This window comes from Acinetobacter sp. 1294243 (assembly GCF_000588015.1).
Lineage (GTDB): Bacteria > Pseudomonadota > Gammaproteobacteria > Pseudomonadales > Moraxellaceae > Acinetobacter > Acinetobacter pittii.
The window spans coordinates 1-57671 of the sequence record NZ_JFXG01000005.1 but is presented as its reverse complement, the minus strand read 5'-3'; the positions used below and the strand labels follow the sequence as shown (position 1 = coordinate 57671).

The window sequence follows — 57671 nt, the reverse complement described above, 5'->3', positions numbered from 1 at the left end:
TGGCGGTTTATTCTTCTCTCATACGATGAATGAAGCGAGAGCGGCAACCAATACTGCTGCGGTTTCTCAATCAATCCAGCCAACGCAAGAACAGGCTTTGGTGGCTCGCCAACTGGCAACTTTAGTTGATCGTCAACATTATTTAAATATGCGTCTGGATGCGACCACATCAAATCGTATTCTGGATATGTATTTAGATAGTCTTGATCCAGATCACTCATTATTTCTAGATTCTGAAGTTCAAAATTATAAAAAACTATATGGTTCAAATTTTGGTGCTTCATTAAAAGCGGGGAATTTAACTGGACCGTTTGCAATTCATCAGCAATATCGTGAACGCTTAAAACAATTTTATGAGTTCATGTTAGCTGAGTTAAAACAACAGCAAAATTTAAAGCAGCCTAATAGTTATATTGAAGTTGATCGTGAAAAAGCACCGTATTTTAAAACGACTGCTGAGCAACAAAATCATTGGCGCAAAATGTTGGTTTCACAGTTAATCAACTTAACCATTAGCCGTGAAGAAGAGCAGGCGAAACAAAAAGCGCTTAAAGAAAATCCTTCACTTGCTGATGGTCAGGACTTAACTGGCCCAGAAGATTTAACGCCAGCTCAAACGTTAACTAAACGTTATACGCGTCAGCTTGAAAGAATTAGTCGTGTAAAAAGCGATGACGTCTTGGACAAAACATTAAATGCAATGTTGGCGACCTATGATCCACATAGTAACTATTACCCGCCAATTGATGCGATCGAACTTAATCGCCAAACTACCTTGCAACTAGAAGGTATTGGGGTGTCGATTCGTCCAGAACGTGGCAACGAAGATTACACCAAGATTGAAACCATTGTAGAAGGTGGTCCTGCAAGTAAGTCTGGTCAAGTGAAATCAGGAGATCGAATCATTGGTGTCGCCCAAGAAGGCGAGAAAATGATTGATGTGATTGGTTGGACAAGTTCTGAAATTGTTGGGCTTATTCGTGGTAAACGTGGAACGAAAGTCACATTAAAACTTCTTGGTGCTGGCGCATCAATGAGTCAGGCACGTAATGTGACCCTAGTACGTGATGTGATTCAAGAAGAAGATGCTGGTGTTCGTTCACGCACAGTTGAAGTGACACGTGATGGTAAAAAGCATGTGTTGGGCGTAATTGAAATTCCATCATTCTATTTTGACTATCGTTCACGTCGTGCGGGTAAACAATATCGTTCGGTTTCTGAAGATACTGCAAATGCTTTCGAAGCGCTAAAAGCGAAGAAAGTAGAAGGTATTATTATTGACTTACGTAATGACCCAGGTGGCTCATTAGAAGAAGTTGCACGTATGTTGGGACAGGTGATTAAGTCTGGTCCGGTTGTACAAATTCGTGATGGCAATGGCAACGTAAGCGTGTTTGAAGATAACGATGGTGGTCAGCAAATTTATACAGGTCCACTCGCTGTATTGGTGAACTTGGCATCGGCATCAGCAAGTGAGATTTACTCTGCTGCAATTCAAGATTATGAGCGCGGTATTATTATTGGTAGTACAACCACTGGTAAGGGTACAGCTCAGGTACAACTTGATACTCTGGCATATGGTCAAGCAACTTTAACTCAGCGTAAGTTCTATCGCATTACTGGCGGTAGTACACAAAATAAAGGTGTAGTGCCAGACATTAAACTCGTCGATATCTATAACGAAGAGTTTGGTGAGCGTAAATCGAAGAATGCATTGAAGTGGGACACAATTCCTACCGCACCATTTAAACGTGAAGGCTCTGTTCAACCTTATGTGACAAAGTTGTCTCAATTCTCTGAACAACGTGTTGCTAATGATGCTCAGTTTAAATATCTAAATAAACGTACTGCGATTGCTAAGATGACGAGTGATCAAAAACAAGTAGTACTTGATATTGATAAGCGCCGTGCTGAATTACTTGGTTTAGAGAAACAAACTTTAGATGCAGAGAATCAACGCCGTGCTGCAACGGGTCAAAAGCCTTTTGCAAACTGGGAAAGCTATCAAGCTTCATTAGATGCTCTAGCTGAATCTCGCGCTAAAATGAAAGCATCCCAACGTCCAGCGTTACCAGAAGAAGAAACTTTTGTGACTGAAGCTGCTAATGTACTCATGGATTATGCAAAATTGCAAAATCGCTAAGAGTTACTAGGCTTTAAGAAAAAAGCATGCTGTCATCAGTGTGCTTTTTTATTTTTCATGTCAGTAAACTGTCACGCATTTATCATCAAAATGTCAAAAAAACTGCTTAATCTTTAAGCATGAAAATAAATACATTGATGGATGGCGCTATGCAAAGTTCATACGCGACAGCACTATTAAAACAACAGCAACTTCCCGAAAGCTTCCAATTCTTTTTTAAACAAAAGCAGCAGCTATCTAATACGCATTCATTGCATGATTTGGTGCGCCCACGTTTAAAAATTGCGATTGTGACGGAAACTTGGCCACCCGAAATTAATGGTGTGGCACTTTCATTATTACAATTATGCCAAGGTTTACAAAAACAGGGGCATAAGATTTTACTGATTCGCCCAGAGCAAAAAGCAAAATGCCATGACTTTACACCAGAGCAAGAATGCTTGGTTATGTCGCAGGCGATTCCCAAGTATCCAACTTTACAATTTGGTTGGCCACAATATTTAAAAGTATCGAAAGCTTTTGAAAAGTTTGTCCCAGATGTCGTGCACATTGTGACTGAAGGGCCATTAGGTTTAACTGCCATGCAAGCTGCTAAGGCAAAAGCTATTCCTGTTTCGAGTGGCTTTCATTCACCATTTCAAGACTTTAGTCGATTCTTCGATTTGGCTTTTTTAGTCAAACCGATTCAAAAATATCTGTGTTGGTTTCACAATAACACTCATGTAACTTGTGTGCCGAGTAAAGATACTCAAGAAGCATTACGCGGTTTTGGTATTACTTGTCCACTGGTTGTCGTTGGGCGTGGCGTAGATACAACCAGATTTTCACCGAAGCATCGCTCTGAAAATTTGCGAAAACAATGGGATGCTGATGAGAATACACGCGTTATGCTTTATGTGGGGCGTTTGTCTCCCGAAAAAGAAGTACAAGTTCTCATTGAAAGTTATGCGAACCTGCAAACTATTCAGCCAAATAAAACTAAATTAGTAATTGTAGGAGATGGCCCAGATTTTGCTCGTTTAAAGTCACTACCTGAAGCGAAGGGTGTTATCTTTACTGGAAGTCTGAGAGGTCAAGATTTGGCGGCTGCCTATGCGAGTGCAGATGTATTCGTATTTGCGAGTCAAGTTGAAACGTTTGGTAACGTAGTTTTAGAGGCAATGGCAAGCGGTTTACCAGTTATAGCGTATGATTATGCATGTGCACATCAATACTTAACACATGGTGTGAATGGCTGGTTAAGCCCACTTGGACAAAAAAACCACTTTATACAACAAATTTATCAGCTTCCTTCAGTACAACAACTTAGAGAAATGGGCGTGCAAGCCTGTCATAAAGTACAGCAAAGCGGTTGGCAACTTCCGGTTCAGCAATTGGAGCAGGCATTTTATCAGGTAGTGAAGGAGCCCTCGTTGGACTTCACCTAAGTATCCTAAGATAGGAGAATGACCATGAAATTTAAGAATGCAAAAATAAAAATACTCGATTTAGATTTGAGAGGCTGTTTATATCTGAACAATTTCTCTCACTCACAGCGTGTTGCCCTTTTTTTCAAAATTATCAGTCGTGTTGGTGATGGTCCATTTTGGTATCTAATGTTGGCAATCGTGTGGGGTATGCAAGGCATTAACTATAGCTTGCAAATCATCTACTTGTTATTAGGTGGTTCTGTTGGCACAGCAATCTATAAATTTTTAAAACACAAAACAACGCGACCACGTCCTTATCAGGTGCATCAGGTGATTGTACTCGGTGAAAGACCACTTGATCACTTTAGTTTTCCATCAGGTCACACGCTTCATGCGGTCATGGTGACAATTGTATTGGGTTACATCCAGCCAGTTTTGCTTGCTGCCATGTTCCCATTTATGGTGCTTGTCGCTTTGTCTCGTATGGTACTGGGTCTTCATTACCCAAGTGATGTGATTGTTGGTGCGCTAATTGGTGCAGCGGTCGCGGCTACGATTATTTTTGTGGCGCCATTATTGAACATCGCTTTATAAGCATCGGTAATTTTTATCAGCTTAAGCTATCGATTAAGTTTGTGGATTTGCTAAAGTACACAGTTCGTGATTTAGCAGATTAAACAGATAGGAGCCGCTATGGGCTTACGTTGGACAGATACGATTGATATTGCCATTGAATTGTCAGAAGCACATCCAGAAGTTGATCCGCAATGGATCCGTTTTACCGATTTACATGCATGGGTGTGCGCATTGCCAGACTTTAGTGATGACCCAAATAAATCGACAGAAGGATTGCTAGAAGGCATTCAGATGGCCTGGATAGACGAAGTTCGCTAAAAACAGTAGAAAAAATCGCAACTTTTACACATTCAAAGCTGATTATTGCCTATGACATCGGTATAATGCGGCAAATTTTTTAAAGTTTAAATCTTAAAATAAAGGAGCCACTCATGGCTATTGAACGTACTTTGTCTATCGTAAAACCTGATGCAGTGTCTAAAAACCACATCGGTGAAATTTTTGCTCGTTTTGAAAAAGCGGGTTTAAAAATTGTTGCGACTAAAATGAAACACCTTTCTCAAGCTGATGCTGAAGGTTTCTATGCTGAGCATAAAGAACGTGGTTTCTTTGGTGACTTAGTTGCATTCATGACTTCTGGTCCAGTTGTAGTATCTGTTCTTGAAGGCGAAAATGCAGTTCTTGCACACCGTGAAATCTTAGGCGCTACAAACCCTAAAGAAGCGGCTCCTGGTACGATTCGTGCTGACTTCGCTGTAAGCATCGACGAAAACGCTGCTCACGGTTCTGACTCAGTTGCTTCTGCAGAGCGTGAAATTGCTTACTTCTTTGCTGACAACGAGATCTGCCCACGCACTCGTTAATCGAAAGCATTCAAACCAGATAAGTGGTATACTACTTATCTGGTTTTTTTATTCTCTTAAGAGAATATTGTTTGATTCTTGAACAACATCTTCAGTTTTTTGACATGGTTTAGGTAAATACACATGAGTTCTGCAGTGGTCGTTTCATCTGAAAATCTTGATGGACAGCAGCAATCTTCGTCCACGCCAGCATCGCCTGCTGCCGAAAAAGTGAATTTACTCGGCATGTCACGTGCTGAATTAGAAAAATTCTTTGAAGATATTGGTGAGAAAAAGTTTCGTGCCGGTCAGGTTATGAAATGGATTCATCAATACTTTGTTACTGATTTTGCTGAAATGACTAATATTTCAGGCAAATTGCGTGCAAAGCTTGAACAAATTTGTGAAATTAAAGCTCCTGAAGTGGTACACCGTCATTATTCAAAAGACGGAACACGTAAATGGGTGTTTCGCGTAGGTGAAGGTTCTGGCTCTTTAGTAGAAACTGTATTAATTCCTGCCGAAGATAAAACAGGTTCACGAAAAACTTTGTGTATTTCTTCACAAGTGGGCTGCGCATTGGACTGCTCATTTTGTTCAACAGGTAAGCAAGGTTTTCAGCGCGATTTAACGCCAGATGAAATTATTGGGCAACTTTGGATGGCAAACTATTCCTATATGGAAGAAGTGCCTGTTGCTGAGCGCGAGCGTTCAGTGACTAATGTCGTGATGATGGGGATGGGTGAGCCATTGCTCAACTACGATGCTGTATTAAGCTCAATGCACATTATGCTCGATGACTTTGCTTATGGTATGTCAAAACGTCGTGTGACTTTGTCAACGTCAGGTGTTGTGCCAAAAATTGACCAACTTGCAAAAGATATTGATGTTGCTTTAGCAATTTCCCTACATGCGCCAAATGATGAATTGCGTAATGAACTTGTGCCTATTAATAAAAAATATCCATTGGCTCAGTTGATTGCGGCATGTCAGCGTTATATTGCAAAAGATGGTAATGAAAGCGCGCGTAAACATGTGACCATTGAATATGTCATGTTAGAAGGTGTGAACGACCAACCTGAACATGCACAGCAGTTGCTTAAATTACTTAAAAACTTACCAAGTAAAATTAACTTGATTCCATTTAATCCGTTCCCTCATGCGCCATATGGACGCTCAAGTCGAAATCGTATCATCTCTTTCCAAAAAACTTTGTCTGATGCAGGATTTGTGTGTACGATTCGTCAAACACGTGGCGATGATATTGATGCCGCATGTGGACAATTGGTCGGCCAAGTTGCTGACCGTACGCGTCGTGCTGAGCAGTGGCAAAAGAAAGTGGCTCAACGACAAGAGATTTTACGTACACAAGGATAATATTGAGGGCAGACTTTGAGTACTCCGAAGTTGAAGATCATGTTATGTATGGGGGTTGCTGTTGCACTTTTGGCAAGTGGTTGCCAGACTTCGCAAACGGTTAAAAAGGACCCGGAAAAAGCAGTAAAAGTGCGTACGCAGCTTGCTGCCGAATACATTCGTTCTGGTGACTTGGATTCTGCAAAGCGTTCTCTTGACCAAGCGTTAAGTGTCGATAGTCGTGATGCAACGGCAAATATGATGATGGGTATTTTATTGCAACAAGAAGGCAGTAAACCCAATTTAGAAAAAGCGGAACATTACTTTAAGCGTGCAATTTCGTCTGAACCAGACAATGCTCAGGCACGTAATAATTATGGTACGTATTTGTACCAAATGGAGCGTTATAATGATGCTATTGAGCAATTTCGTATTGCTGGTGCAACATTAGGTTATGACCAACGTTACCAGGCTTTAGAAAATCTGGGGCGAATTTATTTAAAACTAGGCGATATTGCGAGTGCTGAAAAAACATTCAAACAAGCACTTCTTGCTAACCGCGACTCTTACATTTCAATGTTAGAGTTAGCAGAAATTTTTTATTTGCAGCAGCAGATTCCGGCTGCTACACAAATGTATGAACAATATGTTCGTACAGTGGGGCAGAAAAATCAGGGTGCACGCGCACTTTGGATTGGTTTAAGAGTGGCTCGAGCCAATGCGGATAAAATGGGAATGCAAGTTTTAGTAAACCAGTTACGTGCTTTATTCCCGGAAAGTCCAGAATATCAACGTTATTTGCAATTACAGTATAGTACTGAGGCCGTATGGAAATAAATCCTAATTCACAGCAGCCAACTGGCTCAAGCTTACCGACTTCTGCTTTAGGAAATATTCAACGTCCTGGTGAGTATTTACGTCAAATTCGTGTTTCTCAGAAAAAAGAATTAGAGCAAGTATCTTCAGATTTAAATATGCCGCTGAAAACGCTCAATGCGTTAGAGCAAGACGACTATAAATCTTTGCCAGAAGCGACTTTTATCAAAGGCTATTATCGTTCTTATGCGAAGTATTTAAATACTGATGCAACTGCAATTATCCAGCGTTTTGATGAGATTTATGCAAACGATACTGGGCTTTTGCCAAATCATGCTTTAAACAACTCACCAATTAAAATCATGGGTAAATTACCGGGTTCTAATAGTGATCGTAACAAAAAATGGTTAAAGCGCGCACTGCTTGCAATTTTGATTATTGCTGTCGTGTCATTAATTGTGATGGGTGTCCAAAAATGGACCTCAAACAAAGAAGATGCTGAGCTGCCAAAAGCAAATCAGTCTAATGTTGAAGTTTTACCTATGAAAGGGAACACCTCTGCAACAGTGGGTGACCAATTGGTGTTAAACTTTAACCGTCCAACTTCTGTTCATATTGTAGATGCAACAGGGAAGGTTTTAGCGACGGGTCGTCAGGCATCGACTTTAACCTTAAATGGTGAGTCTCCATTCCAGATTCGTCTTGATGATGCAACGGCTGTGTCATTAAGTCTAAACCAAGAACAGATTTCATTGTCTCCATATACGGTAAACGGTAAAGCTGAATTCCGTTTATCCCGCTAATACCATGAGTTGAGCGATACAATGATAGAGAACCCAATTAAACGTCGACCAACACGTAAAATCCGTGTTGGTTCGGTCTATGTCGGTGGCGATGCACCTATTAGTGTGCAAAGTATGACAAATACCGAAACTTGCGATGTTGACGCAACTGTGGCTCAGATTGAGCGCTGTGTTGATGCAGGTGCAGATATTATGCGTGTTTCAGTGCCTTCTATGGAAGCTGCTGAAGCCTTTGGTGCAATCCGTAAGCGTGTTTCAGTTCCATTAGTTGCTGATATCCATTTTGACCATAGAATTGCTTTGGCAGTTGCAGATTATGGCGCGGACTGCTTGCGTATTAACCCGGGCAATATCGGTTCAGACCAGAAAGTTCGTGAAGTTGTGGCTGCGGCACGTCATCATGGCATTTCTATGCGTATTGGCGTGAACGCGGGTTCTCTAGAAAAAGATTTACAGAAAAAATATGGCGAGCCTACAGGGCAGGCACTTCTTGAGTCAGCTTTACGTCATATTGATATTTTAGACCGTCTTGACTTCCATGAGTTTAAAGTCAGCGTAAAAGCATCGAATGTGTTTTTAACCATGGATGCTTATCGTTTGCTTTCACAACAAATTGATAATCCATTGCACTTGGGTGTAACCGAGGCTGGTATTTACCGTACAGGTACTGTGAAATCAGCGATTGCTCTTGGTGGGTTATTAATGGAAGGCATTGGCGATACGATGCGTATTTCGCTTGCTGCTGAACCGGAAGATGAAATCAAGATTGGTTTTGATATCTTAAAATCACTAGGGCTTCGTTCTAACGGGATTAACTTTATTGCTTGCCCAAGTTGTTCTCGCCAAGAATTTAATGTTATTCAGGTAATGCAAGCATTGGAAGAGCGGTTAGAAGATATTCGTACTCCAATGGATGTGTCGGTAATTGGTTGTAAAGTAAACGGCCCGGGTGAAGCAAAAGAAGCTGACATCGGGGTTGTTGGGGCTGCGCCTCGCTCATTGGTTTATCGTAATGGTGAAAAAAGCCATTTAATCGATACCGATCAATTGGTTGATGAAATCGAAACTATGGTTCGTCAACGTGTCCAAGAGCTTGAAGAAGCTAAATCTAAAGAAATTATTCGTAGTTCATCATGAGTTCAATCGTCGCAATCAAAGGTTTTAATGACATCTTGCCAACGCAAACAGTAGCGTGGAGACGTCTCGAGCAACATTTAGCATCTTTAATGGATGCTTATGGATATCAACAAATTCGTTTGCCGATCGTTGAACAAACGGGCTTGTTTAAACGTGCTATTGGTGATGCTACCGATATTGTTGAAAAAGAAATGTATACCTTTTTTGACAAAGGCAATCCACCAGAGTCATTAACCTTACGTCCGGAAGGTACAGCAGGTTGTGTTCGTGCATTGGTTGAACATAATTTGTTGCGCGGTGCTACGCCACGCGTGTGGTATATGGGACCTATGTTCCGTTATGAGAAGCCACAAAAAGGACGTTACCGCCAGTTCCACCAGTTTGGCGTGGAAACTTTCGGTGTTGCGACTCCTGATATTGATGCTGAATTGATTATGTTGACCGCTCGTTTATGGAAACGTATGGGCGTTGCTGATAAGGTTCAGCTTGAGTTAAATACTTTGGGCGAAACTGAAGAGCGTACAGAGTATCGTAATGCTTTAGTTGCGTTTTTAAACGAGCATAAAGATGCGTTGGATGAAGACTCACAGCGTCGTTTAACAACGAATCCATTACGTATTTTGGATTCTAAAATTGAATCTACTCAGAAAATTTTAGAAAATGCGCCAAAATTACATGACTTCTTGAAAGAAGAAAGTTTGGATCATTTTAAGCAGTTACAAGATTATTTGACAGCTGCTGGCATCCAATTTGTCATTAATCAAAAATTGGTGCGTGGTCTGGATTACTACAATAAAACCGTTTTTGAATGGACAACTACCGCTTTAGGTTCGCAAGGTACTGTATGTGCTGGTGGTCGCTACGACGGTTTAGTTGGTCAGCTAAAAGGTAAGGCCGATCAATCTGTACCTGCTGTTGGTTTTGCAATGGGTATGGAGCGTTTATTGCTTCTACTTGAGCAGGTTGAACAAGCTCAAGTTATTCGTGATTGTGAAGTATTCTTGGTTGCAGAGCCTGCTTATCAAACTAAAGCTTTGATTTTAGCAGAACAATTACGTGACCAGTTAGAAGCTGCAAATAGCAGTATTCGAATCAAAACAGGTTCACAAGGCAGTATGAAGAGTCAGATGAAAAAAGCTGATCAGGCTGGGGCTGTTTACGCCATGATTTTAGGTGAGCGTGAATGGGAAGCACAGCAGCTTGCTATCAAAGAGTTAGCAACAGCTGAGCAGTCACAAGTTGCACTGGCTGAGCTTGTACCATTCTTAATCGAAAAATTTACAAAATAAACTGAAACATCTGGAAAAGGACAATCACATGAGTGTAAGTGATGAAGAACAATTCGACAGCTTAAAGTCGTTCGCCAAAAAATATGGTTCTGCCATGATTAGCGGGATTCTCATTGCATTGATTGCCTTTTTTGGGTGGGAATATTGGCAAAAAAGAAATCTTGCGAGCAGCCAGACAGAAACTGCAAAAGTACAGCAGTTAATGGATGAGGCAAATGCAAGTGCTGATAATCCTAATGCTTTAACTTCGGTCACTGCATCGGCAGATAAAATCGTAAAAGATGATATCGATTCTGTTCAGGCGATACAGACTCAGTTTGTATTAGCAAAATTAGCCTATGAAAAACAAGACTATGCTGCTGCTGAAAAAGCATTGAAGAAAGTCGAAAATTCAAAAGTAAAAGATGAAGGTTTGATTCAGGTTGTAAAATTGCGTTTAGCAGATGCACAATTGGCGCAAAACAAATATGATGAAGCACTAAAAACCTTGTCTGGTAACGTCGATCCTGCATTTAAAGCAACAGTAGAAGAGTTACGTGGTGATATCTTTGTTGCCAAGAAAGATATTGATTCTGCTAAAAAAGCGTATCAGGCAGCATGGGATTCGTTACTGGAACGTAAACAAGAACGACAAATTTTACAAATTAAACTCGAAAGTGTTGGCGTTTTAGTTGAAGATCCACAGATTGAGCGCCCAATTTTGGAAACACAGGTGGAAGAGTCTTAATGAATCAGAAATTCAAACTGCCTTTGGCAATTGCAATCGCATCAGCTGTACTGGTGGGATGTTCTAGCAACAAAGTAAAAGAAGCAAAACCAAATCCACTACCGAAATTGACTGAGTCGAAAAAGACTCTAGTACCCGTGTTTTCGCGCAGTGTTTCTTCTACTGATAAGGCAGATCCGTTACGTTTGCAGCTTGACGCAAGTGAGGGCGTGGTCTTTACGCTTGACCCAAAAGGTGAAGTCGCTGCATATCGTGGTAAGCAGCGTCTTTGGGAGAAAAAAGTCAGCAAATTAGGCTTGAGCTCTGGTGTTGAAGCTGCTGAAGGAATTGTTGTTGTTGGTAATAGTAAAGGTCAACTTTTTGCTTTAGATCAGGCAACAGGTGAACAAAAGTGGACTGCGCAGTTATCTGGTGCACTATTAAGTCCTTCTTTAGTTCAGTCTGGACGCGTTATTACCATTGCTAATGATGGTACTGTATTTGCGCATGATGCTGGGTCAGGCCAACAAGTTTGGGCTTATAAATTACCAAATGTCCAATTTAGTTTACGTGGTCAGGCGTCACCGGTGAGTCTTGACCCGCGTACCGTATTAATCGCATCTGCGAATGCGTATGTTTATGCAATTGATACGATTAGTGGTATTCCACGTTTCCAACGTCGTGTTGCGGTAAGTGAAGGTCGTTCTGATATTCAACGTTTGATTGATATCGATGGTGATCCTACTGTTGCTGGACAGTTTATGGTAACTACAAGTTTCCAAGGACAAGTGACTGTAACTGATCTAGCTTCTCAACGTGTAGTTTGGAGTGAAGACTCAAGCAGCACGAAGCGTCCAGAAGTTTATGACAATAAAGTATTTGTTTCATCAACTGATGGTAAGTTAACTGCTTATGATTTAACGACAGGCGAACAAGTTTGGCAAAATGATAGTTTATTAAACCGTCATTTAAGTAACTCTGTTGTGTTGGGATCGGACCTTATTGTTGGTGATTTAGATGGCGTATTACATCTTGTTGATCCTGCAACAGGTAAGTTGATTGGTCGTTCAAAAACAAGTGGTGAGGTCAATACATTACGTGTTATTGAGAACCAACTTTACGTTTCGACCAGAAAAGGCGATTTAAGTATTTGGCAGAATCGTTAATTTCATTTGCTTGTGCTAAAATAGCCGCTTAACAAATTACGCTGTTAAAAAAATATCGGGGTGTTTGAATTAAATCAGTTCAAAGCCCCGTCTTTTATTATGGTCATATCTGACCTTAAAATATATCTCCTGTATTGTTTCTAATGCTCATGCCATGAGATATGGCTGGGCTTGAATTAAGGTTATTGTATGAAACCCGTTATTGCGCTCATTGGTCGTCCGAATGTCGGAAAATCAACGTTATTTAACCAGATTACCAAGAGTCGTGATGCACTTGTAGCCGACTTCGCGGGTCTGACTCGTGACCGTAAATATGGTGATGCGACTTATCAAAATAAGTCTTTCATTGTTGTTGATACTGGTGGTATCGGTGAGAGCGAAGGCGGTATTGATAACTACATGGCCGAGCAGTCAAAAACAGCGATCAATGAAGCAGATATTATTATTTTTGTGGTTGACGCTCGTGCTGGGTTGTTAGCTTCTGATGAACAAATTGCTCGTGAACTACGTACTTTAGGCAAGAAAATTTATCTTGTTGCGAACAAGGTAGATGGTGTTCATGCTGAAGCAGCTTTGGTTGAGTTCTATAAACTTGGTATGGGTGAACCATTACAAGTTGCCGCTAGCCATGGTCGTGGCGTACAGCAAATGCTGGAAGATGTACTTGCGGAAGTTCCAGAAGATGAAAATCCTGAAGAACATGACAAAGATACTGGCTTACGTTTAGCAATTATTGGTCGTCCTAACGTTGGTAAGTCAACACTGGTCAACCGTTTGCTTGGTGAAGACCGTGTGGTGGCATTTGACCAACCAGGTACAACGCGTGACTCGATTTACATTCCTTTTGAGCGTGAAGGCCGTAAATACACTTTAATTGATACAGCAGGTGTGCGTCGTAAAGGTAAGGTTGATGAAATGATTGAGAAGTTCTCAATTGTTAAAACTTTGCAAGCAATGAAAGATGCACATGTTGTCGTAGTTGTAGTCGATGCGCGTGAAGGTATTGTTGAGCAAGACTTGCATTTAATTGGCTATGCGCTTGAAGCGGGCCGTGCCATGGTTATTGCCATCAACAAATGGGATAACATGTCTGAATACGACCGCAAGCAATGTAAGCTTGATGTTGAACGCCGTTTTGACTTTATTCCATGGGCAAAAATCCATTTAATTTCTGCTTTACATGGAACTGGGGTGGGTGATTTATATCCTTCTATCCACCGTGCTTATGAGTCTGCGAACTTAAAAGTATCACCAGCTAAATTGACTCAAATTTTGAGTGATGCGACAGAAGCTCATCAACCACCAATGATTAGCGGTCGTCGTATTAAAATGCGTTATGCACATATGGGTGGACAGAACCCACCGACCATCGTGATTCATGGTAATAAGGTTGATAAGACACCTGCCGATTATCGCCGTTATTTAGAAAACGTGTTCCGTAAAGTGTATAAACTCGAAGGTACACCAGTTCGTATTGACTTTAAAACTTCTGAAAACCCGTTTGAAGGTCGTAAGAGTCAGGTTGATGAACGTACTGCTGCACGTCGCCGTCGTTATATTCAGAAATTTAAGAAAGCAGAGAAAAAATTTAACCGTTAAGTTTTTTACTGTTCAAAAACCCAAAGTTTTCTTTGGGTTTTTTATTACATGGTTTAATAAGTTATTGGTATTTTTTATATTAGCTTTAGTCCCTCATGGGATGGATTTAGAAAGATGAATGATAGGAAAATTGAAGTTTATATAGGAAAGCTCAATGAGTTTTTAAAACAAGAACAACAAAACTTTCCAGACTTCCGTTCATTTAATCATTATAAAAAACAACAAATACAGAGTGTCAGAAATCGACTGATTGCAGAGAAACTCCAACTCACGTCAATGGAATTGGAGTTTGCCAAGCATGAACATGGTAAACCTTATTTATTGAATCACACTTTGCATTTTAATCACTCACATAGCCAACAATACTACGCTTTAGCCATGAGCGAACAAGTTAAAGATATTGGGGTAGATGCTGAGGAACTGGATCGAAATGTACGCTTAGATGCTTTAGCAAAACATGCCTTTCATCCCGATGAATATGAAACATGGCTAAGCTTAGAACAAGATAGAGAATATTGGTTCAAAGTCTGGACCACAAAAGAAGCCGTTTTAAAAGCTTCAGGATTAGGTATACGTTTAGATTTAAATACGTTAAATACTCAGGCACATCCTACCGATCATGGTGGAGTCTGTTCTCACCTACTTAATGGGACATTTGCTTATCAGAATTTTATTGTTGGCAATATGATATTAACCGTGGCATGGCGTTCAGAGTTATCTTGCCGTGGTTTTCAGTTTCCATCTATTCAGCTTCACTCGCTTGATCGTTAATAATATAAATAGCACACATAAAAAAACCGCGTATTACGCGGTTTTTTTATTAAAAGGGAAAGCTAAAATATTAAGCTTGACCTTCAACAGCAGCAGCTTGAGCACGTTGCATGTTAGCTTCGAACTCTGCATCAAAGTTGATTGGAGTAAGAAGTAACTGTGGGAAGCTACCTTTAGTTACTAAATCATTTACAGCTTCACGTAAGAACGGGAACAAAATATTTGGGCAGTATGCGCCTAAAATATAAGGTAAACGCTCTTCTTCAATGTTGTCGATCAAGAAAATACCTGATTGAGTTACATCTACAATGAACGCTGTTTCATTGTCGTTATCGGCTTTTTCCACAAATTTTAAAAAAAATTCAAAATGAGTCGGGGGAATCTTTTCTGCAGCAGAAGAAAGATTGATATTAAGTTCAGGTTGCCATTGTTTAGTAAAAACCTGCGCCCCAGGAACCTCAAAAGAAATATCTTTTGTATAAATACGCTCTAAAGCTAATTGTGGTTGAACTTGTTGTTCTTCGCTCATTGTTTTTTCCTTAATATGGATGCGATGTTACGCCAATAATTCGTCGAGTTTACCTTCACGCTCTAAAGCATAAAGTTGGTCAAAACCACCGATAAACTGATCGTTAATGAAAATTTGTGGGACAGTACGATGATTTGTGCGTTGCATTAATTCAATACGTACTTCTGGTGCTTCAACAGAAAGATTTACTTCTTTATAAGCAACACCTTTACGCTCAAGTAACTGTTTAGCACGAACACAATACGGGCATACAGAAGTTGAGTAAACAATGACATTTGCAGCCATGATAATTCTCCTTAAGCTTTTGGTTTGCTTTTAACAAGAGGTAAGCCTTGTGCTTTCCAGTTACTGATACCACCATCAAGACGATAGCTATCGTGGTGAGCAACTTTTTGCAAAGCACTTCCAGCAACTTGCCCCAAGTTGCAAATAAATACCAGTGGGCGGTCACTTGCTTTTAATTCGTCAGCATGACTTGCGATTTGGCTATACGGAATATTGCGACTGCCACTAATGTGACCTTCGCGGAAATCTTTGCTATCGCGTAAGTCAATCAAAAGAGCATTTTTCGCTTTCACTAAAATACCAAGCGACTGTGGAGAAATTTTACGACCATTACGTTGACCTTCAAAAATGAAGAACAACACGATCAAGACTCCGAGCGTACCAAACAAAATGGGGTGATTCCCCATAAACTCTAACCAGCGTTCCACAAGTCACCTAAAAAAATTAAAAAACAAAATTGACCTAGAGTATAGCGTATATAGATGGTGATCAAAATCACCACTTCAAGGGCAAATAGGGCAGAAAATCAGTTTTTTTGCTGCGCTTCTTGAATCTCATCGATTAAACGCAAAAAGCTATCTACACGTCGTGGCAAAATTTCACCTGCTTCAACGGCTTGTTTAAGCCCACAATTCTTTTCATGAGTATGTGTGCAATTACGGAATTGGCAAGATCCTAGATGTGCTGCAATGTCTGGAAAGCCCATACGAATTTTTTCTAAATCGAGATGCCAAAGTCCAAACTCACGAATTCCCGGAGAATCAATTAAGGCACCATTTTTACCGAAGTTGATTAAGCGTGTAGAGGTTGTTGTGTGTTGTCCAAGTGCAGAGTTTTCAGAAATAACATTAGTTTTTTGCTCTGCATCTGGAATGAGCACATTAATTAAAGAGCTTTTTCCTACGCCTGATTGCCCTACAAATGCTACGGTTTCACCATCTAAACGCTCAGATAAAGCCGAGATATCTCCCTTCTTAGACTGACAAATCATCACCTCATAACCCAAGGTTTTATATTCTTCTAATAGGGTAAGAATTGGGTCATTTTCAGTGAGTAAATCAGACTTGTTGAGGACCAAAAGAGCAGGAATGTTTGCATCTGCACAAGCAACTAAATATCGATCAATTAACGTTGGAGCTGGTTCAGGAAGTGGTGAAAATACAATCACAATCAAACTGATATTCGCGGCCACTGGTTTAACTTTGTGATAGCGGTCAGGGCGGGTAAGTAAAGACGTACGTGGGTGAATGGCTGTAATAATGCCTAAACCCGTATTTGGATCTGCCTGCCATTTAACACGATCACCAGTTACAAGTAACTCAAGATTAGTTCGAGTATGGCAACGCCAAACGCTATTGAGTTCGATCGGCTTCCAGAATGGTTCTGGTTCTCCTTCGGCAACTTGTGGTCTTTCTGGGTGATGCTCAGGTACAGAGAGGGCTTGTACTTCAAGTTGACGGCCATAGTGTTGTACAACGAGTCCATCTAGATCCTGTGAAGTATCGATCTCTTCTTGGCGAGTTTTATGCTGTTTTTCAATACGACGTTGCTGTTGTTCAGTTAAACGACGCTTACGAATTAAAGCCATTCATATCCCAAAAAAACCATTGTTTGAAGACCGCAAAAATAGCATGAAGCAGCTATAGAATTACAGCGCGGAAGCAAGAAATTTGCTACTATTGATGTTTTTACGGCATTTTAGAACGTACATTCATGAGCAGTACTTTAAATACACGATTAATTTGGATTGATCTGGAAATGACCGGATTAGATACCGATAATGACCAAATTATTGAAATCGCAACAATTATTACAGATGATCATTTAAATGTACTTGCCGAAGGTCCAGTTTTGGCTATTCATCAACCTGATCGTATTTTAAATGCAATGGATGAATGGAACACTCGTCAACATGGGCAGTCTGGACTGATTGAACGAGTCCGTCGCAGTAAGTTAACAGCCCGTGATGCTGAGTTACAAACTTTAGAATTCCTAAAAAAATGGGTGAATCCAAAAGTTTCACCAATGTGCGGTAACTCAATCTGTCAGGATCGTCGTTTCTTACACCGTCTTATGCCTGAACTTGAGCAGTATTTCCATTATCGTAATCTTGATGTATCTACGGTAAAAGAGCTTTCAAAACGCTGGCGCCCTGAAATTATGAGTGGCTTGAAAAAGAATGCATCACATTTGGCAATGGATGATATTCGTGACTCAATTTCAGAGTTGAAATATTACCGCGAATACTTCTTTATCATGAATACAGATGGTAAAGATTGATTGTGTTGTTGATGTGATATGAAAGGGAGGCTATTGCCTCCTTTTTTATTACTTAAAGGACATTGTTACAATAATGCCGATTGCTTAATTTGGCTTTCATATTCATTTTGCTTAAAATGATGTTTTAAATTTTTATTATAAAAAGAGAGCATTTATGCAAAGTAATAACCCGATACTGACGCGTGTTGAAACGGTCAGTGACTATAGTCAACCGATGACTGTGCAAGGTGCGATTCAAAAATCTGTTATGTTGACGGTCATTGCAGCTGCGGTGGGTGTCGCTTTATTTTTCTATGCAGCCTTTACTGCAAATTTTGGTATTGCTTACGCGGCTTCAATTGTGGGTGCAATTGGTGGCTTGGTTTTAGCTTTAATTACAACGTTTAAGCCAACGACTGCGCCAACATTGGCAATTCCGTATGCCTTATTTGAAGGGGCTTTTTTAGGTGGTATTTCGTTTACTTTCCAGTTGAAATACCCAGGTGTTCCACTTCAGGCTTTATTAGCAACCTTTGTCACCACTTTGGTGATGTTTGGTTTATATAAATTCCAAATTATCCGCGCAACTGAAAAGTTCAAGTCAGTTGTAATCTCTGCATCTTTGGCAATTTTTATTGTATTTATTGTGCAGATGGTCATGCGTTTAGCATTTGGTTCAAGCGTTCCTTATATTTTTGAAAGTAACTGGTTAGGTATTGGTTTTGCTGCATTTGTAGCGGTAATCGCTTCACTTAATCTGATTTTAGATTTTGATTTAATCGAAACTAATGCAGCGTATCGTGCACCAAAATTCATGGAATGGTTGTGTGGTATTGCATTACTGGCAACTTTAGTGTGGATGTATATTTCTTTCTTACGCTTACTTGGCTTATTATCTGACGACTAAGATTGAATTCATCTAGAAGTCGCTCCTCATCAGGAGCGATTTTTTTCGTGCGATTTTTGAAAAAAGATGCATTATGCAATTTCGAAAACCGCCGAATATTGGCATTATGCTTGAAATTGTTTTGAGTGAGATCGGCATGACACAAGGACTTTTAGCAGGTAAGCGCTTTTTGATTGCAGGCGTTGCTAGTAAATTATCAATTGCTTTTGGTATTGCCCAAGCATTACACCGTGAAGGTGCAGAGCTTGCGTTTACTTATCCAAACGAAAAATTAAAAAAACGTGTGGATGAATTTGCTGAGCAATTCGGTTCTAAGCTTGTGTTTCCATGTGATGTTGCTGTTGATGCTGAAATTGATAATGCATTTGCAGAACTTGCAAAACATTGGGATGGTGTAGACGGTGTTGTACACTCAATTGGCTTTGCACCTGCACATACACTTGACGGTGACTTCACTGACGTGACTGACCGTGAAGGTTTTAAAGTTGCTCATGACATCAGTGCATACAGCTTTGTTGCAATGGCACGTGCTGCAAAACCTCTATTACAAGCTCGTCAAGGTTGTTTATTAACTTTGACTTACCAAGGTTCTGAGCGCGTTATGCCTAACTACAACGTAATGGGTATGGCAAAAGCTTCTTTAGAAGCTGGTGTTCGCTATTTAGCATCAAGCTTAGGTGTTGACGGTATTCGTGTAAACGCGATTTCTGCGGGCCCAATCCGTACTTTAGCTGCTTCTGGTATTAAATCTTTCCGTAAAATGTTAGATGCCAATGAAAAAGTTGCGCCATTAAAACGTAATGTAACCATTGAAGAAGTTGGTAACGCCGCATTATTCCTATGCTCACCTTGGGCTTCAGGTATTACTGGTGAAATTCTATATGTAGATGCTGGTTTCAATACTGTAGGTATGAGCCAATCTATGATGGATGACGAATAAGTTTTAAAATTTATTTAGCCATTAAAAAAAGCCGTAGTTGAAGGACTACGGCTTTTTTAATGGGCGCAAGTTATTGCGGCAGTTCTTTTACAGGGGAACCACCTAAAGCTTGCATGAGGGTGACATAAGCATTGTATTGGCTTTGCTTGGTTTCAACGAGGCTTAAGCGAGCAGTACGTGTGGTTTGCTGTGCATCGAGAAGAGTCTTTAATGCAACAGCACCATAGCGATAACGGACTTCGGTTAAACGTTCAGTTTTTTCTGCAAGTTCAACATTACGTTCTTGTAACGCTACTTGTTTGTCGAGTTCTGTACGACTCGATAAAGCATTTTCGACATCAGCAAAAGCCTGATAAAGCGTTTGACGATACTGAATAATTGCTTTTTCATAATCCAGATTGCTAATCGCGATATCTTTCTTCATATCGTTATATTGCAAAAACGGTAAGCTTAAACTTGCACCAAGCGTGAGGGCAGGGTTACGTAATAACTCCGTTAACGATGTGCTGCTTGAGCCTAGACTGCTGGTTAAGCTAATCGAAGGGTAGTAGCTCGCCTTAGTAGCATCTTTAGTTGCTAATGCTTTTCTTAAGCGGAGCTCACTTGCTTGCAAATCAGGGCGGCGCGATAAAATATCGGCAGGTAAGCCAGCACCAATTGCAGGCAGAGCAGTGCGTGGTAAACGCTTTGGCTCTTGAATATTTAATTGCTGCAATGGTTCATGCAATAACACCGCAATGGCTGTGCGAGTTTCAACCAGTTGTTGTTCAATCTGGCTTAAACTCGCTTTCTGGCTTTGTACTGATTGTTCTGCTTGAGTCAGATCTACACCTGAAACGGCACCAGCTTTATATTGAATCTGTACCAAGTCATAAAGCTTTTGAGAGGTTGCTAGACTTTGCTGTGCGGTTGTATAACGTTCATTTAAATAACCCAGTTGCCAATAAAGTTTGGCAGTAGTTGCAATTAAACTTTGTCCCGTAGCTTGTAAGTCTTGTTCTGTCGCTAAAGCTTCCCATTTACTTGCTTCGGTTTGGCGGGCAAGCTTGCCAAACAAATCAAGCTCATAGCTTACCCCAGCACTCATGGAAAGACCTTTAGCACTGTCATCTCCCGAATTTAAATCGAAAGAATGTCCTGTAGAAACACTAGAACTGGTACGTAAGCCTTGTTTGTTAGCGGTTAAGTCAGCTTGTAGACGGGCTTGCTTTAGAGCAATACCTGCAACTGCTAAATCACTATTACGTTCTAATACACTACTTACAAGTTGATTGAGCTGTGCATCGTTAAAGAGTGTCCACCAACGGTCAGAATATTGATTGGCAGACATGTTTTTTGCTTTTGCTGTGTCATATTGAAAGCTACCCGGAACTTGTACCGCAGGCGTTTCATAAGGTGTTTTTACTACAGCTGCACATCCTACAAGAGAACCTGTGAGAAGAAGTGCTGTGCTGAGTTTAGTCGTAGAGAAAGACATGCAATTTTCCTTATTCTCGAGAGAGTGCGGCAACAGGGTCAAGTTTCGCGGCATTCTTAGCAGGCAAGAAACCGAATACGACACCAATCAGTGTTGAACAGACAAATGCTGCAATAATAGAAGTGCTTGAATAAGCCACGCTAAAGTTACCGCCAGCAAATTTATTAATAAGTTGTCCAAGGCCAAGCGATAGTAAGACGCCAAGCACACCACCAATTAAACACACCAAAATTGCTTCAATTAGGAATTGCTGCAGAATATCACTTTGACGCGCACCGACGGCCATACGTACACCAATTTCTTGAGTACGTTCGGTCACCGAAACCAACATAATATTCATTACCCCGATACCACCAACGACCAATGAAATTACGGCAATTGCTGAAACCAGAAGGGTCATTGTGCTGGTTGTTTTCTCGATGGTTTGGCGGATACTGTCACTGTTCATAGTGAAAATATCTTGTGCACCATGGCGCTGGGTTAATAGATTTACAATCGCATTTTCTGCGGCAGCAGTTGAATATTTGTCATTAATACGAACCACAATATTGCGAACATGGGTTTGCCCCAACATACGGCTCATCACGGTTGTATAAGGCATATAGACATTTAAAGTGTCATCTGAGCCCATGCCACTCGTTTGCGGTTCTACAATGCCAATAATACGAGCAGGTACACTACCGAGCAGTACGACTTGACCGATAGGGTTGGTACCGTCACTAAAAAATTGTTTTTGAGTATTGGTATCAATGACCACATCCTGTGAGCGATCACGAACACTACGTTGATCAAAAGTTTGTCCATCTTTAAAGACCAAACCTTTCACATCGAAATAATCGTTACTTACACCATTAATGGTCGCGTTTGCTTCATTTTGTTGGTAACGCATGGTTTTGGATGTGCTGACGATTGGGCTGACTGCACTAACATACGGTTGAGTCATTAACGCATCGGCATCGGCAGGCACCAAGGTTTTAAAACTTGCAGTTTTAGAGTTATCACCAAAACCACGACCCTGAAATACCGTAATCGTATTTGTTCCCAGACTACTAATATTACTTAAAATTTGCTGTTGAGAGCCTTTACCTAATGCGACCACCGTAACAACCGAAGCAATACCAATAATAATCCCCAGCATGGTTAAAAAAGTACGCATGCGGTGGGCATTCATAGACAGTAAAGCCATTTGGAAGGCTTCTGATAAACGGTCTAAAGTAGAACGCCATGCAGAAATACTTTTGCCTTTCTTCTGTTTACCTTGTAAAGCAGGCGCCGCATCAGGATCAGTCTTGATTGGTTCAGCTGCTTGATCTGGAACATTAGGGCGGTCACTAATAATCTCTCCGTCACTAATCTCGATAATGCGAGTCGCATTTTTTGCAACTTGCATATCATGGGTGACTAAAATAATAGTGTGACCTGCGGCATTGAGTTCACGCAAAATACGCATCACCTCAACACCACTATGAGAGTCAAGTGCCCCCGTCGGTTCATCTGCCAGAATAACGTCACCGCCATTCATCAGCGCACGGGCAATAGAAACACGTTGCTGCTGACCACCAGAAAGTTGGCTTGGTCTATTGAGTGTTTTTGTGCCCAACCCTAATTCAGTCAGTAGAGCGGTTGCACGTTGTTTACGCTCAGAAGGCGTAACACCAGCATAAACAGCTGGAACTTCTACGTTACCTTCGGCAGATAAGTCGCCCAGTAAGTGATAGCGCTGGAAAATAAAACCAAAATATTCACGGCGTAGTCGAGCCAGCTGATCTGGCTCAAGTTTACCTGTTTCTTGTCCATTAACCTTATAACTACCACTCGTAGGTCGGTCCAAACACCCCAAAATATTCATGAGGGTCGATTTGCCGGAACCCGACTGGCCGACAATGGCAACCAGTTCACCTTCGTAAATGGTCAGGTCAATACCTTTTAAAATTTGTATCGTGCTTTCGCCAGCAGGGAATTCCCGGACTAGATTGCTGACTTCAAGCAAAGCTTGTTTTGTCATGCTTACATTCCCATTGGGCCACTACGGCGACGGTTATTACTGCTATTTGCTGATGCAGCAGAAGTATCTGCACTATCAGCAATGACAACTTGATCACCTTGTTTTAAGCCAGCAAGAACTTGCGCATTTACACGGTTGTTAATACCCACCAAAATTTGAGTTGGTTTAGTTGTGCCGTCAGCTTGTAATACACGTACAACACTTAACGTTAATTTACCTTGTTCAATCAGTTGTTTTTGTTCAGCAGTCAAGTTTAGGCGTTCTAGACGAGCTCCATTTCCTTGAGATTTTTTAGCTGCTTCAGGTGAAGAACTTGATTTATCAGAGGATTGACCTGATTTTCTTTGACCTGAAAATTGTTTAGAACTCAGTGCTGATGATGGAACGAGTAGAGCATTTTTAGCTGAATTTAATACGATATAAACTTGTGCAGTCATATCAATACGCAATTTACCATCGGTATTTGGCACATCGAATAAGGCATTGTAGTAAACAGCCGAACTGGTTGTTGAGCTTGTTGTACTTGTTGATTCACTAGAAATTGAGTCAGGAGCAGGCTCAATTTGACGTAAAGTTGCGTAGCGTTTAGTTTCATCACCTAAGGTTGTAAAGTAAACCTGTTGTCCTTTTTCAACTTTCATAATGTCAGCTTCACTGACTTGCGCCTTAATCGTCATGTTTTGTAATTTTGCAATTTTGACAATTGTTGGTGCGCTTTGGTTCGCGTTTACGGTTTGACCTTCTTCAGTCACAATCGCGACAACCGTACCATCAGTTGGAGCAACAATACGTGTGTAACCAATATTGGTTTGTGCCGTAGATTTTGTGACTTTTGCAGATTCGATTTGTGCATCTAATGCTTTAATTTGTGCCTGAGCTGTTTTATAGCTTGCCTCAGCCGATTCTAAATCTGCACGTGGCGTTGCATCTTGCGCATACATTTGTTGCTGACGGCGGTATTCAAGTTGCTTTTCATTTAAAGAAGCAACTTGTTGAAGGCGCTGTGCTTCTAAATTTTTAATGTTTGCATCTGAAGTTTTTAAACTATTTTCTTGGGTGGTTGAGTCAATTTGCGCAATGAGTTGACCTTGTTTAACCTGATCACCCAACTGTACATACATCTTTTTAACCTGACCAGATACCTGCGCACCCACACTAATCAGTTTGGTTGCATCCAGTGTACCTGTCGCAAGTACATTATTTTCAATATCCCCACGTGTTACCTCAGCAGTAATATATTGAGGTTGCTGCTCTTTAGGCTTTAAAAACTTCCAAGCTAATACAGCAATAACTGCTATACAGAGGATAATAATAACAAGTTTGATTGGCTTTATTTTTGGCATGGTGAGAGGTCGAAAAGTTTAAAATTTAATTTAGTATAAAAGCGAAATGAGGATAAAACGTGAATTTTTATTATATTTCAAGAATGAAGAAAAATGATTCCGCCGAATTATTGTATAAATAGCGTTTTCCCACATAATTCAGCAATGGCCTGCTGCATCAAATGTTGAGCATTTTCATTCGACATACCTTTAATTGCTGCATCAACTTGCAATAGAAGGGTAGACCATCCTAAAAACTGTTGAGGATTTAATCTTCTTAACGCTTGTTGATATAAACTGACTTTAGTTTTCCAGATACCAAGTTGTAATGCATTATGAGGCTGTTCAAATAATTGCATCAATAAACGCATTTCTTTGCTTAGTGTCCATAAAATCAGACTTTCTGGTTCACCAGCTGCAATTAAATATTGAAAAATCTTAATGGACTGAGCGAGATTACCTTCTAATAAAGCATCGCTTAAATCGTAAGTGGTGTAACGAGATTGATCTTGTAAACAAGCATACAGCTGTTCAATTTGAATTAGTTGTTGGTCTGGAAAAGTATCTCTTACACGCATCAAGCTATTCTTAGCTGCGAGCAGATTATGCTCATGATGCTGCATGAGCCATTGCCAAGCATCATTGTCGAGTTGAATTTCGAGTTTCTCTGCTTCGGCAGATAAAATTCTTTGGCGGTCTTGCGGATAGTTTGCCGTAAGGGCAACAACAACACCATTTGCTTCCACAACTTGGAAAAAAGCAGACTTTAAGCTACTACTATCTTGCTTAGGTAGAACAATTAAAAGCAGGTTAGTTTCATTATGCTGAATATAGCTTTTAAGTTGTTTTAGCCCATTTGCGTCAGGCTTTATATTGCCATGTACTTCAATGGCAAGCTGCTGAGAAAATAAAGATAAGCTGTTAAGAGCGTTAAAAACATTTTTCCAGTCGCTTACACTACTAATATCGTAGCGCTGTCTTTCAACTTCTTGTTGTTGCCAACTTTTACGAAAAGCATCTAATAAATTTTGTTCCAGTAAAGGTTCTTGGCCATGTAAAATCCACGCACCCCGTGCTTCCGGAATGCGTTTTAAGGCTTGTAAATAGTCAATTTTCATTGCTGGTAAAAATAAAGATTAAGGCTGAGCTTTTGGTAAACGGTTTGCTGAAATCTGACGAGTAATTTGCTGTGCAATGTCATCAATTACAATACGTTGTAAATAAGATTCTTGCTGATTTTCGGTGTTAACCGTTGCAAGGTCATATTGATAACTACGAGATGCAGTTAATGAACGTGGTTCAGTAATTTTATTACCCTGACGGTCTTCAATCTGGAAGGTTACGGTTAAGCGTAATAATACTTCCGTTAGTTTTCCGTTTAAAAGCTGGCGACGTGGGGTGTACTCTAAAACACGGAGTACGTAGGCATCATTATCATTGCTGAATTGAACACCATTTGCAGCTAAATAAACTTTTAACTGGGTTTCCAAATCATCAGTTTTAGCTGGTAACTCAAGGCTTAATTTTTTATAAACAAGCGGAGTTGCAGTCGGGTTGGTTCCTTTTAAATGAAATCCACACCCGACTAAGCCTGCACTAAGGCCTAAGGTCAAAACAACAGCGGCTAAACGTTTGGCAAAGTGCATGCTTGATCCTCTCATCAATAACTTTAATTAAACCACGAGGTTAACTAATTTATTTGGAACCACAATTTCTTTCTTTGTTGGTCCTGTTAAGAATTGTTGAACTTCTGGAAGGGCTTTAGCTTGAGCTAATAGATCTTCTTTAGAGATATCAACCGAAACTTCAAGTTTACCGCGAAGTTTACCGTTAACCTGTACAACAATCGTTTGCGTATTACGAGTTAATGCAGAAGCATCGACTTCAGGGAATCTTGCTTCTGTTACATCTGTACCAAACTGAGCCAATAACGTTTGACTTAAATGTGGTGCAAATGGAGCAAGTAAAGTTAACAGTGTAGTGATCGCTTCACGTTCTACAGCAACGTCGTTGTCATCTTTTGCTTCAAACTTGTTGCTCGCATTTAACAATTCCATCAAAGCAGCAATCGCAGTATTGAATGCATGACGACGTTCGATATCATCACTTACTTTTTGAATAGTTTCGTGAGTTTTGCGACGTAAATCTTGAGCATCTTTAGACAAGTTAGCAGTATCAATCGTAGAAGCTTGGTTGCCTTTTTCAAGGAAGCTTGCTACAAGGCGCCACACACGTTTTAAGAAACGGTTTGCACCTTCAACACCTGCATCAGACCATTCTAAAGATTGATCTGGTGGAGCAGCGAACATCATAAATACACGTGCTGTATCTGCGCCGTATTGATCAATAATCGCTTGTGGGTCGATACCGTTGTTTTTCGACTTAGACATTTTTTCTTGTCCGCCGATCACAACTTCTTGACCGTCACCTGAATATTTTGCAGAAAGAATACGACCTTTATCATCGCGCTCTAATTCGATATCAGCAGGGTTAAACCAAGTTTTCTTACCATTTTCTGCTTCACGATAGAATGTATCCGCAAGCACCATGCCTTGAGTTAACAAGTTGGTAAATGGTTCATTACCTTGTACTACACCTTCATCACGCATTAATTTGTGGAAGAAACGTGCATAAAGTAAGTGAAGAATCGCGTGTTCAACACCACCAATATATTGGTTTACAGGAAGCCAGTTTTGAGCAGCTTCAGGTTTCACCATTCCGCCAGTGAAGTCTGGAGACGCATAGCGTGCGTAGTACCAAGATGACTCAACGAAAGTATCCAAGGTATCTGTTTCACGGCGTGCATCGCCACCACAACAAGGACATTTAGTTTCATAGAATTCAGGCATTTTATTAAGCGGGTTACCTGAACCATCTGGAACAACGTCAGTTGGTAATACAACTGGAAGCTGGTCTTCTGGAACTGTGACTTGACCACAAGTATCACAGTTAATCATTGGAATTGGACAACCCCAGTAACGTTGACGAGAAACACCCCAATCACGTAAACGGAATTGAACTTTAGAATTTGCTAAACCTTGTGGTTCTAATTTTGCAAGGAATGCATCGAAAGCAGCTTGGAATTCCAAACCGTCAAACTCGCCAGAGTTAACAAGTTTACCTTCTTTAGAACCGTACCATTCTTGCCACTCAGTTGCAGAGTAATCTGCATCATCAGCGCCTTTGGCATCAATTACTTGCTTAATAGGCAAGTTGAACTTGTTAGCAAATTCAAAATCACGTTCGTCATGCGCTGGTACAGCCATCACTGCGCCAGAACCGTAAGACATTAATACGTAGTTTGCGATCCAGACAGGAAGCTCTTCACCAGTTACAGGATGCTTTACAAACAAACCTGTTGCCATGCCTTTTTTCTCGGCTGTTGCTAAGTCCGCTTCTGCAACTGAACCCATGCGGCACTCTTCAATAAATGCAGCCAATTCAGGGTTATTTTCAGCAGCTTTAAGCGCAAGAGGGTGTTCTGCTGCAACGGCAACATATGTCACGCCCATAAGCGTGTCAGCACGTGTTGTATAAACAGTTAAGCCATCAGCATAAATTTCGGTATTGGCAGATGGGAAAGTAATTTCCATGCCTGTAGAACGACCAATCCAGTTACGTTGCATGGTCAACACTTGTTGAGGCCAGCCGTCTTGTAGGGTGTCTAGGTCGTCTAATAATTCTTGTGCATAGTCAGTAATACGGAAGTAGTACATTGGAATATCGCGTTTTTCAACCAATGCACCAGAACGCCATCCGCGACCATTTTCAACTTGTTCGTTTGCTAAAACAGTTTGGTCAACTGGATCCCAGTTTACTGTTGAAAGTTTACGGTAGATCAGACCTTTTTTATAAAGCTGAACAAATAACCATTGTTCCCAGTGATAATACTCTGGTGTACAAGTTGCAAATTCACGATCCCAATCTACAGATAGACCTAATTTTTTTAATTGGTCACGCATGTACGCAATGTTTTCAAATGTCCATTTTGCTGGAGCAACTTTATGGGCAATTGCTGCATTTTCCGCAGGTAAACCGAATGCATCCCAACCCATAGGTTGTAATACAGTTTCACCTTTTAAACGGTAAAAACGGCTAATCACATCGCCAATTGTATAGTTACGCACATGCCCCATATGCAGCTTGCCGCTTGGGTAAGGAAACATTGACAGGATGTAACGATGTTTACCTTCGACAGTGTCGGCAACTTTAAAGACTTTACGATTTTCCCAATCTTGTTGAACTGATGGTTCAATCGTGTTTGCTTGATATTCGGGGTCAATGTGAGAAATAGTCATAGACGTAAGCTATACAACAAAAATTGATATTAAAGATTGTTGCACAGCATAGCGCAAAATCGACAAAAATGCAGTTTTGGGATGGATTTATTTTCCGTTAAAAATTAAACAAGAATAAACCTGAAAAAAGCGGGGTAATCATAAAAAAAGAAAAGTGGAAAAATTAAATAAGATGAAAAAATAGTCAGTTAAAAAATAATCATAGAAAAGTGTTTCTTTAATCTTGACTTTAGTGAATTAAACAACAAAAATGCTTCCTTTAGTTTTATATGCGATTATTTGATCACCCTTCGAATAACCGTCATGTTTTGTAATAGACATTCTCTCTAGCCGAGAGATTGATTTTACTTAAAGTATGTATATCCAGACATGCTTTATTAATGTTAAAAAAGCTTATACGGCTGAAAAACAGAAATTTTTCTATTGCAACGAAAACTAGACAATATGTGTGCTATAACAGTGCAGACAATTCAATGAATGAAACACTATTTGTGCCTTCCATAAATAGTGATAAAGATTTTAGGGTGAATCACGTTGGAACTTTTATCTGGTGGTGAAATGCTCGTTCGTGCTCTTGCGGACGAAGGCGTTGAACATGTTTTTGGTTATCCAGGCGGCGCTGTATTACATATTTATGATGCGCTATTTCAACAAGACAAAATTAATCATTACCTCGTACGTCATGAACAAGCTGCTGGTCATATGGCAGATGCTTACTCACGTGCTACAGGTAAGACTGGCGTAGTACTGGTCACTTCTGGACCTGGCGCAACTAATACTGTGACTCCAATCGCAACAGCTTATATGGACTCAATCCCAATGGTGATTTTGTCTGGCCAGGTTGCATCACATCTTATTGGTGAAGACGCTTTCCAAGAAACTGATATGGTGGGTATTTCACGTCCTATCGTGAAACACAGCTTCCAAGTTCGTCATGCAAGCGAAATCCCTGCAATTATCAAAAAAGCATTTTATATCGCAGCAAGTGGTCGCCCTGGTCCAGTTGTCGTCGATATTCCTAAAGATGCAACAAATCCTGCAGAAAAATTTGCGTACGAATATCCTGAAAAAGTGAAGATGCGTTCTTATCAGCCACCTTCACGTGGTCATTCTGGCCAAATTCGTAAAGCAATTGATGAGCTTTTAAGTGCAAAACGCCCTGTAATTTATACGGGTGGTGGTGTTGTTCAAGGTAATGCATCAGCATTATTGACTGAACTCGCGCATTTACTCGGTTATCCGGTGACTAACACACTTATGGGCCTTGGTGGCTTCCCTGGTGATGATCCGCAATTCGTGGGCATGTTGGGCATGCACGGTACTTATGAAGCAAATATGGCGATGCATAATGCTGACGTCATTCTTGCAATTGGTGCGCGTTTTGATGACCGAGTGACCAATAACCCAGCAAAATTCTGTGTCAATGCTAAAGTTATTCATATTGATATTGATCCGGCGAGCATTTCAAAAACAATTATGGCGCACATTCCGATTGTAGGGGCGGTTGAGCCTGTACTTCAGGAAATGTTGACGCAATTGAAACAATTGAATGTATCTAAGCCAAACCCTGAAGCAATTGCTGCGTGGTGGGATCAAATTAATGAATGGCGTAAAGTTCATGGCTTGAAGTTTGAAACCCCGACTGATGGCACAATGAAGCCACAGCAAGTTGTTGAAGCTTTATATAAAGTCACTAACGGTGACGCCATCATTACTTCAGATGTGGGCCAACACCAAATGTTTGGTGCGTTGTATTACAAATACAAACGTCCACGTCAATGGATTAACTCAGGCGGATTGGGCACCATGGGCGTAGGTTTACCTTATGCAATGGCTGCGAAGCTCGCTTTCCCAGATCAACAAGTTGTTTGTATTACTGGTGAAGCTTCAATTCAAATGTGTATTCAAGAGCTTTCAACATGTAAGCAATATGGCATGAATGTGAAGATCTTGTGCTTGAATAACCGTGCTTTAGGTATGGTGAAGCAGTGGCAAGATATGAACTATGAGGGCCGTCACTCAAGCTCATACGTTGAATCATTGCCTGATTTTGGCAAGTTAATGGAAGCTTATGGTCACGTTGGTATCCAGATTGATCATGCTGATGAACTAGAGTCGAAGCTTGCTGAAGCAATGGCGATTAATGATAAATGTGTATTCATTAATGTCATGGTTGATCGCACGGAACATGTTTATCCAATGCTGATCGCAGGTCAGTCTATGAAGGATATGTGGTTAGGTAAAGGGGAGCGTACATAATGAGACATATTATTTCTGTACTCGTTGAAAACGAAGCTGGTGCGCTTTCTCGCCTTGTTGGTTTATTTAGCCAACGTGGATATAACATTGAAACACTGAATGTTGCGCCAACCGAAGACCCAACTTTGTCACGCTTAACATTAACAACTTATGGTGATGACCATAAGATTGAACAGATTACAAAGCAGCTCAATAAACTTGTTGAAGTTGTAAAAGTAGTTGATTTATCAGAAGGTTCACATATTGAGCGTGAACTGATGTTGATTAAAGTAAAAGCGTTAGGTGCTTCACGTGCTGAAATTAAACGCACTGCGGATATTTTCCGTGCGCAAATTGTAGACGTGACACCAACGACCTATACCATTCAAATAGCAGGGACAACTGAAAAATTAGATGGTTTTATCGATGCGCTTGCAGAAAACACTATTCTAGAAGTCGTTCGTTCAGGTGTATCTGGTATCGCCCGTGGCGAAAAAGTATTAGCCATTTAATTTTTTAAAAAGTATTTTAGCGGAGAACACAAATGCAAATTTTTTACGATAAAGACTGTGACTTATCAATCATCCAAGGCAAGAAAGTAGCGATTATTGGTTACGGTTCTCAAGGTCATGCTCATGCACTTAACCTTAAAGACTCAGGCGTAGACGTAACTGTAGGTTTACGTGCAGATTCAGCTTCTTGGAAGAAAGCTGAAAATGCAGGTCTTAAAGTTGCAGAAGTTCCTGCTGCTGTTAAGCAAGCTGACCTCGTAATGATTTTGACTCCAGATGAATTCCAATCACAACTTTACCGTGACGTGATTGAGCCAAACATCAAAGAAGGCGCGACTCTTGCATTTGCTCATGGTTTCTCTGTTCTTTACAACCAAGTTGTTCCACGTAAAGATTTAGACGTAATCATGGTTGCTCCAAAAGCACCTGGTCACACTGTACGTTCAGAGTTCCAACGTGGTTCAGGTGTTCCTGACCTAATCGCAATTCACCAAGATGCTTCTGGTAATGCACGTAACGTTGCTCTTTCTTATGCTTCTGGCGTAGGCGGCGGCCGTACAGGTATTATTGAAACTTCATTCCGTGAAGAAACTGAAACTGACTTATTCGGTGAGCAAGCAGTTCTTTGTGGTGGTGCGGTTGAATTAGTGAAAATGGGCTTCGAAACTTTAGTTGAAGCTGGTTATGCACCAGAAATGGCTTACTTCGAATGTTTACACGAACTTAAATTGATCGTTGACTTAATGTTCGAGGGTGGTATCGCTGACATGAACTACTCAGTATCTAACAATGCTGAGTACGGCGAATATGTAACTGGTGTTGAAGTAATCAACGAACAATCTCGTGAAGCAATGCGTAATGCATTGAAACGTATTCAATCTGGTGAGTACGCTAAGATGTTCATTCAAGAAGGTGCGTTAAACTACCCATCTATGACTGCTCGTCGTCGTCAAAATGCTGCACATGGTATTGAAGTAACTGGTAATAAGTTGCGTGCAATGATGCCTTGGATTCAAGCAAACAAAATCGTAGACAAAGAAAAGAACTAATTTTCTTTATCTAACGCTTTAAAAGAACCCTGCTTTAAGCAGGGTTCTTTATTTATACTATTTTATTTGAATGTGAAAATTGCGATTAGGCCAACTTGACTAGATTAAATAAATTCTATATTTTTCATATAATTGGCTGCTTAATTTTTATTTACTTTATTGATTTATAAAGTAAAAAATACTTGACCAAAAGATAGATAATGTTATTGTTTATAACTGACTGAATAAGTCAAATTTACTAAAATTTCTTTAACATGTTTAATTGTATTTTGGGCAATGAGTTGAACAAAATAAAAAAAAGTATTGAATAATCATGGAAGTCCAATATGGGTCATGTTGATTACGATAGCACATTGATCGTCGGCTCTTTTATTGCAGCTGGCTTCATTTGTTATATTGTAATTTCCATGGAGCAGCTAATATTCAAGCAAGTCTATAAGAAATTTGAGTCCTTAATTTTATTTATTAATGGATTGCTACTCGCCTTAGCAATTAGCATCGTCCATATTGTTGGTATACAAGCTTATCATCTGTTTGATACTGCTCACTCTAATATTCCTTTAATTGCAATCTCTTATGCCATTAGTGCATTGTTATCTTGCATTGCGATGTGGTTGACTTCGCGTTTTACGCTCCCTTTATTTAGACTCATTTTGAGCTCGATTATTATGGGAATCGGAATTTCAGCTTCTTATTACATTAGCATGTTGGGCTGGAATATTAATGTTTATAAAAAAGATTACACTTCGTTTTTACTCTTATTTTCTGTATTAATTGCGATGAGTGGTTCAGGGCTAGCATTTTTATTAGCCTATAAATTAAAAGACACCGAACGATATCGCTTAACTTTAAAAATCGCATTTTCGGTTATGATGACCTTAAGTATTATGGGGATGCATTACACAGCGCTTATTGCGACGAATATTACCGATAAATTTATTAGCCAATATCAGGCTGAGCATGACTTATTATTATTCACAATTATTCTAGTCACCTGTTTGGTACTCGTAGCAAGTTTTATTGTTGCAATGTTAGAGCAACGCCTTACTCAACAGAATTTAGAGCTGCGTAAGGCAAATAAAGAATTAGCTAACCTATCTATACAAGACAATTTAACCAAATTACCTAACCGCCTTTATTTAGTGGATTATGCTGAAGTATTACTTTCAGATCATCGATACAAAGATCAGAAAATTGCTTTCTTATACATTGATTTAGACCGATTTAAATCGGTGAATGATGCATTTGGGCATCATGTGGGGGATCAATTACTTATTCAGATGGCGAACCGCTTACATTGGCAACTCAATGAGAAGTGTAAACTGCTTAGAATTGGCGGTGATGAGTTTTTACTTATTGCCGAAAATACAAATGCCGATGAAGCAGTTATTTTGGCTGAGAAAGTTTTACAGCTGATTCAAGAGAGTTATCAGATTTCTGGTAAAGAAATTAATATCTCTGCAAGTTTAGGGGTGGCACTATTTCCTGAGCATGGACAAAATGTTCAGGACTTACTCATGAATGCTGATGCCGCGATGCTCATGTCTAAAGAACAAGGCCGAAACACTTACACCATCTTTAGTTATTCAACCCATCAACAAGAAACGAGAAGTCAGTCAAAACTGATCAATGATCTTTATAAGGCCGTAGAAGAAAAGCAGTTCATCCTATATTACCAACCAAAATTTAATACGAATCTTGAAGTCTGTGGCGTTGAAGCATTAATCCGTTGGAATCATCCAGCTTTAGGAATACTCACACCGCATATGTTCATAGAAGGTGCAGAAAAAACGGGTTTGATCATTCCCATGGGATACTGGGCACTTGAGCAAGCTTGCCTGCAAATTCAAGAGTGGGAACGCAGTAACACCCCATTTTATCCAGTTGCAGTAAACTTATCTGCACTACAGTTCGAAAATAAAAAATTATTTAGTACACTCGAAGCATTATTGAAAAAATATCAAATTCAACCTCATCACTTAATTGTTGAAATTACTGAATCAACTGCAATGCGACATATTGATTTAAGTATTCGAGCTTGTGAGCGACTACGTGATATGGGCATTCGAGTCGCAATTGATGATTTTGGAACAGGCCATTCAAGCTTCTTATATTTAAAAGATTTACCTGTAGATGAATTGAAAATTGATCGTGGTTTTATCGTTGACTTGAAACCAGGCTCAAAAGAAGAAGTTATATTAGAAAGTATAATACATTTAGCTAAAAAGTTAGGTTTAACCGTAACAGCGGAAGGGGTGGAAACTCAACAGCAAGTTGAAATTTTAACCCGTTTAGGTTGTCAGCAATTTCAGGGTTATTTATTAGGAATGCCTGTTCACGTCGATCAACTGATTGAATCTCAAGGCGCTCACTTCGCTTAATCTTTTCTATATCGATTTTAAACCTAACATTTACTTTTATCTTTAAAGAATAATTAATTAAAGTAAATTTATCTTCTAAAACACACCTATATATTTGTAGTAATGAATAGTATTAGTTTCTCAGTTAGTTGAGTATTTAATATATAATAATTTATAAATTTATACTGTAAGTATAAAGTAATACTAATAAATTGATGTTTGTATTTTATAAAATATAAGAGGTGAAAAGGGTTGTTATAAAGTATTATGAAGTTTATATAATAATTGAAATTGATGAAGATAGAACTAAATAAAAATATTAATTTTTAGGGTTGAGTAGATTTTTGGTGGAGTTGGAGAGTAGACTCCACCGAATTAAAAAATACTTTTTATCTTTATTAAAATATAAATATTTAATTAATTTATAAATTAAATAGTTGCATACTCTCGAACTGTTTCTAATTCAATAATTTTGTTTATATAAGACCACGTTTGTTCTGGATTAATCTTTCCTTTATTTATAGTGCCGTCAATAATGATTCCATCTACGATGTTAAGAAAGAGCCCTGTTAGAATTTTTGTGTTTTCTACTTCTAACTCTGAAAGAGCTGAGAAAACTAACGAGTAAATCCACTCCCGATATTCATTAATTTGATGCTTAATAGAAGGGTACAATTGCATGACTTCTATTGTCGCTTTTTTAAATAAGCAGCCATTAAAGTCATCTGTATTAATCCAATCGATATACCAATTAAATATCTTTTTTAATTTAATCAAAGGGTTGTTGGTATTCTTTATTTTTTCCAATATTGAATATTGGATCTCTAAATTTCTCTTATAAAGACATTCTTCAATTAAGGCTTCTTTAGAAGAAAAGTATTTATAAAAAGTCATTTTTGCAACATTTGACTCAGCAATAATGCGATCAACACCAATAGAAGTATAGCTTTTTTGGTTAAAGAGGGATGTTGCTGTTGTTATAATAGTTTCTCTTTTTGTCATCGGGTTCCCCGTTGCGGATATTTTTGATTAACTTTGCTATTGTAAAGTGTATAAGCTTAAATAAAACTTATTTTATAGTATTTAAAAAATTATATTTATTCAATAGCTTGGTTAATTTAAAAAACAACATATTATATATTTAATTGGCAATAGTTTACTTTTTTAAATATTATTAATTAATCCGTTGATTTGTTGAGATAATACACATAGTATCAACTTGTTAAGTATGGGTGTGCGGAATTTATTTTAGCAATTGAATGCAAAATTGTAATAAAGAGAGAGCCTATAACTTAACTATAAGAAAAACTTTTTACAGAGAATCATTATGTTAAAAAAATTTGAAGACTTTAATAATCCAAGAGAAAAAGCATTGCAGGGGATGAAAAATAGTATTCCTGCAAATCAATGGGATGAAAATTTACAATTTCTTAAACAGTTAAGAAAAACAATTGCAGAGTTACCAGTTTGTAATCATCCTGCTATTGAGCTGTTAAACGGTGGATATCTTGATAAACAACGTTTGACTCTTATCCATTTAGAATATCGTCATGCGATTGTACAAATTTTTACTGACGCTCTATTAAAGGCTCAATTTTTAACAAAACAATTGGAACCTAAACTCCACTCTGGAGCGAAGATGTATCCACGGGTATTATTAAGTTTAAATATACTTGATGAGTTTGGCTTTCGCCCTGGTTTAGACAAAGATAATTACTATCTGGGTAATCCTGAATATGCTCATTATCCTTTATATGAAGATTTACTTAATGATTATGGTTTAACGGAACATGACCGTCGTAATTATAAACCATCAAAATTTGCAGATCAGGTTAGATCATTTTTAGAATCTTCTTATGATAGTTATATTAATGTCGTGGCATTATTGGCTGTTGCAGAGGAGGAAGTCATTCTTTTTAGTCCTCCATTACGTCAAGCAACTAAATTCGTAAATATCGATGTTGAAGGTGGTGGTTATTACCATGTACATGGGGTATCTACGGATGAAACATCTGAGGCCGCTGATGACGATCATGAAGATGACTTGTGGTTTGCATTAGCACAAGCAATTACAAAAGATGATTATGAAAGCTTAACCAAGCTATGTATTGATTACTGTGCTTTATGGAATGAGTTCTGGGATGCACAAATTGCCGATGTTCAATTCATTGAAGAAAAGAAATTGGCGTAAAGATTCTGTTAAGTCTTAATCAAGCCCCATCTATAAAAAGGTGGGCTTTTTTAATTGTAAAATTTCTAAAAAGTTAAGCTACATTCTTAAAAAAGATTATGAGTAACTCATGGCTTATCAACAAACATTAAACAGTTCTATAAATCTGCTACAATTACGCCAATTTTTATTTTGATCGACTTTAGGTCTTTGGCACTGCAATCTCCGCAGTAGGTGTATTTCATGAGTTTTAAAGATGAGTTAGCGGCACAGGTTGCTCAACGCCGCACATTTGCCATCATTTCCCACCCCGATGCCGGTAAAACGACCATGACAGAGAAATTACTGTTATGGGGTAAAGCAATTCAGGTTGCAGGGATGGTAAAAAGCCGTAAATCTGACCGCGCAGCTACATCTGACTGGATGGAAATGGAAAAAGAGCGTGGAATTTCCATTACCACTTCTGTTATGCAGTTCCCTTATAAAGGTCACACTATTAACTTACTTGATACACCGGGGCATGAAGACTTCTCTGAAGATACTTATCGTACCCTAACTGCAGTTGACTCTGCATTAATGGTGATTGATGGTGCAAAAGGTGTCGAAGAACGTACCATCAAATTGATGGAAGTTTGTCGTATGCGTGACACTCCGATCATTTCATTTGTAAACAAGATGGACCGTGAGATTCGTGAACCACTTGAGTTACTGGATGAAATTGAGAATGTCCTCAATATTCGCTGTGTACCAATTACATGGCCATTAGGGATGGGGCGTGATTTTGCTGGTGTATACAACATTCTTGAAAACAAATTGTATGTCTACAAAGCAGGTTTTGGCTCAACTATTACAGATATTGAAGTACGCGAAGGTTATGACCATGCAGATATCCGTGAAAAAGTAGGTGAGCTGGCTTGGGCGTCTTTTGAAGAGTCACTTGAGCTCGTACAAATGGCGAATGAGCCTTTGGACCGCGAATTATTTTTACAAGGTAAACAAACTCCAGTTCTATTTGGTACAGCATTAGGTAACTTTGGTGTTGACCACGTGTTAGACGCATTTATGAATTGGGCACCAGAACCTAAAGCGCATCCAACACAAGAGCGTGTTGTCGATGCTAAAGAAGAAGGTTTTTCTGGTTTCGTCTTTAAAATTCAAGCCAACATGGATCCGAAACACCGTGACCGTATTGCCTTTATGCGTATTTGCTCAGGTAAATACGAGAAAGGTTTGAAGATGAATCATGTACGTATTGGTAAAGATGTTCGTATTAGTGATGCATTGACATTCCTTGCGGGTGAACGTGAACATCTAGAAGAAGCGTGGCCAGGTGATATTATTGGTTTGCATAACCACGGCACAATTCAAATTGGTGATACTTTCACAAGTGGTGAAAATCTACATTTCACAGGTATTCCTCACTTCGCACCAGAGATGTTCCGTCGTGTGCGTTTGAAAGATCCATTAAAATCAAAACAATTGCAAAAAGGTTTGAAAGAGTTGTCTGAAGAAGGTGCAACTCAGGTATTTATGCCACAAATTAGCAATGATTTGATTGTGGGTGCAGTTGGTGTACTTCAGTTTGACGTTGTTGCTTACCGTCTGAAAGAAGAATATAAAGTTGACTGTGTGTATGAGCCTGTAAGTGTTAATACGGTTCGTTGGATTCATTGTGATGATGACAAGATTCTCAATGAATTTAAGAAAAAAGCACATGATCAGCTTTCTATAGATGGTGGTGGTCACTTAACTTATCTTGCGCCAAGTCGTGTCAACTTGCAGATTATGCAAGAGCGTTGGCCTGATATTCAGTTCCGTAACACACGTGAACACTAATCTTTAAGATTTGACAGACAGCTTCGAACAGAAGCTGTTTTGTTTTGAAAAATAAGAAAGGATGATGAAATGAATTTGAATAGAAAGACAGTTATTGCACTTTTAGTTGCGGTAATCATATTACTTTTGGCTATTTGCCTTTTTGTCTGGAAAAGCTCTCAACCTTCATCATCTTCTCAAATAAAATCAGCTTCTACCCAAAATCAAAATATAGAGAAAGCTGAAGTACTACCATTTCTAAACTTGCAGCAGGTAAAAGCTGATTATGCTTTACCATTTTGTGAGAAGAAAAATTGTATTGATGTCGATATTCAAACAATAAAGACTCAAGATGCATGGCTAAATGAATGGATCGCGAAAAGTCAGGCTAAAGTGATCCAAGACCAAATTGATTTGAAAAAAGACTTAAGTTTGCAGCAAGCCATTAATGCTTATGTTAAAAAGTCTGATGAATGGCAAGATAAATATTCAAAGAATCGGGCTTATGAATTGCATCTTCATACCCGTATTGCATCGCAGCGTAACCAATATGTTTTATTGCAATTAGGACTTGATACCAAGCAGGAAGAGCTCACGATTAAAGACCGTTATTACTTTTTTGTGGCCGACCGAAAACTGCATAAGAGCTTAACTTTGTTAGATGTTTTACAAAAAGATCAACAAACTACTGTGCATCAAATGGTGCAGGTGGCCTATCAAGACTGGTTAAAAAAGCAGACTGCTGACATAAAGAAAGAAGCACCAAAAACTTTATATTGGGGGCAGGCAGATTGGTTCTTTGATGGTGAAGGCGTTGGTTTACATTATCAGGCCAACCAGATTACTAAAGAAGCGCCACAGCTCGATATTTATTTATCTAAAGAACAGACCAAAAAAATATTACAACCCGAGGTTTATGAACAAATGTTTTAAGATGGTAGCAGAATTTGCAACCTCAATTTATATGCGCTAATTTCTTAGAAAGGCATAGCGTAATCTCCTTAGAATAAAAGGCAAAATATGATGTTATCTTCTAAAGCTTCACTGCGATTAACTTTGCTTGCTTCTGCTATATTTCTGGCAGCATGCCAACCTAAAGCTGATCCTAAGGATTCTCAAGAGCAGCAGAAATCAACTGTTCAAGAACAAAAGCCAGTAGAGTTGACTTTGAAGGGTGAAACAATTCCTAGTAAGGTGGTTTTACCTGATTGTGATGGTAAAACTTGTCCAGAATTTACGGTAGAGCGCTTACAGAGTAATTTTCCTTTTATTGACAAAATTATAGATCAACAAGTCTTAAGTACACTAAATCAAATTTTAGAAATTGCTGAACCTGATGCTAAGGGTACGCAAACGGAACAAAAGTCAGAAGCTTCAGCGGTAGCGGGTGCAGAGCAAAAAAATAGCTTTGATGCACAGGTGCAACGCTATGCAAATTCATTTATTGATCTAGATAATGAATTAAAAGCTTTAAGTAGTAATCATCAGATTAATCTTTTAGTTAAACCTAAGATTTTGCAGGCTCAAGGTAAAGTTGTAACTGTAGTGCTTAATAGTAGTAGCTATTTAGGTGGGGCTCATGGCTCTGCTGCACAGCATTATTATAATTTTGATTTAAAAGAGCAAAAGCAAGTTAAGCTTGAAGATTTATTACGTCCTCAGCAAAAAGCAACTTTAGAGAAGTTAGCCCATGAAGCCTTTAAGACATGGGTGACGGACTCTAAATTGGCTGATAATGTTGCTGACTATGAACAAGCATGGCCGTTTAAATTATCTAATAACTTCTTATTGGGTGAGCAAGGTTTAATCCTTCAATACGGTGAATATGAAATTGGACCATACGTGGTTGGACTCCCTCGATTAGTCATCCCTTATGACCAATTGCAAGATGTATTGAAAGAAGAATATTTGCCACATCCTAAAGCCAAACCAGCTTCGGCACCAGTTGCAAAAAGTGCTGGCTAATGCATTTGTTTGATACCCATACCCATTTCGATGTTGCCGATTTTGATGAAGATCGGCAGCAATTAGCACTCGAGGCTAAAAAAGTGGGTGTAGATGCTTTGGTTTTAATTGGCTTTCTACAGTCACGTTTTGATGAGTTGGTGCAGACTCATCATCAGTTAAAAAGTTGGGAAAATGTGCCTACTTCTTATTTAGCACCAGGCTTACACCCATTTTATATTGAGCAGCATCAACCAGAGCATCTTTCTCATCTTGAACAAATCTTGCAGCAAGAAAACTGCGTGGCTGTAGGTGAAATTGGCTTAGATACTTTCTTGAAAGAACATAAGCAGCCAGATGTATATGCAAAGCAAAAACAATATTTTGCAGCTCAGTTAGAGCTTGCAACCCAATACCAAAAACCAGTGTTACTCCACATTCGAAAAGCGCACGGTGATGTGCTTGCTATATTAAAAGCTCAAAAATTTAAATTTGGCGGAATTGCTCATGCCTTTAGTGGTGGAGTAGAAGAGGCAAAGGGTCTTATTAAGCTTGGTTTTAAAATTGGTGTGACGGGGCAGATTACCAATCCAAATGCAAAAAAACTTCATACGGTTGTGCAGGCTATAGGTGCAGAGCACTTGGTGATTGAAACAGATTGTCCAGATATGACACCGCTTTGCTGTCAAACCTCAACAGAACAGCGGACTCGTAATACCCCTGTTAATTTGCCCTATGTTTTACAAAGTCTGGCTGAAAATTTAAATATGCCAGAGCCAGATTTGGCTAAGTTGCTGTGGAAAAACTCTCTTACTGCATTGAAATTATCGTAATAAAAATCAAAGATTAGAAATAGTAACTAAAACAAAACACAGCGATTAAAAAAGAAGCTTAAAGTAAGAAAACAACATGTAAAAACGTGAAAAATAACATTGCCAGACGTGGGAGGATAACCCAATGGCTAAGTATAGCAATATCAATAGTTTTAATGCTTTACAGACGCTAACAGTAGGTTCCAGCAATTATCAGATTTTTAGCTTAGCCCAAGCAGAGAAAACGCTAGGGGATATTGCCAAACTGCCGAAATCTTTAAAAGTATTATTGGAAAACTTATTACGGTTTGAAGATCAGCATAGCGTTAAAACGGAACACATCCATGCTTTAGCAGAATGGCTAAAAACCCGCACCTCAGATCAAGAAATTCAATATCGACCTGCACGGGTTTTAATGCAAGATTTTACGGGTGTACCAGCAGTTGTTGATTTAGCTGCAATGCGAGCAGCGATGGCGCAAGCGGGTGGCGACCCTGAAAAAATTAATCCCTTATCTCCTGTAGACTTAGTCATTGATCACTCTGTCATGGTCGACTATTTTGCCGATGATCAAGCTTTCGAAGAAAACGTACAAATCGAGATGCAGCGTAATGGTGAGCGATATCAATTTTTACGTTGGGGGCAGTCTGCATTTAATAACTTTAGTGTAGTGCCACCGGGTACGGGAATTTGTCATCAGGTCAATTTAGAATACTTGGCTCAAGCGGTGTGGCTAGGGGAAGATAACGGTCAAACTTTTGCTTTTCCAGATACTTTAGTGGGTACAGACTCACATACCACCATGATTAATGGTTTAGGTGTTTTAGGTTGGGGTGTAGGGGGGATTGAGGCTGAAGCTGCTATGTTAGGTCAACCCATTTCTATGCTGATTCCTGAAGTTATTGGTTTCAAATTGACAGGAAAACTACCAGAAGGAATTACTGCAACTGACTTGGTGTTGACCATTACTCAAATGCTCCGTCAAAAAGGAGTGGTGGGGAAATTTGTAGAGTTCTATGGAGATGGTTTAGCCGATTTGCCACTGGCTGACCGAGCGACCATTGCCAACATGGCACCAGAGTATGGTGCGACTTGTGGTTTCTTCCCGATTGATGAAGTGACTTTGGGTTATTTGAAATTAACTGGCCGTCAAAGTGATCGTATTGAACTAGTCGAAGCGTATAGCAAAGCGCAAGGTTTATGGCGTAATGCGGGTGATGAACCTGTTTTCACCGATACTTTAAGCCTTGATATGAGTACTGTTCAGGCAAGTCTAGCTGGCCCAAAACGTCCACAAGATCGAGTGCTTTTATCAGAGGTGCCGAAAACCTTTAATGCGCTGATGGAGTTAACTTTAAAACCAGCCAAAGAAGCTAAAGAGCGTTTAGAAAATGAAGGTGGTGGCGGTACTGCTGTCGAGGCAAAAAAAGCAAATATCCAACATGAAAGTCCTTCTTGCGTGATTGAAGGAAAAACTTATCCATTAAATCATGGTGATGTTGTTATTTCGGCAATCACCTCTTGTACCAATACTTCTAACCCAAGTGTAATGCTAGCAGCAGGTTTACTTGCTAAAAAAGCGATTGAAAAAGGTTTGCAGCGTAAACCGTGGGTGAAAAGCTCTCTTGCACCAGGTTCTAAAGTCGTGACTGACTATTTGCTGGCTGCTGGACTTACGCCGTATTTAGATGAGTTGGGCTATAACTTGGTGGGATATGGTTGTACAACTTGTATTGGTAACTCAGGTCCACTACCGGAGCCAGTGGAAGATGCAATTCAATGCCATGACTTGAATGTTGCATCAGTACTTTCTGGTAACCGTAACTTTGAAGGACGCGTACATCCATTAGTTAAAACAAACTGGCTTGCTTCGCCACCTTTGGTAGTGGCATATGGTTTAGTTGGTAATATTCGTACCGATTTGACTACGCAACCTATTGGGCAAGGTAAAGATGGACAACCTGTCTATTTAAAAGATATCTGGCCAAGTCAGGCAGAGATTGATGCTGTCTTACAGAAAGTAAATACAGAGATGTTCCATAAAGAATATGCTGCGGTGTTTGATGGTGATGAAAGCTGGCAATCTATCCAGATTCCAAAAAGTAAAACTTATGAATGGGCTGATGATTCGACTTATATCCGCCATCCGCCGTTCTTTGAAGGCATTGGTGAGCCGCCCAAACCAATTAAAAATATTGAACAGGCACGTATTTTGGCAGTGCTTGGTGACTCGGTAACGACTGACCATATTTCACCGGCAGGTAATATCAAAAAAGACAGCCCAGCAGGCCGATACTTACAAGAGCAAGGTGTTGAACCAAAAGACTTTAACTCCTATGGTTCTCGACGCGGTAATCATGAAGTCATGATGCGAGGTACCTTTGCCAACATTCGTATTAAAAACGAGATGTTAGGCGGTGAGGAGGGTGGTAATACGATTCATGTGCCAAGTGGTGAAAAGCTCGCTATTTATGATGCTGCAATGCGTTACCAACAAGAACATACACCACTTGTAATTATTGCTGGCAAAGAATATGGAACTGGTTCTTCACGTGACTGGGCTGCCAAAGGAACGAACTTGTTAGGTGTAAAAGCTGTCATTGCTGAAAGTTTTGAGCGTATTCACCGTTCAAACTTGGTAGGTATGGGCGTGTTGCCATTACAGTTTATTGATGGACAAACGCGACAATCTCTCAACTTAACTGGTCATGAGATGATATCAATTCGAGGTTTGTCTGATGGCGTTCAGCCTCATCAACTTCTTGAAGTTGATGTCAAAGGACCAAATGGAGTAGCGAGCCATTTTAATGTGTTATGTCGAATTGATACGTTAAATGAGGTCGAGTACTTTAAGGCGGGTGGTATTTTGCATTATGTACTTCGGAATTTGATTGCTGGTTAGTTAAAAAAGAAACCCCGTAAAATATGGGGTTTCTTCTTATGAAAATCTAACTAAATTTAAATAATTTCTTCCAGCTAAATGATGACGTCAGTACCCAAACATCGAATGGATTAAAATATAGTGAATCTACATCAAAAAAATCGCTAGATGCTTTTAGGGAAAGCTTAAGTGGTTCTGATTCTTCATCAGCCGAAAAAGTTTGATTTTCTAATAACTCTGGGTTTTCTATAAGAAGATATAACAAGAAGTTATTCAAAATATAGGATGCTTGATCTACCTTTAGGTTTATACATCGATCTGGTTTGCCGAATTGCTGCATTCCACAAGAGTAGAGTAAATTATCATCAGAAATAATAGGGATAAAGGCTTTAAATAGATCTAATATATTTTCAGCGTTATAGCTAAGCCAATCGCTTTTAAGGTGTGTAAGACCCGAAGTCTCAACTTTAATTGCTAAGCCACCTGCTTTCATGAGGGCCTGACCTAATAACAGAGCTTGTTGTGCTAACTCTATTGATCCGCCATCACAAATAATATAAATAACCATATTATGTTGTTCAATTTTTTTTAATTCGCTTTCAGAAAAACGACCTAGACTAAATGATCTAAAAACCTCACTGACATTTGGATCATTTCCATATTCTTCAACTTCAGCGTAATATTCATTTGTTAAAGATTTAATAATTGAGCCCGCATAAATATATCCAGTTTCATTAACAAGTAGGGCATGTAATAGAGCTTGATGATTTTCCCAAATACCAGGAATACATAAGATAATTTTTTGATTAAATTCTTGATTCATTATTAATAAGTTCTAAGGAGCTTTTCCCACTCATAATATCGTAAAAGATATGCGATACCAATTGATTGAGGTAAAATACCTCCCGTGTTTTATATCCCCAAAGAGTAGCAATGACCGATCTCCAACAAGATGAATATGACCGCCGTTTTGCAGGTGTAGCCAAAGTTTATGGTGATTCATCTTTCCAGCACTATGAAAAAAGTCATGTGATGGTGATTGGTATTGGTGGGGTCGGTAGTTGGGCGGTAGAAGCTTTAGCGCGTACAGGTATTGGTGAGATTACACTAGTAGATATGGATGTGGTTGCAGCATCAAATGTGAATCGTCAGTTACCCGCAATGACATCAACTCTGGGTTGTGAAAAAGTTGAGATTATGGCGGAACGTTGTCGCCAAATTAACCCACGTATTAAAGTTAATATTATTGATGACTTCTTAACGCCTGAAAATGTCACAGAGCTTTTAAACCCTGTACCAGACATTGTTTTGGACTGTATTGATGATGTTAAAGCAAAACTGGCTTTAATGCTTCATTGTCGTTTTAATAAAATTCCTTTAATTGTGTCGGGCGGAGCAGGGGGTAAGCTCGATCCACTTAAAATCCGCGTGGCCGATCTATCAAAAACAGAACAAGATCCGATGTTAGCGAAGCTACGTAGTCAACTTCGTGCTCGAGGCATCTGTAAAAAGCCAAAAGAGAAATTTGGTATTACCTGTATTTACTCAATCGATAACCCATTTTCTAGTGCAGATGTTTGCCCATCGGCGGGATTACGTTGTGGTGGCTATGGTTCAGCGGTAGTGGTGACTTCAAGCTTTGCTATGATTGCTGTGGCTGAAGTTTTGAAAAAGCTTGATTTAAAGAAAGCCTAATTTAAATATTGAAAAGGCATGTGCTTATGTGAGTGCATGCCTTTTTATTTTTGAGAGAAACTATTTAATCATACAGCTCTATGTTGTCTTGTTTGGGCTGTGTGGGTAACTGCTGATCATAAAATTTAAAGCACCATAAAACTAGAACAACAACGGTGAAAATGACAAACCCTTTTAAATACTTCATGAATAATTCAATCAATTGAATGGTCTTGATAAAATTCTAGCGAAGGCTATCTATCTAATCTAATATAGAAAATAGACCTAATAATCTAATTTTGAGATGGTTATGCTCACATTAAAACAATTTCAATATTTTATAAAAATTGTTGAAGAAGGGAGTTTTACTGCTGCTTCAGAGAAATTATTCATTGCTCAGTCTGCTTTAAGTCGGCAAATGAAGCTATTAGAGGAAGAAATTGATTTTCAGTTATTTGATCGTACTGATAAGAAAGTAAAACTCACGGCGGCAGGAGAGGTCTTCTATAAAAAAATTAAAGATAATATGCATTATTTAAATGAGATCATTGGAGTTTCTAAGAATATTGCAGAAGGAAAAAATCGTCAGATTAAAATTGCTCATTCGAGCAGTATTATTATGGATGATAGAAAGATCCAGATATTAAAAGAAATTAGCTTAACGCAACAAATCAATTTTGAGATAAATACCTTGTCATCTGAGCATCAGATTTTGGCTTTACTGAATGGGGAAATTGATATTGGTTTGATTAGACCGCCAGTTCTGCATAGCCTTGAAGAAATAACAACCTTGAAACTATATGAACAGCCATTATTTGCAGCTGTTTATATTGATCATCCTAAATTTAAAGAAACACAAAGTATCCAGATAAAAGATTTAAAAGATGAATATTTTGTTTCGACTCCACATCCTAAGCGGGGAGGTTTGAGTTATTTAGTTTCAAACTTGTGTATAGGGGCTGGCTTCTGGCCTAAAGCAGCGACGATCCAATCACGTAAGCTAAACCAATTACAGTTAGTTGCTGCAAACTTGGGTATTAGCATTGTTCCCCAAGAGTTTGAGCAAATATTACCCCAAAATGTAAAGTTGATTCCTCTAGAAAATAAGAATCTTTTATCTGAAGTGGTTTTAGCTTACAGAACTAACCAGAGTGATCTGATTCAGCATTATGTTGAGCAGATCTACCATCTGCTGCAAGTTTGAGAGGCAATATGTTTAACTTCTGCTGGAATAATTATTGTGGCCCAATATGTTCACTAATAGAAAATGTATATTCCGTATCACCTTCTAATTGACGTTCCTGAGATAGGATGTCCATTTTGGGGCGCTTAAGTTGGTAAAATTCCAAATTGATACAACCATTATTGTTAACCGCATAGCGAATATAGTAACGATCTGGCTCTAGAAAAAATGTTGCTTCTTCAAATGAGTGCAAAGATAGAATTTTCTTCTTATCGTGATAAATCACGGAAGGACAATCTAGTAGTCCATTTAAATATTGTTTTCGTATCACATGGATCCGAGCTTTAGGAGTGGTTTCTTTTAATAAATATTGAGGTTCATAAATCCGTTTCTCGGGTACTTTTTTAAAAACCTCTATAATGTTTGTATCGGAGGCGGCATAAGTCATGCTAAACGATGTCGGTAAGTAAAAGCTCAGCAGTATTCTTTTCATAAAGTTCCATCATTATTTTTGATAAGTACAATATGAAAATAAAGCAAAAAAGAAGCCAAGCTGGATTTAAAATACTCATTTGATCAGTTGTTTGAAACAATTAAAGCAATTGAATATCTAGTTTTTAGGTAGATTACCCTAGTCGATAATAAGTATAAGTTACGCTGTCATCTTTATAGACATCATAGCTATTTTGTTTGAAGTCAGAGACCCATTCACTTCCAGTGTACCCTGCGATATGTCCATAAACATGGTTGCGGGTTCTGTGAATGATGTAAATGTCACCTTCTTGAGGTTCGTCGAAGGCTGGATCAATTTGTTTATAGCCAATCTTTTTGAGAGTATCGCCCCAATCTGAAGCTGCGATTGGGTGGTTTTCAACATTAGCACCAGCAGATTCGAGTGCAAGACGGATACTACGTGCGCATCTAGCTTTACTGCGTCTAGAAGTTACGCTTTCTAATTTTTCTACAAACTTTTCTACGTCGATCGGTGGGTTGGTTGAAGTTTGAGTTTGATGATTATTGGGTTTCATGGTGAAAGGATAAGGGAGGCTTGGTGCGCTGTGCGATACAACAATGGCTGCCTGATTTGAATCCTGATACATGTAATTATCAGCTACTTGTCCGTCATAAATAATCATCGTGAAATCTCTACCGTGCTACCTATATCCATATTAAAAAAAATCACCACCTACCTGTGGCGTTCAGAGATACTAATAGGCGTATCTTAAAAGTTTTGTTTATGTTATGTAATAACGTATCTTTTTTCCAGAGGTGCCTGCCTTGGAGCGAAAAGATACTTATCAAAAGAGGTGGTTAAAAATAGTGAAATTTAAATTATTGATATCATTGTAAATAAATAACTAATCAGAGCTTAAATTTGAATATTTTGTTCCAACATTTGCGAATATACTCAAAATCTAAGTCTCTGATTTAAAATGCCACATTTTCTTACAATTTAAGAAGTCGTCGCCAACTTAAACCTGCTGCTCTTTTACATACTCTTCAGTGCGAATCATGGCTGCTCGCATGTTCTGAATTGCAGTTTCAACATCGGCTAAAGTTTTTGCATTTCCGCCACTTAGCGCCTGACGCCATTTACGAGCACCCGGCAAGTTTTGGAATAAACCTAAAATATGACGTGTAATGATTGAAAGGGGTGCACCTTCAGCCATACGTTGCTCAATATAAGGCAGCATTTGTTCCATAATATCGAAACGGTCTGGTGCTTCTAAGTTCCAAAGTTGGCCCAGCTCAGCAAGTAGGTAAGGGTTGTGATAGGCTTCACGGCCAATCATGACACCATCAACATGCTGTAAATGAGCTTGAGTTTCGGCAAACGTTTTAATACCGCCGTTAATTTCAATAGTGAGATGTGGACGTTCTTGCTTTAAGCGGTATACATCTTCGTAGCGTAAAGGGGGGACTTCTCGATTTTCTTTTGGAGACAAACCTTTCAATATCGCAATACGGGCATGCACAACGAAATAAGTACAACCTGTTGCAGCGACAGTATCTACGAAATGTAGCATTTCTTCGTAAGACTGCATGTCATCAATACCGATACGATGCTTTACTGTGACAGGAATATTAACCGCTTTTTGCATGCTGTGAATGCATTCAGCAACCAAGTTTGGCTCTGCCATTAAACATGCACCGATTTTATTGTTCTGTACGCGGTCACTTGGGCAGCCTACATTCAGGTTGACTTCGTCATAACCCCAGTCTTCAGCCATTTTTGAGCAAGTGGCAAGCTCTTGTGGGTTTGAACCGCCAAGTTGTAATACGATTGGGTGTTCTTGAGCGTTATAGTCTAAATGACGTTTTGCATCGCCAAATAAAATCGCGCCTGTAGTCACCATTTCGGTGTATAGCACAACGTTTGGGTTAAACAAGCGTGCAAAGAATCGGTAGTCCTTTGTAGTCCAGTCCATCATTGGGGCTACACTGATTCTTGGAGATTTAATAGTTTCAATGGTTTTATTAATAGTCATTAAAAATCATACCTTTAATCAGTGTTTTGCAACCTGTTTGAATCTGTGGGAACTCATATTTAGCTGCGTTAATCAGTTTGCATTTACACCAAAATTTACACCATAATGGAGAAAATGGTTCATGGTGTAAATTTATGGGGTCAATTACTGCCAGAAAAGGTGCAGATGGAAGTGTTAGTTACCGAGCTGCTATCCGGATCAACAAAAAAGGTTATCCAGCTTATTCTGAAAGCAAAACATTTCATTCAAAAAAAGTGGCAGAAAACTGGCTTAAAAAAAGAGAAGTTGAGATTCAAGAAAATCCAGACATTTTACTTGGCAAAGAACAACTGATTGATCTAACTTTGTCAGATGCCATAGATAAATATTTGGATGAAGTTGGGAGCGAGTACGGTAGGACGAAACGCTATTCTCTACTCTTAATTAAGAAGTTGCCAATCGCGCGCAATATTATCACAAAAATACATTCAATACATTTGGCTGAGCATGTTGCTCTAAGACGGAGAGGCGTGCCGAATCTTGGTTTAGACCCTATTGCAACAAGTACACAGCAGCATGAGCTTTTACATATTAGAGGTGTTCTATCTCATGCATCTGTTATGTGGGGCATGGAAGTTGATTTAAGTAGCTTCGATAAAGCTACGGCACAGCTTAGAAAAACTCGCCAAATCTCCTCTAGCAAAGTGAGAGATAGACTTCCTACAAATGAAGAGTTAATTGCTTTAACAAAACTTTTTGCTGAGCGTTGGAAATTAAATAAATATGGTACTAAGTATCCAATGCATTTAATTATTTGGTTCGCAATTTTTTCATGCAGACGTGAAGCAGAGTTAACACGCTTATGGCTGCAAGATTATGATTCTTACCATTCATCATGGAAAGTTCATGATTTGAAAAATCCGAACGGTTCTAAAGGTAATCACAAGTCTTTTGACGTGTTGGAACCTTGTAAAACAATAATTGAACTTTTATTAGATAATGAAGTGCGGAGTCGTATGCTTCGATTAGGATATGATGAACAACTTTTATTGCCTCTGAACCCAAAAAGCATAGGAAAAGAGTTTCGTGAAGCATGTAAAATATTGGGAATTGAAGATTTACATTTTCATGATTTGAGGCATGAAGGATGTACGAGGCTTGCAGAACAAAGTTTTACTATTCCTGAAATTCAGAAAGTAAGTTTGCATGATTCTTGGGGGAGCTTACAACGTTATGTTTCTGTGAAGTCAAGACGTAATGTAATTCAATTGGAAGAGGTGCTACGCCTCATTGATGAAACGTAGCAAAGTCTTTAGCAGCTTCAGAATACTTCTTATCTAAGATATCAGCCAAGTCTTTAACGTGCACCAGAAATGGTGCGCGTTTGCTTGAATCTATTTTAAAGACAGAGAAAGGAAATTCTTGATTATTTGCCTTTCTTAGCGCCTCTGCCTTGCTTAAGTGAGGATAATAGTCTTGTACTACACTCATTAATTCGACAGTCATAGAGCGATATTTCATAAATAGGTAATCAGCTGTGTTTAACTGGAATGCACCCATTGTGAAATAGCCTTTTAACTAGTTAGTTTTAAACTTGGAATACAACACATCAAAATTGGACTGTGTATCCCAAATTCGAAGGACTGCATCACTGCCTACTAGGTACGTTTTGAGCAGCTTAATAAGATCTTTGCACCTTGGATCACTTTTAAAAAAATGATTAGTTTGCATAAACCCGTTTAATGGCATAGATACAGGATATGCTTTGCAATTAAATAGGCCTTCCAGATTACCTCGTAAAGCAATGAAAGCATTTTCATCAGAAGAACCAACAGGATCATCTATGAACTGGCGTTCCAGTAAAAACACCAGTCTGAGTGCTAATTGTCCTTGGGGTGTAAGTTCCCATTTCGAAAATACGGCAATAATTTCATTATTACCACCTTCATTAAAGAAAATGGCGATCATCTCTTTCTTCTGCTGATCTAAATATTGTTGTTTTGAATATATTGGAGTATTCGCTGAAAGCGTAAATAGCATTGGCAAATATAGCTCATGTGTTTCGAAGCCTGCGTAGTCTTTGAATAGAACCTTCATTGTCGAATCAAATAACTCTTCAGCACGAATTTGTTCTGTATTCCAAGCTGTTAAATCCTCATTAAACTGCCTAGTGTTGAGCATATATTGGTAGCCCGTAATTTGATTAGAAAAATACTGATCATGGCAGTAAATCCCCCCATTAAGCATAGGCCCCATATGTTTAATAAACTGAATAAACAATTCGTTCTCTGGCTTTAGCCGAACAGATAACATCCCATTAGTGACAGGGGAGCCTGTCACTAATGGATATGCTGATCTAATCAACTCAACAGGTTTACTGAGAGATAATGCCTGATTACTATTTTGAGAATTTTGTTTTGCAAACATGCTTGTAGTTTTTGATCTCCCAAGAGCTTTTGCTGACTTCTCAGAACCAATCAGATCGTAAGCCCAAATAGGTTGAATGCTGCATGACGAATGTGTAGCTGCAAGTAAAGCATCTGATGCGTACTTAGTCATGTTACTGTCCTCCTACTTGAGCATCATCTGACTGATCAGAGTCTAGTAGGTTAAGTTGCTCGAACTTGCGTGGACGGCCAAGTTTGGTAGCAGGAACTTTTGGTATTTGGCTTGTTCGGAAGCTCCGAATTTGTTCTCCATTAGTAAAGGCGAAGTACTGATCATTTTTGCATATGTAGTCAAACGTAGCCTTGAGATTCTTAAGCATTTCATGGTCGGTATACTCCAAAATGCCTAAGGCACGATAGCGGTACTCATCTTTCTTCATATTGCAGATAAAAGCAGTCCCAAGATTGTTTGTAGCAACCCTCCATTTCTCAGCAATATATTGCCCCCACGTGATGTCCTCACGATGGTCATTGGCATTGAAGAAGTAATAAAGATGTCCATGGAATCCCTTGGTTGGGGTGTGTTCAATACGCAGGATATACCCGAGCGCTTGCTTAAGCTGATTATGCTTAGATGCATCATAGAACCGAATAAAAGACTCTTGCATAAACTCACTATCATGTTCAGCCTGAGCAAAATCAGTTGAGATAGCAAGCTGTTGAAGCTTAGCTGGATCGCGTATTAATCCTAGGTCTACTCGAACAACAAGGATTCGAGAATGGATCTTGAGTAGAGTCTCTACAAGCTCAACACAACGCTCTTTAGAACGGCGTCGATTACTAGCACGATTCGAAAGTTGTTTACGAATTGAGGCACTGCTCATTCTTATTGCAAACAACTTCTGAAATTTAATTAAAGCTGCAACATAAGCCTGAGCCTGTTCAGATGTGTAACACTGATTGATCAGAGAAAATTCATAAAGGGTATATTGTTCTTCCTTTGAAAGTTCTAAGAATGAATCCTTAAAGGCCTGTAACTCTATGCCCATCTTGTAATTGCCAGAGTGAGCAGACACAAAGATTGTTGTAAGCTGGCACTTAAGCAAAAGTGGAATATCCTTCGCATATTCAACACGTAGTTGCTCTTTGCCCTTAAAACTTTGAACAGATTTAAGAGTAGCGATTGGGCGCTCTTTCTCAAAATACTTGATGAACTCAACACGACTGAGCATTTTTTCAACTTCAGGGTTTATACTCGTTTTGAATATTTTAATCTTACCGTTTTCTGTCATGTACTCATGAGTTGAAAAATCTTCCTTGAGCTGTTCTAGGAATGCATCTCTATCTGCAACTGAGAACTGTGCGATAGGTGGAAGAATTGGTTTAGCTGTGTTGTTCAGAGATTTCATAGTATACCTACATACAAATAATTAATTACGTATCAGGCGTCATGAGGTAAATGCTCTCCCTATGGACATCGTTTAGAAATGTCCATTAGGGTAGGCGTAGAGTGGATATTGGCTAATCTATCTGGAGTGTATTCATCTCAAATGGATACACAATTAAATCAATCTAATCTATAAGCAGTATTTGCTAAGGCACACTGCTTATGACAATAAGTATCTAGTAGATTAATTACATATATCTAATATTACTTATTACAATTGTATTTAAACCGAAAAGCCGATTGCACTTTACTTCGAGAATGCTCTACCAAAAAATGACGGTAATACGAGGACTTTTTAAAAGTTGTGATGTCCTGCGTTATGCAGCATTTAAATGGCTTCGTTGAGCTATTCTTCGGGTGACCCACACCCGTAAATTGCTAAGCTTCCAATTGAATGTACTTATTAATTTGATGTGTTGCTGGCTTAGGTTTGAGTTGGTCATATTGGTTCCTTATGTAGCAAGTTTTGTATGCTTGATTGCATAAGGGAAATTCTAGAAAAAAATTAAGCACCCTCTAAAAATCTGCGAAGAATTTATTTAAGCTACTGATATATATGTATTTAAAATCTTTAAAATATAGAAATTTCATTGTAATTATTACTCTTTTAAAAATTTATTAATTTTTTTTAAGAGCATGTCAGTGTAGAACTAACAGGCTCTAAATAAATTATGTGAGTGATCGGATTTTTATTGGGGTGGGAGGGGAATTCTAAAGTTTTCTACCTTTCTTTTCTATAAAAATGTTCAGCGCATCATATAGGCTTGGCTCGCTTTCCTTTAACCAAGATTTAGCGCTATTCAGTAACTTCATTCTCTGATCGTCGGTTCTAATTTTACTTTTTTGAGTTTCTAAGGCAGAAATCTTTTTCTGATAAAATACTCTTATTTCCTTATAACGTTCGATAGGGCGACCTGCAAAAGAAGTTAGGGGTTGATCACGGTTCTGAGCTTGTATGATTACAGTTTTTTTACCATATTCTTCAATTTCTTTGACTTCAGTTGTAGATAGATCATTTCGAGCTGCAAAAAGAAAATATTCAGCTTCTTCTTTTTTTCGTAAACAATGTTCTATTTCAGCATTGTATTCTTGAGTGAGGTATTCTGGAATTTTTGAGATAGCTTGCTGCTCAATGGCTCCTAGAACCGTATCCATACTTGAGTAAGTTTTTTGATTACTGGTAATAAAACGTTGAACAAGTGAGAGGTAAGTTTTTTTTACCCTCTGGGATTTTTTATGGCTGTTTCGGGCTAATTGAGATTTCCTAATCTGTTTATAGATATCTTCTGGTAGCGTGTAGATATAGAAAGAACAATCATAATGTTTGGAGTAGAGACGAAATGCTTCTTCAAAATGTTTCTCAGCTTGTTGTGCTGTTTTTTTGAATATTCTGGTTTTAGTTGATACCAAGTTTTTGAATTTACGAATTTCAGTCGCGATTTCGCCATAGTGTCGGGCAAGTCGGTCCTCTTCGGGAATGTAGATGTAAATTTCCGATTTACCTCGAAGTAATGGTGGGGGTAATCTCCATGCCTGTTGACGGAGAGCCTTTTGTTCTGGCGATTCTTTTAATAAGCCTTGATCAAGCTGTTCATAAAACCACTTTCGGTCATTATCCGTCATTTCTTCACTGATAGGTTCCATTTGTTCGGGTAAATAAGCTTTGTAGTGTTCGGCATAGGCTGATGGCAAACCATAGGGAAATTTATGTCTTTTAATAATATGTTCTTCAAGTTGGTCAATTAAGCCAATAAGTTTTTTGATGTTACTCGTAGATGTGGTTTCTTGTTTAGCCTTAGCATTTTTTTTAGCTGAAGTTGCCATGTAATCAAGTTCACTTATTCATTTTAAAAGAAGTGCATATATTATAAGTCGTAACTACTTATAATTTAAAAATGATTTAGCTTAACTTGAGAGTGAATTATGAGCATTTGTAGAGGGGTGTTAGGTGTTAAACTGCACTCCATTTATGTACCGACTTATGATGATTCTGTACCGACTTGCGATGTTTTGGGTGAAAAGTAGTCAAAATCAAAATGTAGCTTAGAGTTATAATTGTTGGACTAAACTTGTAGTACTGTGAAGCATTCTACTGGATTATAAATTTATTATGGACTGAATCAAGTGCTAGAAAATCACTCATTATTGGTTAGTTAATAGTATGTCTTTGTATTACTAAAAGGTCTCAATAGCGTTTCATTAATTGCAATGCAAGATTGTAGGCTACGGTTGTAGAAATTGACTCTGCTATAAAGAACTCTTGGGGTGGGGTGAAGTTTAAAGCCTGCTTTCGATAACGCGTCTGCTTTCCTGTCTGTTTGTCTTTAAAAATAAACTCATCCTGAGCATGAGAATATTCTTGTCCATACAGTGGACCACCAAGACACTTTAACCGAAACACTGAATCATCCTTAAATTTACCTAATGGTTAGTTTAAAGAATTAATCTAATGAAAAACAATAACAATCACTTTACGACTTAGTCGATAGATCATTGACACCTTAAATATTGCACATTATCCTTTGCTTGCTGGCCACATTGCCAGTCGGTTTTGACAGACCGTTTTATTGGGTTGCATCAGAGTTATTCCTTCTGAGGAATAATTTTGAGGGTACATCTCGTCTCCTCCCGTTGCGGTAGGATGATCTGACCCCATAAAGTTGGACAGTTAGTTAAGCAGTTTTTAAAAACTGGTTTCTATATTGTACAGGGGATAAACCTTGTAGCTTCACCTTGATTCTCTCATGATTATAATAATAATGTACTCTCGTATAGTTTTCTCTAACTCATCAGTTGATTGAAATTTTTCACCATGAAAGCACTCCGATTTTAATATTCCAAAGAAGCTTTCTATTACAGCATTATCTAAGCAATTTCCTTTACGAGACATACTTTGAATTAAACCATGTTGCTTTAATTGCTGTTGATAATGAGCCATTTGATATTGCCATCCTTGATCTGAATGGAGAATTGGTTTCTCATGTCGCTTAAGTTTAGCTAAAGCATGAATGAGCATATCTTTCACTAACTCATAATTGAGTTTACGTTGGATCCGGAAGGTAATAATTTCCCCATTAAATAAATCTATAATTGGTGATAGATAAAGTTTTTCACCGTTAACATTAAATTCCGTCACATCAGTTGCCCATTTCTGGTTGGGACGGTTCGCTTTAAATTGCCGTTGCATAATGTTATCGGCCACCATCCCGACACAACCACTTTTATATGAGCGATATTTTAGTGCTCTGATACGTGATTTAAGTCCCATAGTTTTCATAAGACGATATACACATTTATGGTTGATTATTATTCCTGTACTTTTCAGAGCAAGAGTAATTCTACGATAGCCATAGCATCCCTTATGCTTGTGATATATGGACTTGATCTGCTGTTTTAACTCAGTATATTTATCCTTAGAGCGTACAGCTTTCATGTGATAGAAATAAGTACTACGAGCGATCTTGGCAATACTGAGTAAGAGCTTTAATGGATAAATTTGCCTTAATTCTGAAATAACTTGAACACTGTCTGCAGTAGAAATTGAATTTAGGTACGTTGCTTCAGTTTTAAGGCTTTTAGCTTTTTTAAAAAGGCAACCTCTGCTCGTAAAGCGGTCACTTCATCAATGAGCTCCTGCTGAGATTTATCTTTGTCATCTTTTACAGACTTGGTTATTTTAGTTTTATCTTGTTTAAGCATATTGGTATAAATCCTCGTGGTATTAAACCCAGCAATCCCTTCTTTATGATACTGAGCTAGCCACCTTCTTAAAATTGACGTCCCGCTCAGATTTAACCGTCTTCTAACTTCTCTTACCGGTATCTTATCAAGAAGCATTTGTACAGCCTTGATTTTAAATTCGGAAGAGTAGTAGGTTTTTTTAGTTTTAACATTCAGGCCATCTTCACCTTGTGCCTTATAGTTTTCAATCCATAAGCGGATGGTTTGGAGATCTACATTAAATTCTTGTGAAAGGATTTTATATCCTTTACTTCCCTCTAAATAAGCTTGAATGACTTTTAATTTTAACTCTTTTGAATGCTTCGGAATTGGCATAGAGCACACCTCATAAGTTTTAAAAGTCTAACTTATGGGG

52 protein-coding genes and 1 pseudogene (1 of these 53 running past the window's edge) are annotated in these 57671 nt (G+C 38.9%); 30 read left to right on the top strand and 23 right to left on the bottom strand.

Translation table 11 applies throughout. The annotated features are described in order from the left end of the window. The 14 genes from J655_RS12080 to J655_RS12015 form a co-directional block, all read left to right on the top strand. Positions 1 to 2143, top strand: the 3' portion of a protein-coding gene (locus J655_RS12080) for a carboxy terminal-processing peptidase (RefSeq protein WP_032005599.1). Its footprint begins 41 nt before the window's first position; only the last 2143 of its 2184 coding nucleotides appear in the window; its start codon lies beyond the left edge, outside the window; it ends in the stop codon at positions 2141 to 2143. 137 nt (positions 2144 to 2280) lie between these two features. Beyond that, positions 2281 to 3570, top strand: coding sequence for a glycosyltransferase family 4 protein (locus J655_RS12075; protein WP_081032067.1), 1290 nt, complete (start codon positions 2281 to 2283; stop codon positions 3568 to 3570). Positions 3571 to 3594: 24 nt separating this feature from the next. Continuing rightward, entirely contained in the window at positions 3595 to 4146 is a 552-nt protein-coding gene (locus J655_RS12070; protein WP_005066176.1) for a phosphatase PAP2 family protein, read from the top strand. 99 nt (positions 4147 to 4245) lie between these two features. Then, positions 4246 to 4446 carry a Fe-S cluster assembly protein IscX gene (gene iscX, locus J655_RS12065; RefSeq protein WP_004698764.1) on the top strand — a complete coding sequence of 67 codons (201 nt, stop codon included), beginning with the start codon at positions 4246 to 4248 and terminating at the stop codon, positions 4444 to 4446. Positions 4447 to 4559: 113 nt separating this feature from the next. Further along, positions 4560 to 4991, top strand: coding sequence for a nucleoside-diphosphate kinase (ndk, locus tag J655_RS12060; RefSeq protein ID WP_000963851.1), 432 nt, complete (start codon positions 4560 to 4562; stop codon positions 4989 to 4991). 123 nt (positions 4992 to 5114) lie between these two features. After that, positions 5115 to 6347, top strand: a complete 1233-nt coding sequence (rlmN, locus tag J655_RS12055) for a 23S rRNA (adenine(2503)-C(2))-methyltransferase RlmN (RefSeq protein WP_000093084.1) — start codon at positions 5115 to 5117, stop codon at positions 6345 to 6347. A 15-nt stretch (positions 6348 to 6362) separates the two neighbouring features. Further along, a complete protein-coding gene (gene pilW / locus J655_RS12050) occupies positions 6363 to 7163 on the top strand; it encodes a type IV pilus biogenesis/stability protein PilW (RefSeq protein ID WP_004738086.1) in 801 nt (266 codons plus the stop codon). Then, entirely contained in the window at positions 7154 to 7945 is a 792-nt protein-coding gene (locus tag J655_RS12045) for a helix-turn-helix domain-containing protein (protein WP_000405163.1), read from the top strand. The genes pilW and J655_RS12045 overlap by 10 nt, the downstream gene beginning before the upstream one ends. A 21-nt stretch (positions 7946 to 7966) precedes the next feature. Beyond that, positions 7967 to 9082: a flavodoxin-dependent (E)-4-hydroxy-3-methylbut-2-enyl-diphosphate synthase gene (gene ispG, locus J655_RS12040; RefSeq protein WP_004698760.1), complete on the top strand. Its 1116-nt coding sequence runs from the start codon at positions 7967 to 7969 to the stop codon at positions 9080 to 9082. Further along, a complete protein-coding gene (gene hisS, locus J655_RS12035; RefSeq protein ID WP_032005186.1) occupies positions 9079 to 10371 on the top strand; it encodes a histidine--tRNA ligase in 1293 nt (430 codons plus the stop codon). Before ispG ends, hisS begins: the two co-directional genes overlap by 4 nt. Positions 10372 to 10399: 28 nt before the next feature. Then, positions 10400 to 11098 carry a YfgM family protein gene (locus J655_RS12030; RefSeq protein WP_017398816.1) on the top strand — a complete coding sequence of 233 codons (699 nt, stop codon included), beginning with the start codon at positions 10400 to 10402 and terminating at the stop codon, positions 11096 to 11098. Further along, positions 11098 to 12243, top strand: coding sequence for an outer membrane protein assembly factor BamB (bamB, locus tag J655_RS12025; RefSeq protein WP_032005597.1), 1146 nt, complete (start codon positions 11098 to 11100; stop codon positions 12241 to 12243). Before J655_RS12030 ends, bamB begins: the two co-directional genes overlap by 1 nt. 189 nt (positions 12244 to 12432) lie before the next feature. Next, on the top strand, positions 12433 to 13842 hold the full coding sequence (der, locus tag J655_RS12020; protein ID WP_005066184.1) for a ribosome biogenesis GTPase Der: 1410 nt from the start codon (positions 12433 to 12435) through the stop codon (positions 13840 to 13842). Positions 13843 to 13956: 114 nt separating this feature from the next. Next, the gene (locus J655_RS12015; RefSeq protein ID WP_032052420.1) at positions 13957 to 14613 is read left to right on the top strand and encodes a 4'-phosphopantetheinyl transferase family protein; all 657 of its coding nucleotides are present in this window, start codon (positions 13957 to 13959) and stop codon (positions 14611 to 14613) included. Between the two features lie 70 nt (positions 14614 to 14683). Here J655_RS12015 and secB read toward each other — a convergent pair whose 3' ends face one another. The 4 genes from secB to rsgA all read right to left on the bottom strand — a co-directional run bounded on the left by secB (position 14684) and on the right by rsgA (position 17015). After that, the gene (gene secB / locus J655_RS12010) at positions 14684 to 15142 is read right to left on the bottom strand and encodes a protein-export chaperone SecB (protein ID WP_032052419.1); all 459 of its coding nucleotides are present in this window, start codon (positions 15140 to 15142) and stop codon (positions 14684 to 14686) included. Between the two features lie 27 nt (positions 15143 to 15169). After that, a complete protein-coding gene (gene grxC / locus J655_RS12005) occupies positions 15170 to 15427 on the bottom strand; it encodes a glutaredoxin 3 (protein WP_032005595.1) in 258 nt (85 codons plus the stop codon). An 11-nt stretch (positions 15428 to 15438) separates the two neighbouring features. Next, positions 15439 to 15855: a rhodanese-like domain-containing protein gene (locus J655_RS12000; RefSeq protein ID WP_000443006.1), complete on the bottom strand. Its 417-nt coding sequence runs from the start codon at positions 15853 to 15855 to the stop codon at positions 15439 to 15441. Between the two features lie 98 nt (positions 15856 to 15953). Next, positions 15954 to 17015, bottom strand: coding sequence for a ribosome small subunit-dependent GTPase A (gene rsgA, locus J655_RS11995; protein ID WP_032052417.1), 1062 nt, complete (start codon positions 17013 to 17015; stop codon positions 15954 to 15956). Positions 17016 to 17140: 125 nt separating this feature from the next. Here rsgA and orn point away from each other — a divergent pair, with 125 nt between their 5' ends. The 3 genes from orn (at position 17141) to J655_RS11980 (ending at position 19533) form a co-directional block, all read left to right on the top strand. Further along, positions 17141 to 17707 carry an oligoribonuclease gene (orn, locus tag J655_RS11990; RefSeq protein WP_000099436.1) on the top strand — a complete coding sequence of 189 codons (567 nt, stop codon included), beginning with the start codon at positions 17141 to 17143 and terminating at the stop codon, positions 17705 to 17707. Positions 17708 to 17861: 154 nt separating this feature from the next. Further along, positions 17862 to 18593: a Bax inhibitor-1/YccA family membrane protein gene (locus J655_RS11985; RefSeq protein WP_032005592.1), complete on the top strand. Its 732-nt coding sequence runs from the start codon at positions 17862 to 17864 to the stop codon at positions 18591 to 18593. Between the two features lie 136 nt (positions 18594 to 18729). Further along, positions 18730 to 19533, top strand: coding sequence for an enoyl-ACP reductase FabI (locus J655_RS11980; RefSeq protein WP_031944198.1), 804 nt, complete (start codon positions 18730 to 18732; stop codon positions 19531 to 19533). Between the two features lie 70 nt (positions 19534 to 19603). Here the strand turns inward: J655_RS11980 and J655_RS11975 are convergent, their stop codons facing one another. The 6 genes from J655_RS11975 to leuS all read right to left on the bottom strand — a co-directional run bounded on the left by J655_RS11975 (position 19604) and on the right by leuS (position 28635). After that, the gene (locus J655_RS11975; RefSeq protein ID WP_032052416.1) at positions 19604 to 21010 is read right to left on the bottom strand and encodes an efflux transporter outer membrane subunit; all 1407 of its coding nucleotides are present in this window, start codon (positions 21008 to 21010) and stop codon (positions 19604 to 19606) included. A gap of 10 nt (positions 21011 to 21020) precedes the next feature. Continuing rightward, positions 21021 to 23015 carry a MacB family efflux pump subunit gene (locus J655_RS11970; RefSeq protein ID WP_017385757.1) on the bottom strand — a complete coding sequence of 665 codons (1995 nt, stop codon included), beginning with the start codon at positions 23013 to 23015 and terminating at the stop codon, positions 21021 to 21023. 2 nt (positions 23016 to 23017) lie between these two features. Continuing rightward, positions 23018 to 24358: a MacA family efflux pump subunit gene (locus J655_RS11965; protein ID WP_032005587.1), complete on the bottom strand. Its 1341-nt coding sequence runs from the start codon at positions 24356 to 24358 to the stop codon at positions 23018 to 23020. Between the two features lie 107 nt (positions 24359 to 24465). Then, positions 24466 to 25455 (bottom strand): DNA polymerase III subunit delta, encoded by a 990-nt coding sequence (holA, locus tag J655_RS11960; RefSeq protein WP_002114918.1) that lies wholly within the window; start codon positions 25453 to 25455, stop codon positions 24466 to 24468. An 18-nt stretch (positions 25456 to 25473) separates the two neighbouring features. After that, positions 25474 to 25983 carry an LPS assembly lipoprotein LptE gene (lptE, locus tag J655_RS11955; RefSeq protein WP_002115142.1) on the bottom strand — a complete coding sequence of 170 codons (510 nt, stop codon included), beginning with the start codon at positions 25981 to 25983 and terminating at the stop codon, positions 25474 to 25476. A 27-nt stretch (positions 25984 to 26010) separates the two neighbouring features. Continuing rightward, positions 26011 to 28635: a leucine--tRNA ligase gene (leuS, locus tag J655_RS11950; RefSeq protein WP_032005585.1), complete on the bottom strand. Its 2625-nt coding sequence runs from the start codon at positions 28633 to 28635 to the stop codon at positions 26011 to 26013. A 534-nt stretch (positions 28636 to 29169) separates the two neighbouring features. On the opposite strand from leuS, the gene J655_RS11945 reads away from it, so the two are divergent. From J655_RS11945 to J655_RS11930, 4 genes are all read left to right on the top strand, one after another. Continuing rightward, entirely contained in the window at positions 29170 to 30894 is a 1725-nt protein-coding gene (locus tag J655_RS11945; RefSeq protein ID WP_005079103.1) for an acetolactate synthase 3 large subunit, read from the top strand. Next, positions 30894 to 31385 (top strand): acetolactate synthase small subunit, encoded by a 492-nt coding sequence (gene ilvN, locus J655_RS11940; RefSeq protein WP_002114824.1) that lies wholly within the window; start codon positions 30894 to 30896, stop codon positions 31383 to 31385. The genes J655_RS11945 and ilvN overlap by 1 nt, the downstream gene beginning before the upstream one ends. A gap of 32 nt (positions 31386 to 31417) precedes the next feature. Then, positions 31418 to 32434 carry a ketol-acid reductoisomerase gene (ilvC, locus tag J655_RS11935; protein ID WP_002115094.1) on the top strand — a complete coding sequence of 339 codons (1017 nt, stop codon included), beginning with the start codon at positions 31418 to 31420 and terminating at the stop codon, positions 32432 to 32434. A 326-nt stretch (positions 32435 to 32760) separates the two neighbouring features. Continuing rightward, a complete protein-coding gene (locus tag J655_RS11930; RefSeq protein WP_005066201.1) occupies positions 32761 to 34815 on the top strand; it encodes an EAL domain-containing protein in 2055 nt (684 codons plus the stop codon). A gap of 408 nt (positions 34816 to 35223) precedes the next feature. On the opposite strand, the gene J655_RS11925 is transcribed toward J655_RS11930, so the two are convergent. Continuing rightward, a complete protein-coding gene (locus J655_RS11925) occupies positions 35224 to 35796 on the bottom strand; it encodes a TetR/AcrR family transcriptional regulator (protein WP_002117307.1) in 573 nt (190 codons plus the stop codon). Between the two features lie 325 nt (positions 35797 to 36121). On the opposite strand from J655_RS11925, the gene J655_RS11920 reads away from it, so the two are divergent. The 6 genes from J655_RS11920 to acnA all read left to right on the top strand — a co-directional run bounded on the left by J655_RS11920 (position 36122) and on the right by acnA (position 44437). After that, complete coding sequence (locus J655_RS11920; RefSeq protein ID WP_032052415.1) at positions 36122 to 36985, top strand: hypothetical protein; 864 nt, start codon at positions 36122 to 36124, stop codon at positions 36983 to 36985. A gap of 222 nt (positions 36986 to 37207) precedes the next feature. Beyond that, positions 37208 to 38800, top strand: a complete 1593-nt coding sequence (locus J655_RS11915) for a peptide chain release factor 3 (RefSeq protein WP_002117155.1) — start codon at positions 37208 to 37210, stop codon at positions 38798 to 38800. Between the two features lie 69 nt (positions 38801 to 38869). Continuing rightward, positions 38870 to 39712: a hypothetical protein gene (locus tag J655_RS11910; RefSeq protein WP_032005575.1), complete on the top strand. Its 843-nt coding sequence runs from the start codon at positions 38870 to 38872 to the stop codon at positions 39710 to 39712. Positions 39713 to 39802: 90 nt separating this feature from the next. After that, complete coding sequence (locus J655_RS11905; RefSeq protein WP_032052414.1) at positions 39803 to 40744, top strand: RsiV family protein; 942 nt, start codon at positions 39803 to 39805, stop codon at positions 40742 to 40744. After that, entirely contained in the window at positions 40744 to 41556 is an 813-nt protein-coding gene (locus tag J655_RS11900) for a TatD family hydrolase (RefSeq protein ID WP_032005571.1), read from the top strand. Before J655_RS11905 ends, J655_RS11900 begins: the two co-directional genes overlap by 1 nt. Before the next feature lie 124 nt (positions 41557 to 41680). Next, positions 41681 to 44437 carry an aconitate hydratase AcnA gene (gene acnA, locus J655_RS11895; RefSeq protein ID WP_032042393.1) on the top strand — a complete coding sequence of 919 codons (2757 nt, stop codon included), beginning with the start codon at positions 41681 to 41683 and terminating at the stop codon, positions 44435 to 44437. A 46-nt stretch (positions 44438 to 44483) separates the two neighbouring features. Here acnA and J655_RS11890 read toward each other — a convergent pair whose 3' ends face one another. Continuing rightward, positions 44484 to 45239 carry a DUF4261 domain-containing protein gene (locus tag J655_RS11890; RefSeq protein WP_032052413.1) on the bottom strand — a complete coding sequence of 252 codons (756 nt, stop codon included), beginning with the start codon at positions 45237 to 45239 and terminating at the stop codon, positions 44484 to 44486. Positions 45240 to 45349: 110 nt separating this feature from the next. On the opposite strand from J655_RS11890, the gene J655_RS11885 reads away from it, so the two are divergent. After that, positions 45350 to 46111 (top strand): ThiF family adenylyltransferase, encoded by a 762-nt coding sequence (locus J655_RS11885; RefSeq protein ID WP_014208375.1) that lies wholly within the window; start codon positions 45350 to 45352, stop codon positions 46109 to 46111. A gap of 64 nt (positions 46112 to 46175) precedes the next feature. On the opposite strand, the gene J655_RS24525 is transcribed toward J655_RS11885, so the two are convergent. Then, positions 46176 to 46298, bottom strand: coding sequence for a hypothetical protein (locus tag J655_RS24525; protein WP_080779723.1), 123 nt, complete (start codon positions 46296 to 46298; stop codon positions 46176 to 46178). 96 nt (positions 46299 to 46394) lie between these two features. Here J655_RS24525 and J655_RS11880 point away from each other — a divergent pair, with 96 nt between their 5' ends. Continuing rightward, on the top strand, positions 46395 to 47294 hold the full coding sequence (locus J655_RS11880) for a LysR family transcriptional regulator (RefSeq protein ID WP_080779721.1): 900 nt from the start codon (positions 46395 to 46397) through the stop codon (positions 47292 to 47294). 31 nt (positions 47295 to 47325) lie between these two features. Here J655_RS11880 and J655_RS0104385 read toward each other — a convergent pair whose 3' ends face one another. The 3 genes from J655_RS0104385 to dusA form a co-directional block, all read right to left on the bottom strand. Then, on the bottom strand, positions 47326 to 47721 hold the full coding sequence (locus J655_RS0104385; RefSeq protein WP_081032079.1) for a hypothetical protein: 396 nt from the start codon (positions 47719 to 47721) through the stop codon (positions 47326 to 47328). A gap of 178 nt (positions 47722 to 47899) precedes the next feature. After that, complete coding sequence (locus J655_RS11875; RefSeq protein ID WP_014208378.1) at positions 47900 to 48409, bottom strand: hypothetical protein; 510 nt, start codon at positions 48407 to 48409, stop codon at positions 47900 to 47902. Positions 48410 to 48745: 336 nt separating this feature from the next. Continuing rightward, a complete protein-coding gene (gene dusA / locus J655_RS11870; RefSeq protein WP_032052411.1) occupies positions 48746 to 49762 on the bottom strand; it encodes a tRNA dihydrouridine(20/20a) synthase DusA in 1017 nt (338 codons plus the stop codon). Positions 49763 to 49896: 134 nt separating this feature from the next. Here dusA and J655_RS11865 point away from each other — a divergent pair, with 134 nt between their 5' ends. Continuing rightward, on the top strand, positions 49897 to 51045 hold the full coding sequence (locus J655_RS11865; RefSeq protein ID WP_004738134.1) for a tyrosine-type recombinase/integrase: 1149 nt from the start codon (positions 49897 to 49899) through the stop codon (positions 51043 to 51045). On the opposite strand, the gene J655_RS11860 is transcribed toward J655_RS11865, so the two are convergent. From J655_RS11860 to J655_RS11830, 7 genes and pseudogenes are all read right to left on the bottom strand, one after another. Further along, positions 51029 to 51301 carry a pyocin activator PrtN family protein gene (locus tag J655_RS11860; protein WP_004738135.1) on the bottom strand — a complete coding sequence of 91 codons (273 nt, stop codon included), beginning with the start codon at positions 51299 to 51301 and terminating at the stop codon, positions 51029 to 51031. The two genes, J655_RS11865 and J655_RS11860, sit on opposite strands and share 17 nt — an antisense overlap. An 18-nt stretch (positions 51302 to 51319) precedes the next feature. Then, complete coding sequence (locus J655_RS11855; RefSeq protein ID WP_005079078.1) at positions 51320 to 52300, bottom strand: hypothetical protein; 981 nt, start codon at positions 52298 to 52300, stop codon at positions 51320 to 51322. A gap of 1 nt (position 52301) precedes the next feature. Continuing rightward, positions 52302 to 53537 carry a YagK/YfjJ domain-containing protein gene (locus tag J655_RS11850; RefSeq protein ID WP_000838814.1) on the bottom strand — a complete coding sequence of 412 codons (1236 nt, stop codon included), beginning with the start codon at positions 53535 to 53537 and terminating at the stop codon, positions 52302 to 52304. A 749-nt stretch (positions 53538 to 54286) separates the two neighbouring features. Then, complete coding sequence (locus J655_RS11845) at positions 54287 to 55399, bottom strand: hypothetical protein (protein ID WP_032052410.1); 1113 nt, start codon at positions 55397 to 55399, stop codon at positions 54287 to 54289. A gap of 361 nt (positions 55400 to 55760) precedes the next feature. Next, positions 55761 to 55976 carry a hypothetical protein gene (locus J655_RS11840; RefSeq protein WP_000489165.1) on the bottom strand — a complete coding sequence of 72 codons (216 nt, stop codon included), beginning with the start codon at positions 55974 to 55976 and terminating at the stop codon, positions 55761 to 55763. Between the two features lie 271 nt (positions 55977 to 56247). Continuing rightward, a pseudogene (locus J655_RS25310) lies at positions 56248 to 57089 on the bottom strand (IS3 family transposase). 32 nt (positions 57090 to 57121) lie between these two features. Further along, positions 57122 to 57631, bottom strand: coding sequence for a helix-turn-helix domain-containing protein (locus tag J655_RS11830; RefSeq protein ID WP_002120495.1), 510 nt, complete (start codon positions 57629 to 57631; stop codon positions 57122 to 57124). Positions 57632 to 57671: the final 40 nt, after the last annotated feature.

What these genes read in the sequence shown, in the direction of transcription:
- J655_RS11875 (WP_014208378.1), bottom strand. Translation starts at nt 48,409, where the DNA reads ATGATTATTTATGACGGACAAGTAGCTGATAATTACATGTATCAGGAT.
- J655_RS12015 (WP_032052420.1), top strand. Translation starts at nt 13,957, where the DNA reads ATGAATGATAGGAAAATTGAAGTTTATATAGGAAAGCTCAATGAGTTT.
- J655_RS11850 (WP_000838814.1), bottom strand. Translation starts at nt 53,537, where the DNA reads ATGAAATCTCTGAACAACACAGCTAAACCAATTCTTCCACCTATCGCA.
- dusA (WP_032052411.1), bottom strand. Translation starts at nt 49,762, where the DNA reads ATGACTATTAATAAAACCATTGAAACTATTAAATCTCCAAGAATCAGT.
- J655_RS11830 (WP_002120495.1), bottom strand. Translation starts at nt 57,631, where the DNA reads ATGCCAATTCCGAAGCATTCAAAAGAGTTAAAATTAAAAGTCATTCAA.
- J655_RS11865 (WP_004738134.1), top strand. Translation starts at nt 49,897, where the DNA reads ATGGGGTCAATTACTGCCAGAAAAGGTGCAGATGGAAGTGTTAGTTAC.
- ndk (WP_000963851.1), top strand. Translation starts at nt 4,560, where the DNA reads ATGGCTATTGAACGTACTTTGTCTATCGTAAAACCTGATGCAGTGTCT.
- J655_RS11975 (WP_032052416.1), bottom strand. Translation starts at nt 21,010, where the DNA reads ATGTCTTTCTCTACGACTAAACTCAGCACAGCACTTCTTCTCACAGGT.
- J655_RS11890 (WP_032052413.1), bottom strand. Translation starts at nt 45,239, where the DNA reads ATGAATCAAGAATTTAATCAAAAAATTATCTTATGTATTCCTGGTATT.
- lptE (WP_002115142.1), bottom strand. Translation starts at nt 25,983, where the DNA reads ATGCACTTTGCCAAACGTTTAGCCGCTGTTGTTTTGACCTTAGGCCTT.
- der (WP_005066184.1), top strand. Translation starts at nt 12,433, where the DNA reads ATGAAACCCGTTATTGCGCTCATTGGTCGTCCGAATGTCGGAAAATCA.
- J655_RS11965 (WP_032005587.1), bottom strand. Translation starts at nt 24,358, where the DNA reads ATGCCAAAAATAAAGCCAATCAAACTTGTTATTATTATCCTCTGTATA.
- J655_RS11885 (WP_014208375.1), top strand. Translation starts at nt 45,350, where the DNA reads ATGACCGATCTCCAACAAGATGAATATGACCGCCGTTTTGCAGGTGTA.
- leuS (WP_032005585.1), bottom strand. Translation starts at nt 28,635, where the DNA reads ATGACTATTTCTCACATTGACCCCGAATATCAAGCAAACACGATTGAA.
- holA (WP_002114918.1), bottom strand. Translation starts at nt 25,455, where the DNA reads ATGAAAATTGACTATTTACAAGCCTTAAAACGCATTCCGGAAGCACGG.
- J655_RS11900 (WP_032005571.1), top strand. Translation starts at nt 40,744, where the DNA reads ATGCATTTGTTTGATACCCATACCCATTTCGATGTTGCCGATTTTGAT.
- orn (WP_000099436.1), top strand. Translation starts at nt 17,141, where the DNA reads ATGAGCAGTACTTTAAATACACGATTAATTTGGATTGATCTGGAAATG.
- iscX (WP_004698764.1), top strand. Translation starts at nt 4,246, where the DNA reads ATGGGCTTACGTTGGACAGATACGATTGATATTGCCATTGAATTGTCA.
- bamB (WP_032005597.1), top strand. Translation starts at nt 11,098, where the DNA reads ATGAATCAGAAATTCAAACTGCCTTTGGCAATTGCAATCGCATCAGCT.
- J655_RS12070 (WP_005066176.1), top strand. Translation starts at nt 3,595, where the DNA reads ATGAAATTTAAGAATGCAAAAATAAAAATACTCGATTTAGATTTGAGA.
- ispG (WP_004698760.1), top strand. Translation starts at nt 7,967, where the DNA reads ATGATAGAGAACCCAATTAAACGTCGACCAACACGTAAAATCCGTGTT.
- acnA (WP_032042393.1), top strand. Translation starts at nt 41,681, where the DNA reads ATGGCTAAGTATAGCAATATCAATAGTTTTAATGCTTTACAGACGCTA.
- J655_RS24525 (WP_080779723.1), bottom strand. Translation starts at nt 46,298, where the DNA reads ATGAAGTATTTAAAAGGGTTTGTCATTTTCACCGTTGTTGTTCTAGTT.
- J655_RS11915 (WP_002117155.1), top strand. Translation starts at nt 37,208, where the DNA reads ATGAGTTTTAAAGATGAGTTAGCGGCACAGGTTGCTCAACGCCGCACA.
- rlmN (WP_000093084.1), top strand. Translation starts at nt 5,115, where the DNA reads ATGAGTTCTGCAGTGGTCGTTTCATCTGAAAATCTTGATGGACAGCAG.
- J655_RS11910 (WP_032005575.1), top strand. Translation starts at nt 38,870, where the DNA reads ATGAATTTGAATAGAAAGACAGTTATTGCACTTTTAGTTGCGGTAATC.
- ilvC (WP_002115094.1), top strand. Translation starts at nt 31,418, where the DNA reads ATGCAAATTTTTTACGATAAAGACTGTGACTTATCAATCATCCAAGGC.
- hisS (WP_032005186.1), top strand. Translation starts at nt 9,079, where the DNA reads ATGAGTTCAATCGTCGCAATCAAAGGTTTTAATGACATCTTGCCAACG.
- ilvN (WP_002114824.1), top strand. Translation starts at nt 30,894, where the DNA reads ATGAGACATATTATTTCTGTACTCGTTGAAAACGAAGCTGGTGCGCTT.
- J655_RS11930 (WP_005066201.1), top strand. Translation starts at nt 32,761, where the DNA reads ATGGGTCATGTTGATTACGATAGCACATTGATCGTCGGCTCTTTTATT.
- J655_RS11880 (WP_080779721.1), top strand. Translation starts at nt 46,395, where the DNA reads ATGGTTATGCTCACATTAAAACAATTTCAATATTTTATAAAAATTGTT.
- J655_RS11860 (WP_004738135.1), bottom strand. Translation starts at nt 51,301, where the DNA reads ATGGGTGCATTCCAGTTAAACACAGCTGATTACCTATTTATGAAATAT.
- J655_RS11845 (WP_032052410.1), bottom strand. Translation starts at nt 55,399, where the DNA reads ATGGCAACTTCAGCTAAAAAAAATGCTAAGGCTAAACAAGAAACCACA.
- J655_RS11925 (WP_002117307.1), bottom strand. Translation starts at nt 35,796, where the DNA reads ATGACAAAAAGAGAAACTATTATAACAACAGCAACATCCCTCTTTAAC.
- grxC (WP_032005595.1), bottom strand. Translation starts at nt 15,427, where the DNA reads ATGGCTGCAAATGTCATTGTTTACTCAACTTCTGTATGCCCGTATTGT.
- J655_RS11905 (WP_032052414.1), top strand. Translation starts at nt 39,803, where the DNA reads ATGTTATCTTCTAAAGCTTCACTGCGATTAACTTTGCTTGCTTCTGCT.
- J655_RS11985 (WP_032005592.1), top strand. Translation starts at nt 17,862, where the DNA reads ATGCAAAGTAATAACCCGATACTGACGCGTGTTGAAACGGTCAGTGAC.
- J655_RS11980 (WP_031944198.1), top strand. Translation starts at nt 18,730, where the DNA reads ATGACACAAGGACTTTTAGCAGGTAAGCGCTTTTTGATTGCAGGCGTT.
- J655_RS12030 (WP_017398816.1), top strand. Translation starts at nt 10,400, where the DNA reads ATGAGTGTAAGTGATGAAGAACAATTCGACAGCTTAAAGTCGTTCGCC.
- secB (WP_032052419.1), bottom strand. Translation starts at nt 15,142, where the DNA reads ATGAGCGAAGAACAACAAGTTCAACCACAATTAGCTTTAGAGCGTATT.
- J655_RS11970 (WP_017385757.1), bottom strand. Translation starts at nt 23,015, where the DNA reads ATGACAAAACAAGCTTTGCTTGAAGTCAGCAATCTAGTCCGGGAATTC.
- J655_RS12045 (WP_000405163.1), top strand. Translation starts at nt 7,154, where the DNA reads ATGGAAATAAATCCTAATTCACAGCAGCCAACTGGCTCAAGCTTACCG.
- J655_RS11855 (WP_005079078.1), bottom strand. Translation starts at nt 52,300, where the DNA reads ATGACTAAGTACGCATCAGATGCTTTACTTGCAGCTACACATTCGTCA.
- J655_RS0104385 (WP_081032079.1), bottom strand. Translation starts at nt 47,721, where the DNA reads ATGACTTATGCCGCCTCCGATACAAACATTATAGAGGTTTTTAAAAAA.
- J655_RS11920 (WP_032052415.1), top strand. Translation starts at nt 36,122, where the DNA reads ATGTTAAAAAAATTTGAAGACTTTAATAATCCAAGAGAAAAAGCATTG.
- J655_RS12075 (WP_081032067.1), top strand. Translation starts at nt 2,281, where the DNA reads ATGGATGGCGCTATGCAAAGTTCATACGCGACAGCACTATTAAAACAA.
- rsgA (WP_032052417.1), bottom strand. Translation starts at nt 17,015, where the DNA reads ATGGCTTTAATTCGTAAGCGTCGTTTAACTGAACAACAGCAACGTCGT.